Genomic DNA, 57,361 nt, shown 5'->3' with positions numbered 1-57,361 from the left:
TGCTGGCGCTTTCGCTGATGGGGCTGGGATTAGGGATCTGGCTGCGCCAGGGGATGAACCGTGATGTGGCTGCCGCCGGCGGGGAGTTGCAGCGCCTGCCTTAACGTTCTGCAACGTTCTGCGAGCAATACCCTCGCCCGTCGGGACGAGGGTATTTTTTATCAATGAGGTGTGCCGATCGGCAGTACGGTGCGACCAAACTGTTCGTTCAGTACTTCACCCATCGCCAGATAAATAGCGCTACCGCCGCAGACTAAACCAATCCAGCCCGCGATTTTTACGAGACCTTCATTATCTGCCAGGTGACCGATTGCCAGCAGCGCAAACAGAACGGTCAGGCTGAGGAAAACGAATTGCAGCATTCGTGCGGCTTTCAGGGTACCGAAGAACATAAACAACGTGAAGACTCCCCACAGACCGAGATACATGCCGAGGAAGTGCGCATCAGGTGCTTCTGCCAGGCCCATTTTCGGCATGAGAAGAATAGCGACCAACGTCAGCCAGAAGGCGCCGTAGGACGTAAAAGCGGTTAAACCAAAGGTATTGCCTTTTTTAAATTCCAGCAGGCCTGCGAAAATCTGCGCAATACCGCCGTAAAAAATGCCCATCGCCAGGATAGCTACATCAAACGCGAACAGGCCGCTATTTGCCAGATTAAGCAGAATAGTGGTCATGCCGAAGCCCATAAGGCCCAGCGGTGCCGGATTAGCCAACTTAGTGTTGCCCATAATTCCTCAGAATAATGATTAGAAAGGGAAGCATTACCCCGCCACTCGGTGACGGGGCGCGGCATCATAATGAGGCGCAGGGTAACTGTCTATGATCTGGCGGGGTATTTTTCGCCAATTTACGCTGGCGCGGATAAATGGCGATCGTTCGCTATCGGCAGCCGGGCGCGGAGGCGTCTGGCGGGACGCGTGCTATCGATAAAAGCCGCTTTTTTACCGGTTTATTCAGTCGGCCTTGTTTATTCGTCTTTTTACCCGGCAAGAAAGTGAAAAATTTTTTTGCTTGCCCCCTTGAGGAAGCGGTGGGCGACCCCATCTTGTAGTCAACCGCAGTGAATGAACCTGAAAAAAATGATGTCTGGGCAGTTGAAACCATAGGTTTCGCCCTTATTACAGGTTTACAACCACATGTTGATCGAATTTTTAGTGGAGACGTTTAGATGGGTAAAATTATTGGTATCGACCTGGGTACTACCAACTCTTGTGTAGCGATTATGGATGGCACTACTGCACGTGTGCTGGAGAACGCCGAAGGCGATCGCACCACGCCTTCTATCATTGCTTATACCCAGGATGGTGAAACTCTGGTTGGTCAGCCGGCTAAACGTCAGGCAGTGACAAACCCGCAAAACACCCTGTTTGCGATTAAACGCCTGATTGGTCGCCGCTTCCAGGACGAAGAAGTTCAGCGTGACGTATCCATCATGCCGTACAAAATCATCGGCGCCGACAACGGCGACGCATGGCTTGATGTGAAAGGTCAGAAAATGGCGCCGCCGCAGATTTCTGCTGAAGTGCTGAAAAAAATGAAGAAAACGGCTGAAGATTACCTGGGTGAGCCGGTAACTGAAGCGGTTATCACCGTACCTGCATACTTCAACGATGCTCAGCGTCAGGCAACGAAAGATGCCGGCCGTATCGCAGGTCTGGAAGTCAAACGTATCATCAACGAACCGACCGCCGCTGCACTGGCTTACGGTCTGGATAAAGAAGTCGGCAACCGTACTATCGCGGTTTACGACCTCGGTGGTGGTACCTTCGATATCTCTATTATCGAAATCGACGAAGTTGACGGCGAAAAAACCTTCGAAGTTCTGGCAACCAACGGTGATACCCACCTGGGTGGTGAAGACTTCGATAGCCGTATGATCAACTACCTCGTTGATGAGTTTAAGAAAGATCAGGGCATTGACCTGCGTAACGATCCGCTGGCCATGCAGCGTCTGAAAGAAGCGGCTGAAAAAGCGAAAATCGAGCTTTCTTCCGCTCAGCAGACCGACGTGAACCTGCCGTACATCACTGCAGATGCCACCGGTCCGAAACACATGAACATCAAAGTGACTCGTGCGAAACTGGAAAGCCTGGTTGAAGATCTGGTGAACCGTTCTATCGAGCCGCTGAAGGTTGCGCTGCAGGACGCGGGTCTGTCCGTGTCTGACATCCAGGACGTTATCCTGGTTGGTGGTCAGACTCGTATGCCAATGGTGCAGAAGAAAGTGGCTGAGTTCTTTGGTAAAGAGCCGCGTAAAGACGTTAACCCGGATGAAGCTGTGGCGATCGGTGCTGCGGTTCAGGGTGGTGTACTGACTGGTGAAGTCAAAGACGTTCTGCTGCTGGACGTTACCCCGCTGTCGCTGGGTATCGAAACCATGGGCGGCGTGATGACTGCGCTGATCAACAAGAACACCACTATCCCGACCAAGCACAGCCAGGTGTTCTCTACTGCAGAAGACAACCAGTCTGCGGTAACCATCCACGTGATTCAGGGTGAGCGTAAACGCGCTTCCGATAACAAATCACTGGGTCAGTTCAACCTGGATGGGATTAACCCGGCACCGCGCGGTATGCCGCAGATCGAAGTCACCTTCGACATCGATGCTGATGGTATCCTGCACGTGTCCGCCAAAGACAAAAACAGCGGTAAAGAGCAGAAAATCACCATTAAGGCCTCTTCTGGTCTGAACGAAGAAGAAATTGCCAAAATGGTTCGTGATGCGGAAGCGAACGCTGAATCTGACCGTAAGTTCGAAGAACTGGTTCAGACCCGTAACCAGGGCGACCATCTGCTGCACAGCACGCGTAAGCAGGTTGAAGAAGCGGGCGACAAACTGCCGGCTGACGACAAAACTGCCATCGAGTCTGCGCTGACCGCGCTGGAAACTTCACTGAAAGGTGAAGACAAAGCGGACATCGAAGCGAAAATGCAGGCGCTGGCTCAGGCTTCCCAGAAGCTGATGGAAATTGCTCAGCAGCAACACGCTCAGCAGCAGGCTGGCGGTGCTGAAGCTTCTGAAAGCAACGCGAAAGACGACGATGTCGTTGACGCCGAGTTTGAAGAAGTGAAAGACAAAAAATAATCGCCCTTTGAACGGGTAAAACACTGGCACGGGCGAAGAGGTTTCCTCTCCGCCCGTGCACGCATGTTAAGGGGCTGAAAAACACCAATGGCAAAGCAAGATTATTACGAGATTTTGGGCGTTTCCAAAACAGCGGAAGAGCGTGAAATCAAAAAGGCTTACAAGCGCCTGGCCATGAAATACCACCCGGACCGTAACCAGGGTGATAAAGAAGCCGAAGCGAAGTTTAAAGAAATTAAAGAAGCGTATGAAATCCTGACTGATGACCAGAAGCGTGCGGCCTACGATCAGTACGGCCACGCCGCCTTTGAACAAGGTGGCATGGGCGGCGGCGGCGGTGGTTTTGGCGGCGGTGCCGATTTCAGCGATATCTTTGGCGACGTGTTTGGCGATATCTTCGGCGGCGGTCGTGGCCGTCAGCGTGCGGCGCGTGGCGCTGACCTGCGCTACAACATGGACCTGACGCTGGAAGAAGCCGTTCGCGGCGTGACTAAAGAGATTCGCATCCCGACGCTGGAAGAGTGTGACGTCTGCCACGGCAGCGGCGCGAAAGCGGGCAGCAAACCGCAAACCTGTCCAACCTGTCACGGTGCCGGTCAGGTGCAGATGCGCCAGGGCTTCTTCGCCGTTCAGCAAACCTGTCCGCATTGCCAGGGACGCGGTACGCTGATTAAGGATCCGTGCAACAAATGCCACGGTCACGGCCGTGTCGAGAAGACTAAAACCCTGTCGGTCAAAATCCCGGCTGGTGTTGATACCGGCGATCGTATTCGTCTTTCAGGCGAAGGCGAAGCGGGCGAGCACGGCGCTCCGGCTGGCGATCTGTACGTTCAGGTCCAGGTTAAGCAGCACGCTATCTTTGAGCGCGAAGGCAATAACCTGTACTGCGAAGTGCCGATCAACTTCACCATGGCTGCCCTCGGCGGCGAGATTGAAGTCCCGACGCTGGATGGCCGCGTCAATCTGAAGGTGCCTGGCGAAACGCAGACCGGTAAGCTATTCCGCATGCGTGGCAAAGGCGTGAAATCCGTACGCGGTGGCGCGCAGGGCGATCTGCTGTGCCGCGTGGTGGTTGAAACGCCGGTAGGGCTTAATGAAAAACAGAAACAGCTGCTGAAGGATCTTCAGGAAAGTTTTGGCGGCCCAACGGGTGAAAAAAACAGCCCGCGCTCCAAAAGTTTCTTTGATGGCGTGAAGAAATTCTTCGACGACCTGACGCGCTAATCTGCTGCGATTCTGAAAAGCCACTTTATTGTTAAAGTGGCTTTTTTGTTTCCAGCCCGCTATCTGTTAATGATGGCTGAATCCCTCCGGTCAGAGTCGCACTTTGCCGTCTGTCTTATATCGTAAAAATCGAGCTATAACGCAATAATAATCTTATTTTTTCGAAGTGTTATGGCGACTAGAATAGTTTCATCGATGAATTAGCCTTATAGAGAGAGTAAAAGTGAAACATCTGCAGCGTTTTTTCAGTAGCGATGCTTCAGGGGGCATTATCCTCATTTTTGCGGCCGCGTTGGCCATGCTGTTGGCTAATACTGACGCGACCAGCGGTATTTACCATTCCTTTCTGGAAACACCCGTTCAGCTGCGTGTTGGTGCGTTAGAAATCAATAAGAACATGCTGCTGTGGATTAACGATGCGCTGATGGCCGTCTTCTTCTTACTGATTGGCCTGGAAGTGAAGCGAGAGATGATTCAGGGGGCGCTGGCCAGCCGCCGTCAGGCCGTTTTCCCGGTCGTGGCTGCCTTAGGTGGGATGATTGTCCCGGCGCTGATCTACCTGGCGTTTAATGCTCAGGATCCGATTACCCGGGAGGGGTGGGCGATTCCGGCGGCGACCGATATCGCTTTTGCGCTGGGCGTGCTGGCGCTGCTGGGCAGTCGCGTACCGCCGGCGTTGAAAATCTTCCTGATGGCGCTGGCGATTATCGACGACCTGGGCGCCATTATCATCATTGCCCTGTTTTATACCAGTGACCTTTCCGTCCTGTCGCTGGGCGTGGCGGCTGGGGCGATTGCCGTGCTGGTCGCGCTCAATCTTTGCGGCGTCCGACGCACCGGTATCTATATCCTGGTCGGCGCGGTGCTATGGACTGCGGTCCTGAAGTCCGGGGTTCATGCGACGTTAGCCGGGGTGATCGTTGGCTTTATGATCCCGCTGAAGGAGCAGGGCGGTAAATCACCGGCTAAGCAGCTTGAGCATGTCCTGCATCCGTGGGTGGCTTACCTGATTCTGCCGCTTTTCGCCTTCGCTAACGCAGGCGTCTCGCTGCAAGGGGTAACGATTGAAGGACTGACGTCACTGCTGCCGCTGGGGATTATTGCCGGGCTGTTTATCGGCAAACCGCTGGGTATCAGCCTGTTCTGCTGGCTGGCGTTAAAACTGAAATGGGCATCGCTGCCGGAAGGGACGACCTGCAAGCAGATTGTGGCGGTCGGCATTCTGTGCGGGATTGGCTTCACGATGTCGATTTTCATCGCCAGTCTGGCCTTCAGCAGCGTTAACCCTGGCTTAATCAACTGGGCCAAGCTGGGCATCCTGATTGGATCGGTCCTGTCGGCCGTGACCGGGTATATGATACTACGCAGGCGTATTGCGGATACCACGACGGCTTAACATTCGACGGGGAGCCTGTAAGGGCTCCCCTGGCATTATCAGGGAGAGAAACATGTCGCATATTAATTACAACCACCTGTATTACTTCTGGCACGTTTACAAAGAAGGTTCTGTTGTCGGCGCCGCGGAGGCTTTGTTTCTGACGCCGCAGACCATTACCGGGCAAATCAAAGCGCTCGAAGAGCGTTTGCAGGGGAAATTGTTTAAACGCAAGGGGCGGGGGCTGGAGCCGAGTGAACTGGGCGAGCTGGTATTCCGCTATGCGGACCGCATGTTCACGCTGAGCCAGGAGATGCTCGATATTGTGAACTACCGCAAAGAGTCTAACCTGCTGTTCGATGTCGGCGTTGCCGATGCTTTGTCGAAACGACTGGTGAGCGGGGTGCTGGATGCGGCGGTAGTGGATAATGAACAGATTCATCTGCGTTGCTTTGAATCGACTCACGAAATGCTGCTTGAACAGCTCAGCCAGCACAAGCTCGATATGATCATCTCAGACTGCCCCATCGATTCCACCCAGCAGGAAGGGCTGTTCTCCGTACGTATCGGCGAGTGCAGCGTGAGCTTCTGGTGTATGAACCCGCCGCCGGAAAAACCGTTCCCCGCCTGTCTGGAGGAGCGTCGTCTGCTGATCCCCGGTCGGCGCTCGATGCTGGGACGCAAGCTTCTGAACTGGTTCAACTCCCAGGGGCTGAAGGTCGAGATTCTCGGTGAGTTTGACGATGCGGCGCTGATGAAGGCGTTCGGTGCGGCGCATAATGCGATTTTTGTCGCGCCGACGCTTTACGCGCATGACTTCTATCAGGACGAGACGATTATTGAGATCGGACGGATGGAGAATGTGATGGAGGAGTATCACGCCATTTTTGCCGAAAGGATGATTCAGCATCCGGCGGTGCAACGGATTTGCAATCGCGACTATTCGTCACTCTTCACGACGCCGCAGCCGTAACTGACAGACATAAAAAAACCCGCTTTCGCGGGTTTTTTTACAAAGCGATAACAAGCAGACGATTAAGCCAGTTTGTTGATCTGAGCGGTCAGGTTTGCTTTATGACGCGCAGCTTTGTTTTTGTGGATCAGACCTTTAGCAGCCTGACGGTCCACGATTGGTTGCATTTCGTTAAATGCTTTCAGTGCAGTAGCTTTGTCGCCAGCTTCGATAGCTGCGTATACTTTCTTGATGAAAGTACGCATCATAGAGCGACGGCTAGCGTTGTGCTTGCGGGCCTTTTCAGACTGAACGGCGCGCTTCTTAGCTGATTTGATATTAGCCAAGGTCCAACTCCCAAATGTGTTCTATATGGACAATTCAAAGGCCGAGGAATATGCCCGTTTAGCCTTCTTTTGTCAATGGATTTGTGCAAATAAGCGCCGCTTAAAACAACGACGCTTTATTACGTAGTGATGGCGCAAGATTCTACCAGCTTGTTGCTGGCGAATACAGCCTTTCCACCATAAAAATCGCTGGGCTCGGGTAGTTTTTGCCGCATTCCCGCGCTGAGTTGATGAATTCCCGGGATCTTTCGGTTAAGAGGTGCAATCGCTGGTTAACGTCGTCAGTTGTACAAGGTATACTCGGACGATTTTCACTGTTTTGAGCCAGACATGAAGCTGATACGCGGCATACATAATCTCAGTCAGGCGCCGCACGGGTGCGTGCTGACCATTGGTAATTTTGACGGTGTGCATCGCGGGCATCAGGCGCTGCTGCAGCGTTTGCGCGCCGAGGGCCGCCAGCGTGGTTTACCGGTGGTGGTGATGATTTTCGAACCACAGCCGCTGGAGCTGTTTGCCGCCGATAAGGCGCCCGCCCGTTTGACGCGTCTGCGGGAAAAGCTGAGCTATCTGGCTGAAAGCGGCGTCGACTATGTGCTGTGCGTGCGCTTTGACCGCCGCTTCGCCGCCCTGACCGCCCAGGATTTTATCAGCGAACTGCTGGTGCGCCGGTTAGGCGTGCAGTTCCTCGCTGTGGGGGATGATTTCCGCTTTGGCGCTGGTCGCCAGGGGGATTTCTTGTTATTACAGAAAGCCGGGGCGGAATATGGTTTTGACGTAACCAGCACCCAAACTTTCTGCGAAGGCGGTGTACGTATCAGCAGCACGGCGGTGCGCCAGGCGCTGGCGGATGACGACCTTGTGCAGGCGGAAAACCTGCTGGGTCATCCCTTTACGATCTCCGGACGCGTGGTCCACGGCGATGAGCTGGGGCGTACTATTGGTTTTCCGACGGCGAACTTACCGCTACGCCGTCAGGTTTCCCCGGTAAAAGGGGTCTATGCGGTGGAAGTAACAGGACTGGGCGACAAACCGCTGGTGGGCGTCGCCAACATTGGCACCCGTCCAACGGTTGCTGGCGTTCGCCAGCAGCTGGAAGTGCATTTGCTGGACGTTGTAATGGACCTTTATGGTCGCCATATAGACGTAATACTGCGTAAAAAAATACGTAACGAGCAGCGATTTGCGTCGCTTGATGAGCTGAAAGCGCAAATTGCACGTGATGAGTTAACGGCCCGCGAGTTCTTTGGGCTGGCCAGGCAGGCATAAGTCTGTTGGTGTTTATCAAACCGAAATACGGAACCGAGAATCTGATGAGTGACTATAAATCCACCCTGAATTTGCCGGAAACAGGGTTCCCGATGCGTGGCGATCTCGCCAAGCGCGAACCGGGAATGCTGGCGCGTTGGACCGATGATGACCTGTACGGCATCATCCGTGCAGCGAAAAAAGGCAAAAAAACCTTCATTCTGCATGATGGCCCTCCTTATGCGAATGGCAGCATTCATATTGGTCACTCGGTTAACAAGATTCTGAAAGACATTATCGTTAAGTCCAAAGGACTGACGGGCTATGACTCGCCTTACGTTCCAGGTTGGGACTGCCACGGTCTGCCGATCGAGCTGAAAGTGGAGCAGGAATATGGCAAGCCGGGTGAGAAATTCACCGCCGCTGAATTCCGCGCCAAGTGCCGCGAATATGCCGCGACCCAGGTTGACGGCCAGCGTAAAGACTTTATCCGCCTGGGCGTGCTGGGCGACTGGTCGCGTCCGTACCTGACCATGGACTTCAAAACCGAAGCCAACATCATCCGTGCGCTGGGTAAAATCATTGGCAACGGCCACCTGCACAAAGGCGCGAAGCCGGTGCACTGGTGCGTTGACTGCCGTTCTGCGCTGGCGGAAGCAGAAGTCGAGTATTACGACAAAACGTCTCCTTCTATCGACGTCGCGTTCCACGCGGTAGACAAAGCCGCGGTGCTGGCGAAATTCGGCGTTGCCGATGTTACCGGCCCGGTATCCCTGGTTATCTGGACCACCACCCCGTGGACCCTGCCTGCCAACCGCGCTATCTCCCTGTCGCCGGAATTCGACTATGCGCTGGTGCAGGTTGCAGGTCAGGCGCTGATCCTGGCGAAAGATCTGGTTGAAAGCGTGATGAAACGCGCGGGTATGGCGGATTACACCATCCTGGCGGCGGTGAAAGGTGATGAACTGGAGCTGATGCGCTTTAAGCATCCGTTCCTCGACTTCGACGTTCCGGCGATCCTCGGCGACCACGTTACCCTCGATGCGGGTACCGGTGCGGTGCATACCGCCGGCGGCCACGGTCCGGACGACTACACCATCAGCCAGAAATACGGTCTGGAAATTGCTAACCCGGTCGGCCCGGACGGTTCCTACCTGCCAGGGACCTGGCCGGCGCTGGACGGTATTAACGTCTTTAAAGCGAACGACATCATCGTCGAGATGCTGCGCGAAAGCGGCGCGCTGCTACACGTTGAGAAAATGCAGCACAGCTATCCATGCTGCTGGCGTCACAAGTCGCCGATCATCTTCCGTGCGACCCCACAGTGGTTCGTCAGCATGGATCAGAAAGGCCTGCGCGCGCAGTCGCTGAAAGAGATCAAAGGCGTGCAGTGGATCCCGGACTGGGGCCAGGCGCGTATTGAATCGATGGTGGCCAACCGTCCTGACTGGTGTATCTCCCGTCAGCGTACCTGGGGTGTGCCGATGTCTCTGTTTGTGCACAAAGAGACCCAGGAACTGCACCCGAACACCCTGGAACTGATGGAAGAAGTGGCGAAGCGCGTTGAGGTGGACGGTATTCAGGCGTGGTGGGATCTCGACTCCCGCGACATCCTCGGTGCCGATGCCGACAGCTACGAGAAAGTGCCGGATACTCTGGACGTATGGTTCGACTCCGGTTCTACCCACTCTTCCGTGGTTGACGTACGCCCGGAATTCTCCGGTCACGCCGCCGATATGTATCTGGAAGGTTCCGACCAGCATCGCGGCTGGTTCATGTCCTCGCTGATGATCTCCACGGCGATGAAGGGCAAAGCGCCGTACCGCCAGGTGCTGACGCACGGTTTCACCGTTGATGGTCAGGGACGTAAAATGTCCAAATCCATCGGTAACACCGTCTCTCCGCAGGATGTGATGAACAAGCTGGGCGCGGATATCCTGCGTCTGTGGGTCGCGTCGACCGATTACACCGGCGAAATGGCGGTCTCTGACGAGATCCTTAAACGCGCCGCCGACAGCTATCGTCGTATCCGTAACACCGCGCGCTTCCTGCTGGCGAACCTTAACGGTTTCGATCCGGTTAAAGACATGGTGAAACCGGAAGAGATGGTGGTGCTCGATCGTTGGGCGGTAGGCTGCGCGAAAGCGGCGCAGGAAGATATCCTGAAGGCCTATGAGTCTTACGACTTCCACGAAGTGGTGCAGCGCCTGATGCGCTTCTGCTCCATTGAGATGGGCTCGTTCTACCTCGACATCATCAAAGATCGCCAGTACACCGCGAAAGCGGACAGCGTGGCGCGTCGCAGCTGCCAGACCGCGCTGTTCCATATTGTGGAAGCGCTGGTTCGCTGGATGGCGCCGATCATGTCCTTCACCGCAGACGAAATCTGGGGCTACCTGCCGGGTTCCCGCGAAAAATACGTCTTCACCGGTGAGTGGTATGAAGGTCTGTTTGGCCTGGCCGACGACGAAGCGATGAACGACGGCTTCTGGGACGATCTGCTGCAGGTACGTGGCGAAGTCAATAAGGTCATCGAGCAGGCGCGTGCTGACAAGCGGGTGGGCGGTTCTCTGGAAGCGGCGGTCACGCTGTATGCCGATGCCGATCTGGCCGCGAAGCTGAACGCGCTGGGCAGCGAATTACGATTTGTCCTGTTGACCTCCGGGGCGACGGTTGCCGATCATGCACAGGCGCCGGCTGATGCCTGGCAGAGTGAACTGCTGAAAGGTCTGAAAGTCGTGCTGAGTAAAGCCGAAGGCGAGAAATGCCCACGCTGCTGGCACTACACCAGCGATGTCGGCAAGGTGGCGGAACACGCGGAAATCTGCGGTCGCTGTGTCAGCAACGTCGCCGGTGACGGCGAAAAACGTAAGTTTGCCTGATGAGTAAATCTGTCTGTTCAACGGGGCTACGCTGGCTTTGGGTCGTCGTAGCCGTGCTGATTATTGACCTGGGCAGTAAATTCCTGATCCTCCAGAACTTTGCTCTGGGGGATACGGTATCGCTGTTTCCGTCGCTTAATCTGCACTATGCGCGTAACTATGGCGCAGCTTTTAGTTTCCTTGCCGATAGCGGCGGCTGGCAGCGCTGGTTCTTTGCCGGCATTGCCATCGGTATCTGCGTGATTCTGGCGGTCTTGATGTATCGCTCAAAAGCCACGCAAAAGCTGAACAACATTGCCTACGCGCTGATTATTGGCGGCGCGCTGGGGAATTTGTTTGATCGGCTATGGCATGGTTTCGTCGTCGATATGATTGATTTCTACGTCGGGGACTGGCATTTCGCCACCTTCAACCTCGCTGATACCGCAATTTGTATCGGCGCAGCGCTGATTGTGCTGGAAGGCTTCCTGCCTTCTAAAGAGAAAAAAGCCGCATAAACATTGCCGGATGGCGCTGGCGCTTATCTGGCCTATAATGTACTGCGCTCCTTGTCGGCCCGGTAAGCGTAGCGCCACCGGGCAAACAGGCGGCTGAAATTTTAAAGAGCAAACCTGCATGTCTAAATCCGTACAGAGCAACAGCGCGATCCTCGTTCACTTCACGCTGAAACTGGATGATGGCTCAACGGCTGAATCCACCCGCAATAACGGCAAACCTGCCCTGTTTCGCCTTGGCGACACCTCCCTGTCTGAAGGTCTGGAACAACAGCTTCTTGGTCTGAAAGAGGGGGAGAAAAAGGTATTCTCGCTGGAGCCCGATGCTGCGTTTGGCATACCAAGCCCGGATCTTATCCAGTATTTTTCCCGCCGCGAATTTATCGATGCGGGCGAGCCGGAAATCGGCGCGATTATGCTCTTTACCGCAATGGATGGCAGCGAAATGCCCGGCGTGATTCGTGAAGTGAACGGCGATTCGATCACCGTGGATTTCAACCACCCGCTGGCCGGGCGCACCGTCCATTTTGATATTGAAGTGCTGGAAATCGATCCGGCGCTGGAGGAGTGAAATGCAGATCCTGTTGGCTAACCCGCGCGGCTTTTGCGCCGGCGTTGACCGCGCTATCAGCATTGTCGAAAACGCGCTGACGCTCTACGGCGCGCCGATCTATGTGCGTCATGAAGTGGTGCATAACCGCTATGTGGTCGATAGCCTGCGCAAGCGCGGCGCCATTTTTATCGAACAGATTAGCGAAGTGCCTGATGGCGCGATCCTGATTTTCTCCGCGCACGGCGTCTCTCAGGCGGTACGTAATGAAGCGAAAAACCGCGATCTGACGGTCTTTGACGCGACCTGTCCGCTGGTGACCAAAGTACATATGGAAGTCGCCCGCGCCAGCCGTCGCGGCGAAGAGTCGATCCTTATTGGCCATGCCGGTCACCCGGAAGTGGAAGGGACGATGGGCCAGTACAGCAACCCGGAAGGGGGAATGTATCTGGTGGAATCACCCGATGATGTCTGGACGCTGGATGTGAAAAACGACGCCCGGCTGTCGTTTATGACGCAGACCACCCTCTCGGTAGATGACACTTCGGATGTGATCGACGCGCTGCGCGAACGTTTCCCGAAAATCGTCGGGCCGCGTAAAGACGATATCTGTTACGCAACGACCAACCGTCAGGAAGCGGTTCGCGCGCTGGCGGAACAGGCCGATGTCGTGCTGGTGGTGGGGTCGAAAAACTCCTCTAACTCCAACCGCCTGGCGGAGCTCGCTCAGCGGATGGGGAAAGCAGCCTATCTGATTGACGACGCGACGGATATTCAGGAAGCGTGGGTCAAAGAGGCCGCGTGCGTTGGCGTGACCGCAGGCGCATCGGCCCCGGATATCCTGGTGCAGAACGTGATTGCGCGTCTGCAGGCGCTGGGCGGTGGAGAAGCCGTCCCGCTGGAAGGGCGTGAAGAGAATATCGTTTTCGAAGTACCGAAAGAGCTGCGGGTTGATGTCCGTGAAGTAGACTAAGTTCTTTCGCCGGCGGATGTGAGAAGATGCCAGACTTAACGTCTGGCATTTTTTTTGGGAGAAACGATGCGCTTACCGATCATTCTTGATACCGATCCCGGCATTGACGACGCGGCGGCGATCGCCGCCGCGCTATTCGCCCCCGAGCTCGATCTGCAGCTGGTGACGACGGTGGCGGGGAACGTGTCGGTGGAAAAAACCACGCGTAACGCCCTGCAGCTGCTGCATTTCTGGCAGGCGAAGGTTCCTCTGGCTCAGGGAGCGTCGATGCCGCTCTTGCGCCCGCTGCGCGATGCGGCCTCCGTGCACGGCGAGTCCGGCATGGAAGGGTATGATTTTGTCGAGCATGACTGTCAGCCATTGCCGAAACCGGCCTTTCAGGCCATTCGCGATGCGCTGATGCATGCTCAGGAGCCGATTACGCTGGTGGCGATTGGTCCGTTGACCAATATTGCGCTGCTCCTGACGCAGTACCCGGAATGTCGCTTTAATATTCGCCGGCTGGTGATCATGGGCGGTTCCGCCGGGCGCGGTAACTTTACGCCTAATGCGGAGTTCAATATTGCTATCGATCCGGAAGCCGCGGCCAGCGTATTTCGCAGCGGTCTGGAGATCGTGATGTGCGGGCTCGACGTGACGAACCGGGCAATGCTGACGCCGGAGTACCTTGCCACGCTGCCCGCGTTGAACAAGACCGGAAAGATGCTCCACGCGCTGTTCAGCCATTATCGCAGCGGCAGCATGAGCAGCGGGCTGCGCATGCATGACCTGTGCGCCATTGCCTGGCTGGTGCGCCCTGAACTGTTTACCCTGCAACCGTGCTTTGTGGCGGTGGAAACGCAGGGGACCTGGACATCCGGCACCACCGTCGTCGATATCGAAGGGCGACTGGGGCAGCCGGCGAACGCGAACGTTGCGCTGGCGCTGGATGTGGACGGTTTTCAGCGCTGGGTGGCGGAAGTGTTGGCCCTGGCGCCGTAAGCAGCCAGACGACCGTCAATTTTCTCGCTCAGAAAATCAATCATGGCCCGCATTCTGGCGGGCATATGTTTATTGCCCGACCACAGCAACCACAGCTGTCCGGTATAGCTACTGATAAACTCCCATTCTGCCAGAACCTGGACGATATCGCCCCGGGCCAGCGCGTCGCGGGCGGTAAACAGCGGCAGGCTGCCGATACCTAAATGCTGCTGCACCGCATCAAGGCGCACGGCAGTATGGTTGGCGGCGTAGCGTCCGTGAGTCTGGATAGTTTCCGTTTTACCCGCCCGTCGGAATTTCCAACGTGAGTCGGCCGGCGTTTCGCCCAGGCTGATGCAGCTGTGAGCGCGCAGCTCCGCCGGCGTTTGCGGCGTGCCATGCTGCTGCAAATAATCCGGTGTGGCGCAGATCACGTGGGTCACCGGCATCAGCGGCTTGCCGTGTAGCCCGGGAGAGGGGGTGTGGGTAATCCGCAGCGCCAGATCAATACCATCATCAATCAGATCCAGATAGCGGTCCTCAAGCCGCAGACAGACGTCCACGCCGGGGTAGCGGGTGAGAAACTCCGTCATTAACGGATGAATCACAAACCGCCCGACGGCCTTCGGCACGCTGAGCGTCAGTTTGCCCTGCGCCACTTCCTGCGCACTACTGGCGGAATTCATCGCCTGGCGAGCCGATTCCAGCATCTCCTGTGCGTGCGCATACACCGTTTTCCCGGCATCGCTCAGGCGTAATTTACGCGTGCTGCGGTGCAGCAGCTTACAGCCCATTTGCTGTTCCAGCCGCGAGACGCTGCGGCTGATCGCCGAAGGCGTTGCTCCGGAAATACGGGCGACGGCAGAAAAACTGCCCTGATCGACAATTTGCACGAACAGGGCAAGGTCGGGGAGTAAATTGAGATTCATTTGTGCTCTTGAGGCAAAAGTGCATTGATGAATGACGGGATTATCGTCATGGATAATATCAATATACTGTCCTGACTGAGAGGAGGACAACCATGACTGAACGTCTTTATTACACCTGCGATGAGACCGAGATGCGAGCTCTGGTCGTGAGTTGCCAGAGTGAGGCCGATGGCCGTTACGCTATTGAGCTGAACCAGACCTTGTTTCACCCGCAGGGCGGCGGGCAGCCGGCCGATCGCGGCTGGATTGGCGGTATTGCTGTTGAAGGCGTGGTGGCGCGAGGCGACAGCGTCCTGCACATTGTCGCGCAACCGCTGCCGCCTGGAGAGGTGGAGATTCGGGTGGATGAGGCTGCCAGGCGTCTGCACTCGCGGCTGCACTCAGCGGGACATCTGATAGGCCTGGCGGGCGAGCGGGCTGGCTGGCGCCCGGTCAAGGCGCACCACTGGCCCGGAGAAGGGCGGATAACGTTCACCGCTATCGGGTCCGCCATCGTGCCGGAGGCCAGTGCACTGCTGGCGACGATCGCGGGCTGGCAGGCGGAAAATCTGCCGCGGCATCTGACTTTTGAGGATGGGCGGCGTCAGGTCGGATTTGGGTCATTACCGGCCTATCCCTGCGGCGGAACGCATGTTGCCAGCCTGTCTGAACTGGGGATGGTGACGATTAGCCAGGTAAAAATCAAAAAAGGTCAGCTGATCGTGAGTTATACGCTGGAGTGAGCGGCGACGCTGGCGGATTTTTGTGTGATATCAGTTGCAAAGTCGCCCGACTCATCTGAGGTTAATCGATTAATCTGCTAATCTTATTCTGTTGTTCTCCTCGGGCCGGAGACAAATATGAATCCTTCCTTTATTCAGCCACCGCAGGTGGTCTGGGCCAGCGGCGCACTTGCCGATGGCCCGTTGTTACGTAAATCAACGCGCATTGCGGATCTTGCGCAGGTGTTCGCCGATGAGCGCGCGCGTCAGGGAATGGTGGGCGAGCTGGTCGTTTATGATGTGGAAATGCTTGATACCTCTTCAGCGGAAGGGGCGCTGTATACCGGCGTCACCCATCTTTATCCCGGAAAAGTGGGCAACGAGTATTTTATGACCCGCGGGCATTTTCATGCCCGTCGTGAACAAGGCGAAGTCTACTTTGGTCTGCGGGGAAGTGGTCTACTGCTCCTGCAAGATGAGCAAGGGCAAGCGCGCTTTGAGCAGGTTTTTGCCGGGTCAGTACATATTATTCCAGGGTTCACCGCGCACAGGCTGATTAATACCGGGGGCGATACGCTTTCCGCGCTGGCGGTCTGGCCCGGCGTCGCGGGGCACGATTACGCAGCGCTGGCAAACGGCTTTGCGCTGCGGGTCTTTGAAGAGCATCGGACTCTCCAGGTAAAGGCGGTGCAGAATGACGAAATCTGACTGTTGTTACGGGCTGGATATGGCGATTCATCATCGACCGCTGGGTTTTAGCTACGGCAATGATGTCACCGGGCCGATGCCGGAAATCCGTCGTCTCGATCAGATTCGCGCTTCGCTGCGCGATCCCCACTGCGAAGGGCCGGAGGAGGTGTATGCCATCGCCATGGATGTGGCGCGGATGCAGGATCGTGAAGAGCTGAAAAAACGGATGCTGCTGTTTGGCGTGGTGACCTATGCCGCCGGGCGACTGGGGGATGAACCGGTTCGCAGTCAGGGACATGTCCATCGCATCAGCCAGCACAGCGGCTGGTCGCCGCCGGAGCTGTATGAAATCTGGCAGGGGAAAGCCATTATCTACATGCAAGAGTATGTGGAGGACGACCCCGGTCGCTGCTTTGCGGTCATCGCCGGGCCGGGAGAAAAGGTACTGGTGCCGCCCGGCTGGGGCCATGCCACCATTTCGGCGAGCCCGGATGAACCCTTAACTTTTGGCGCATGGTGCGATCGCGAGTACGGCTTTGAATATGATGCCGTGCGCGCCCGAAAAGGGCTGGCCTGGTATCCGCTGCTGCAGGATGAACAGATTATCTGGTTGCATAATTCGCACTATATTCCCGGGCGCTTACAGGCTATTACCCCCCGGCAGTATACGGAGTTTGGCATTACCTCCGCGCCAGTTTATCAGCAGTTTATTGACGATCCTGCCCGCTTCCAGTTTATCTCCCGCCCGGATAAGACAGCGGAATTATGGCGGAATTTCCATCCATAGCAAAACCGGGGCATGCCCTAATGCCGATCGTTTAAGGGGCGGCTGACCGATCCGGCAGGGGTGTAAGAATCAGCCATCTCAAAGAGATTGCCGATTTTTTATGGGCGCTGTCAGGTTTTCAACATATCTGCAGGAGTTTCTGTCCCGTCGTTCGCACAAACCACCGTTTACCGGCATCGCGCTGGCCTGCGATAAACCCAAAAAATGCGGGTCACCTTTAAGTGACCCGCATTAGGGCATCGCCCCGGTTTTTTGACGTTGGGCGGATATTCACGCTATCCGCTGCGTTTGTCCCGGCCCGCGCGACGCGACCGGGACATTTTCACAACACCATCCGATATCAGCCGGCAAACAGACCGCTCACCACGCCGAGTGCGGCCAGTACCAGCAGCAGCACCATCGCTTTTACCGGTGAAACCCCGCGTTTGGCCATCAAATACCACGTCCCCAGCACCACCACAAGCGGCAGCAGCTGCGGGAAGATGCCATCCAGCATCTGCTGAACGTGAATATTGACCCCGTCTTTGGTGACGAATTCCAGCCCGGTTCCGAGTTTAACGTAGCTTGCCGCAACGCCACCCATGACGAAAACGCCCAGCAACGACAAGGCTTCACGCAGGCGGGTAGACTTACTGCTGACCAGCATCTCTACCGATCCGGAACCCATTTTGTAGCCTTTGAGAAACAGAAACCAGGAGCCGGGAATAATGATGCCCAGCCAGGCGACGGTATAGAACAGCGGCCCGAGAATGCTGCCGCCGGCCGCCAGCGCCATACCGATACTCAGCAAAATCGGGATAAGCATGCCGGGGATCATTGAATCACCGATCCCGGCGATCGGCCCCATCAGGCCGACTTTCAGGGTGTTGATCGTTTCACCATCGATCGGTTCGCCGTTGGCTTTTTTCTCCTCCAGCCCCAACGCCATACCGTTGACGATCGCGCCGATCTGCGGCTCGGTGTTATAGAACGATGCGTGACGGCGCAGCATTTCGGTGCGCTGGGCGGCATCGGGATAGAGTTTTTTCGCCACCGGCAGCATGCTCAGGCAAAAGCCGAAGGATTCCAGGCGTTCAAAGCTCATTGAAGAGAGGTTGTGCATCATCCACGCGCGCCAGCAGCGGCGCAGGTCTTTGCGGGTCAGGGTACGTTCTTCCATCAGAATTCATCCTCATCATCGACGACCGGTTTTGCGCCAGTGCTCTGCTGCGGCTCCGGTTTGTAGTTGTAATGGATTAACGCCAGCAGCGAGCCCACGATCACCAGCGCGACCATATTGAGCTTTAAAAAGACGATGCAGACGAAACCGACGAGAAAATAGATCAGCATGGTGTAGTTTTTGATGATCTGTTTGAGCAGGATAGCGATCCCCACCGCAGGCAGAATGCCGCCCAGCACGTTCATCGTCGACAGAATGATTTTGGGCAAACTGTCCATAAAACTACTGATGTACTGCGCACCGAAATAGACGGCGATAAAAGTCGGTACGAAGCGTAAAACGAAGTTCGTCGCCTGGGGCCAGATGGCGCTGTTGAGATAAATTCCGCGTTCGTCGCCACGATCCAGCGCAACATCGGCCCGATGGTTCCAGAAAGAGTTCAGTACCATCATGGCGTTAAACAGAATGGTTCCGGCGATACCGATGGTGGCCGCCAGCGCCACCGCTACTTCCGGTCCTTTCCCTGACAGGATCCCGAGGGCGATGGCCGGGTAAGCGACAAAGTTAAGGTCGGCCGGCATCGACCCGCCCGGTGTCACCATGGCGATATAGACGGCCTGGACCGCCACGCCGATCATAATGCCGGTTTTGACATCGCCGAGAATAAGCCCGACCAGCATGCCGGAAACCAGCGGCCGGGTGATCAGATACCAGCCGCCGGTCAGCCCCAAAAGCCAGGGGCTACTGAGGGCGCCCAGATAGCAAAGAAAGCCTATCAATGTCGCTTCGATAATCATCATCCGCTCCTTATTTCAGCTTCTGCCGGGCGTCCTGCCAGCTGTAACAGCCGGCATCCGGGACCAGGCGGAATTCAACAAGATGTCCGTGCTGCACCAGCCAGTCAAAGGCGGCTATCTCCTCCGCGTTGACCGATTGGTTCGGGCCAATGGTTCGGGTATCGGCGCGGGCGCTCATTGGGCCAACGTTAATTTTGCCGTTGGCATTTTTCAGGCTGATACCGGCTGCTTCGATGCGCTGGAGCGTGACGGGGGATTTGCCGATCACGAAGTAACGCTTATCGCTGGCGATCACTTTGGGCAATTTTTCGATAGCTGTCGCGGTGTCGAACAGCCAGACTTTGGTGTCCTGAACCGCGCCTTTCATCACGGATGAGAGCAGCGGATCGGCCGCGACGGCATCGTCAATGGCGACGATGCCGTCGCAGGGCAGCTCTTTGGCCCAGCGTGTCACGAGCTGCCCATGAATAACGCGGTCGTCGATACGTACAAAAGAGATACTCATAGCGGTTTCCTTTAAAAATCATCGGACTGAACGGATATCGTCGGGGCAGCCATGACCAGTGTCGGTACGGTTAACGCCAGCAGCTGTGCGGCAGCATCGTGCACATCCGTTAAATGGTGAACCTCGTCGCTTTGCAGCAGCATCGGAAAATTGACCCCCGCAACGACGGCGACCGGGGGGATCGTCTGAGAGGAAAACGCGTGCTGGCAGGCGATGTTCCACGGCGTACCGCTTTGCATATCGCACAGCACCAGCACGCCATCGGCGTTTTGTCCGGCGCTGGCCAGCGTGCGGGCGAAATCCTCTCTGAAGCCTTCAATGCCGGCCTGCTCGCCGAGCGTCACGGCGAAGACATGAGGTAATTCGCCGTAAACCATGCGGCCGCTTGCAAGCAGGGCGTTCGCCAGCGGGCCGTGGGTGGCAACAATAACGTTGATCATGCGCTTATCCTCTTACCCAGGCTTTAATGGTGGCGAGCGGCTGTCCTGAGCCTTTGCCCGACGGTGAAATGCGATACTCGCCCACTGCGGCGGGAATAATAAAGGTCTCGGCATAGTGGACGACGAAAGGCGCGAAGGCGCCGCTCGGGCTGTCGACGATGGCCTCATCACCTTCGACCAGGTTGAGAACGTTCACTCCACCCTGAGTATGATGAGTGACCGGCGCGGTGAACCAGTGGCGGCGGGTTTCGATAAATTCACGCTCGTGCATCCCGGTTCGTTCTTCACGCCAGCCTTCGCCTTCGGCCACGGGTTCGACCTGGTTTACCAGGTTGTCGGCAACCCAGCGGGTGTCACGCTGCCAGTCGATAACCTGCTCCCCGTGCTCCAGATGGACGGGGCGCGGCAGACCATCTAAACCTAAACGCCCCCAGTCCCACAGCTTGAAAGTAAAAATGTACGGCGTGGCGCTGATTTCGAGGACCATCGTGCCGCTGCCCGAACAGTGAACCGTGCCGGCAGGGATCAGGAAGTGATCGTGCTTGCGTGCCGGGATCTGGTTAACAAAGCGGGCATCGTCGAAGGTTTTCTCCCCGCGCGCGGCGGCCTTGAGATCGTCCAGCATCGCCTGCGGCTCGATTCCGGTTTTGGTTCCGAGATAGACCACCGCGTGCGGTTGCGCTTCGAGAATGTAATAGCTTTCATCCTGGGTATAGTGCATCCCAAACTGTTGCTGGATGTACTCGGTGACGGGATGAACCTGGAAGCTCAGGTTCTGGCCGCCGATAGTGTCGAGAAAATCAAAGCGGATGGGAAATTCAGCGCCAAACCGGGCGTGAACCTTCTCACCCAGCAGCGCGCGAGGGTGAAGTAAAACCAGGTTTTGTGAGGGGATCTCGATCCGCACCTGACCAAAGCGCAGTAACAGGCTGTTTTCCTCGGGCACGCAATCAAAACACCATGCGTAATTGGGCGCGGAGGGATCGAGATCGAATTGCTGTTTCATCCACTGACCGCCCCAGACGCCGGGATCGAAGAACGGGGCCACGCGGAACGGACGGGTGGTGGTTTGCCGGAGGCCGGCGCGTAGCGCTTCGCCGCTGACCAGCGTCGGCGCCTCTTTTTGCGTGGTATCAAGCAGATAGTCGGCGCGTTTGAGCAGCGGCGTTTTGTGGCGATCGAAGACGCGCCATTCGATAAAAAAGGCGCGCTTATAGCGACGGAGGATGTCCTCGTCCTGGTTGTCCGCCCCCCAGTTTCCGAGGCCGTCATGGCGCATGCGCTGCTGAATTTCCCAGCGCGGCATATCGGCATAGACCAGCACATCGCCCGGATGAACGAGCGCGGCGCCGGGACCATAAATAACGATGAGGCCTTCGGTCACGGCATCGACCTGCTGACGCAACTGATGTAACTTGTCGGCGTTAAAAAACTCCTCCAGGTGATGACAGGAGAGGACCCCGAAAACACGGTCATCGGTCAGGTTACGCGCCAGCAAATCGTGGAGCGCCTGCTGATCGCGGCGGGCGGATTCGACGTTCAGCACCCGCGTCGCGTTCAGTGACGGCAGCAGACGCTGCTCCAGTTCGTCAAGCCGGACGCCGGGATAGCAGTCCACAACCAGTACGGTTCTGGAGGAGGCTGAAGCCCTGAGGTTAAGCGTCGCTTCGATGGATTCCCAGCCCTGCCAGGCCTGGTCGTCATAACCCTGAACCGTAACTTCAGGGAATTTATCATAGGTCGTTTGCATTATCTGTCTCCGTATTGGCTAAATGAAGATTAATCGATTAACCTTGTTTTGACAGTATGGTTAACGCGATTAACCCGCCATAATGAGCAAGTAAAGCGGCAAGGTGAGCGTTATTGTGAGTCCTGTCACAAGGAAAAATGCAATTTTTAGGTTATTCGATTAACCTTCGCTAAACGAACGGGAGAGATCATGACAACAGTGACGCTGGCACAGGTGGCTGAACGGGCAGGGGTATCCACGGCCACCGTTTCGATGGTGTTGCGTAACCGCGGGCGGATTTCGCAGGCTACGCGCGAACGTGTGCTGAAGGCGCTGGATGAAACTGGCTATGTCTACAATCAGACCGCCGCCAATCTGCGTAATCGCAGCAGCAACCAGGTTGGGCTGCTGCTGCATGACATCACCAACCCGTTTTACGGTGAGATGACGGCAGGCTTAAGCCATGAAATGGAGCGGCATGATTTGCTGTTATTTCTGGCCAACAGCGAAGAGTCAGGCGAGCGGCAGCAAAAGTTTGTCGACTCGCTGATGCGCAATAGCGCCTGCGGCATGGTGCTGTGCGCGGCGCGGGAAACTCCGGCCTCATTTTTTGAGGCGCTGAAAAGACGCAATATTCCCGCCATTATGGTGGTGCGCCCGCTCAGCGATCCGGATTTTGATTTTGTCGGGACCGATAACTTTCTCGGCACGCAGATGGCCACGGCACACTTGCTGAAAATGGGGCACCGACAGATTGCCTTTATCGGCGGTAGCCTGAGTTCCGGTACCCGGGCACAGCGTATTGGCGGGTTCACCAGCACGCTCCTGGAGAGCGGGATCTCGCCGCGTCCGGAGTGGATCGTCACGGCTCAGGCCAGCCAGATCGACGGCGCGAAAGTGGCCGAAGCGCTGCTGACCCGCTATCCGCAAATCACGGCCGCAGTTTGTTACCAGGATATTGTTGCGCTGGGCGTGATGCAGGCGCTGCGTAAAACCGGACGTGAGCCGGGCCGTGATTTTGCGCTGGTGGGATTTGACGATATTACCGAAGCCGCGCTGGTTCAGCCGGCGTTGACGACCGTTTCGGTGGCAGCGAAGGAGATTGGCCGCAAAGCCGGCGAGCTGCTGTATAGCCGTATTCAGGGCAATGATGAACCGCCGAAGCGCATTATTTTGCCGCCGGCGCTGGTGGTTCGCGAATCCTGCGGTTTTCGGCACAGGATTAACGCTCCGGACGAGTGAGAAACGATGCCGGCGTATAGTTTTTACTGATATCGAACGCCGTTTGTCATAAATTTCTAATTATCGGTGTTTTACAGTAGCGGCTCATCGACGGGCTGGTTAATCTGGAAACAATTTACGTTAAGTTAACAAAAGAGAATAGCTATGCATGATGCACAAATCCGCGTGGCCATCGCAGGCGCGGGCGGCCGGATGGGACGCCAGTTAATTCAGGCAGTACAGCAGATGGACGGCGTGGCGCTGGGCGCTGCGTTGGAGCGCGAAGGTTCTTCCCTCCTTGGGAGCGATGCCGGTGAACTGGCCGGGGCCGGTAAAGCGGGTGTCGCGGTGCAAAGCAGTCTTGCGGCGGTCAAAGATGATTTTGATGTGCTAATCGATTTCACCCGTCCGGAAGGTACGTTAAACCACCTTGCTTTCTGCCGCGAACACGGCAAAGGGATGGTGATTGGTACCACCGGTTTTGATGAGGCCGGGAAACAGGCCATTCGCGATGCGGCGCAGGATATTGCCATCGTTTTCGCGGCCAACTTCAGCGTCGGCGTCAACGTGCTGTTAAAGCTGCTGGAGAAAGCGGCGAAGGTAATGGGCGACTACACCGATATCGAAATTATTGAAGCGCACCACCGCCACAAAGTGGACGCACCGTCGGGCACCGCACTGGCGATGGGCGAGGCGATTGCCGGCGCGCTGAACAAAGATCTGAAGGATTGCGCGGTCTACAGCCGTGAAGGGCATACCGGCGAACGCGTCCCTGGGACCATCGGCTTTGCCACCGTGCGCGCCGGGGATATCGTTGGCGAGCATACCGCTATGTTTGCCGATATTGGTGAGCGTATTGAAATCAGCCACAAGGCATCCAGCCGGATGACTTTTGCCAATGGTGCCGTTCGTTCCGCATTGTGGTTAAAAGATAAGAAATCAGGCCTTTTCGATATGCGTGACGTGCTTGATCTCAATGCCTTATAAGGTTTATTACCCATCGTGATGTGGTTATTGCATTCAATATGTAATTGATTGCAAAGGGCAATATTTTATTGCCCTTTTTATTTTTTGCTTATTCATCAATAAAAGATGATGAAGTGGCTATAATATTAACTTATCCATTCGTTTTTTGTTGTGTTATTGTAAATTTTGACCATCTGGTCTACTTTTTTGCTCTTGCACGCTCTGTTTTGCAATCTTCCAGGTCCGCAAGCGTTTTCTCTGCATAGTTTGTTGATCTTTTTGCCTGCTAACGCAGTGCTGAGAGGTCAGTGACGTGAAAAGAGATAAAAAATATCGGCTTTAAGTTGACTTTTACCCGACATCTCTCCAGAATGCCGCCGTTTGCCAGAAATCCATAGGTAAGCAAATTTGCATTGATTCATGTCATACACATGCATTAATATGCAAATAAAGTGAGTGAATATTCTCTGGAGGGTGTTTTGATTAAGTCAGCGCTATTGGTTCTGGAAGACGGAACCCAGTTTCACGGTCGGGCCATCGGGGCAACGGGCACGGCGGTTGGGGAAGTCGTTTTCAATACTTCAATGACCGGTTATCAAGAAATCCTCACTGATCCTTCCTATTCCCGCCAAATTGTCACTCTTACTTATCCCCATATTGGTAATGTCGGCACCAACGCCGCCGATGAAGAATCTTCTCAGGTACATGCGCAGGGTCTGGTCATTCGCGACCTGCCGCTGATTGCCAGCAACTTCCGCAATACCGAAGACCTCTCTTCTTACCTCAAGCGCCATAACATCGTGGCGATTGCCGATATCGATACCCGTAAGCTGACGCGTTTGCTGCGTGAAAAAGGCGCACAGAACGGCTGCATCATCGTGGGTGATAACCTGGATGCGCAGCTGGCGCTGGAAAAAGCCAAAGCGTTCCCGGGCCTGAACGGCATGGACCTGGCGAAAGAAGTCACCACTTCAGAAACCTACAGCTGGACGCAAGGAAGCTGGACGCTGGCGGGCGACCTGCCGGAAGCGAAAGCGGAAAGCGAGCTGCCGTTCCACGTTGTAGCCTACGATTTTGGCGCCAAACGCAACATCCTGCGCATGCTGGTTGACCGCGGCTGCCGCCTGACGGTTGTGCCGGCGAAAACCTCTGCCGAAGAGGTGCTGAAGATGAATCCGGACGGTATCTTCCTGTCCAACGGCCCTGGCGACCCGGCGCCGTGCGATTACGCCATTGCCGCGATTGAGAAATTCCTCGAGACCGATATTCCGGTATTCGGCATCTGCCTCGGCCATCAGCTGCTGGCGCTGGCGAGCGGTGCGAAGACCGTTAAGATGAAGTTCGGCCACCACGGCGGCAACCACCCGGTTAAAGATATCGATAATAATGTGGTGATGATTACCGCCCAGAACCACGGTTTTGCGGTAGACGAAGCCTCCATGCCGTCTAACCTGCGCGTGACCCACAAGTCGCTGTTCGACGGAACGCTGCAGGGCATCCACCGCACTGACAAACCGGCGTTTAGCTTCCAGGGCCACCCGGAAGCGAGCCCAGGCCCGCACGATGCCGCGCCGTTGTTCGACCATTTTATTGCATTAATTGAGCAGTACCGCCAGTCCGCGAAATAATCAGGAGAAAAGAGCCATGCCAAAACGTACAGACATAAAAAGCATCCTGATTCTTGGCGCTGGCCCGATCGTTATCGGCCAGGCTTGCGAATTTGACTACTCTGGCGCCCAGGCCTGTAAGGCCCTGCGTGAAGAAGGTTACCGTGTCATTCTGGTGAACTCCAACCCGGCCACCATCATGACCGACCCGGAAATGGCCGATGCGACCTATATTGAGCCGATCCACTGGGAAGTGGTGCGCAAAATTATCGAAAAAGAGCGTCCGGATGCGGTACTGCCGACTATGGGCGGCCAGACGGCGCTGAACTGCGCGCTGGAGCTGGAACGTCAGGGCGTGCTGGCCGAATTCGGCGTCACCATGATCGGCGCCACCGCCGACGCGATTGATAAAGCGGAAGACCGCCGTCGCTTCGATGTGGCAATGAAGAAAATCGGTCTGGATACCGCGCGTTCCGGTATTGCGCACACCATGGAAGAAGCGCTGGCGGTGGCCGCTGACGTGGGCTACCCGTGTATCATCCGTCCCTCCTTCACTATGGGCGGCACCGGCGGCGGTATCGCTTACAACCGTGAAGAGTTCGAAGAAATTTGTGCCCGCGGGCTGGATCTCTCTCCGACCAACGAACTGCTGATTGATGAATCGCTGATCGGCTGGAAAGAGTACGAGATGGAAGTGGTGCGCGATAAGAACGACAACTGCATCATCGTCTGCTCCATCGAAAACTTCGACGCCATGGGCATCCATACCGGTGACTCCATCACCGTCGCCCCGGCGCAAACCCTGACCGATAAAGAATACCAGGTGATGCGTAATGCATCGATGGCGGTGCTGCGCGAAATTGGCGTCGAAACCGGGGGCTCTAACGTGCAGTTCTCCGTTAACCCGAAAGACGGCCGCCTGATTGTTATCGAAATGAACCCGCGCGTATCACGCTCCTCCGCGCTGGCATCCAAAGCGACCGGTTTCCCGATTGCCAAAGTGGCGGCCAAACTGGCGGTCGGCTACACCCTGGATGAGCTGATGAACGACATCACCGGCGGCCGCACGCCGGCCTCGTTCGAACCGTCCATCGACTATGTCGTGACCAAGATTCCCCGCTTCAATTTTGAAAAATTCGTTGGCGCTAATGACCGCCTGACCACCCAGATGAAATCCGTGGGTGAAGTGATGGCGATTGGCCGCACCCAGCAGGAATCCCTGCAGAAAGCGCTGCGCGGCCTGGAAGTAGGGGCCACCGGTTTCGACCCGAAAGTCAGCCTCGACGACCCGGAAGCGCTGACCAAAATTCGCCGTGAGCTGAAAGATGCTGGCGCCGAGCGTATCTGGTACATCGCCGATGCATTCCGCGCGGGGCTGTCTGTGGACGGCGTCTTCAACCTGACCAACATCGACCGCTGGTTCCTGGTACAAATTGAAGAGCTGGTACGTCTGGAAGAGAAAGTGGCTGACCTTGGCATCACCGGTCTGACGCCTGACTTCCTGCGTCAGCTGAAGCGTAAAGGCTTTGCCGATGCTCGTCTGGCAAAACTGGCCGGCGTTCGTGAAGGTGAAATCCGTAAGCTGCGTGACCAGTACGACCTGCACCCGGTCTACAAGCGCGTGGATACCTGCGCGGCGGAATTCGCCACCGATACCGCCTACATGTACTCCACCTATGAAGACGAATGTGAAGCGAACCCGTCCGTTGACCGCGATAAAATCATGGTCCTTGGCGGCGGCCCGAACCGTATCGGTCAGGGTATCGAATTTGACTACTGCTGCGTACATGCTTCACTGGCGCTGCGTGAAGATGGTTACGAGACCATTATGGTTAACTGTAACCCGGAAACCGTGTCTACCGACTACGACACCTCCGACCGTCTGTACTTTGAGCCGGTGACGCTGGAAGACGTGCTGGAAATCGTGCGTATCGAGAAGCCGAAGGGCGTTATCGTCCAGTACGGCGGCCAGACGCCGCTGAAACTGGCGCGTGCGCTGGAAGCGGCCGGCGTACCGGTTATCGGAACCAGCCCGGATGCGATTGACCGTGCCGAAGACCGTGAACGTTTCCAGCAGGCGGTTGACCGTCTGAAGCTGAAACAGCCGGCGAACGCCACCGTGACCACCATTGAGATGGCCGTTGAGAAGGCGAAAGAGATTGGCTACCCGCTGGTGGTGCGTCCGTCCTACGTCCTGGGCGGTCGGGCGATGGAAATCGTCTACGACGAAGCCGACCTGAAGCGCTACTTCCAGACCGCGGTCAGCGTCTCGAACGACGCGCCGGTTCTGCTGGACCGCTTCCTTGACGATGCGGTCGAAGTCGACGTTGACGCTATCTGCGACGGCGAAATGGTGCTGATTGGCGGCATCATGGAGCACATCGAACAGGCGGGCGTGCACTCGGGCGACTCCGCATGTTCTCTGCCGGCCTACACCCTGAGCAAGGAAATTCAGGATGTGATGCGTGAGCAGGTACAGAAGCTGGCCTTTGAACTGCAGGTCCGTGGCCTGATGAACGTCCAGTTCGCGGTGAAAAACAATGAAGTGTACCTGATTGAAGTGAACCCGCGTGCGGCGCGTACCGTACCGTTCGTCTCTAAAGCCACCGGTATCCCGCTGGCCAAAGTGGCGGCGCGAGTGATGGCTGGCCAGACCCTGGCCCAGCAGGGCGTCACCAAAGAAATTATCCCGCCGTACTACTCGGTGAAAGAAGTGGTGCTGCCGTTCAACAAATTCCCGGGCGTTGACCCGCTGTTAGGGCCAGAAATGCGCTCTACCGGGGAAGTGATGGGCGTGGGCCGTACTTTCGCCGAAGCGTTCGCTAAAGCGCAGCTGGGCAGCAGCTCAACGATGAAAAAACAGGGCCGCGCGCTGCTCTCCGTTCGCGAAGGCGACAAAGAGCGTGTTGTAGACCTGGCGGCGAAACTGCTGAAGTTTGGTTTCGAACTGGATGCGACTCACGGTACCGCGATTGTGCTGGGTGAGGCGGGGATCAACCCACGTCTGGTGAATAAGGTGCATGAAGGTCGTCCGCACATTCAGGACCGTATTAAGAATGGCGAATACACCTACATCATCAACACCACCGAAGGTCGTCAGGCGATTGAAGACTCCAAGCTGATTCGCCGCAGCGCCCTGCAGTACAAAGTGCATTACGACACCACCCTGAACGGCGGTTTCGCGACGGCGATGGCGCTCAACGCCAACGCCATCGAGAAAGTGACCTCGGTTCAGGAAATGCACGCGCAAATTAAAAAGTAAGCTGCCTCGATAATATCGGGTCGCGGAACAACAAGGGTTGACGAGAAATCGTCGGCCCTTTTTTTATCCGCGCCATCTTCGGAGAGTTCTGCTTTTCACGGTCCGTCCGGTGAGGCTAACTATAGTTAGCATCATAACGATATCAATTGACGGAAAGACAGGAGGATACAATGCGGAACAAAATTCTGATGGCATCCGCGCTGGCGGCGACGGCAATGTTGTTTGTGGCGGGCTGTTCATCGAACCAGTCGCTGAAAACGACCGACGGTAAAACGATCGTGACTGATGGCAAGCCGCAGGTGGATGATGATACTGGTATGGTGTCGTACAAAAATGCGGAAACCGGCCGGACTGAACAGATCAATCGCGATCAGGTGAAGTCGATGGACGAACTGGATAACTAAGGGTTATCCGGGGCCCCGCGAAGGATCTCGTGGGGCTGATTACGGCGGGACCGCTACAGCAGAGCGTTATCTATCTTAACGATAATTTTGCGCAGCGGCGCGCCGGCATCCATCGCGCCCATCGGGCGGTGTAGTTCGCCCGGGAATAAAATGGCCAGCTCTTCCGGGTGCAGATGAATCAGCGTTTCGCTGCTGATTGCCTCACAAAAGCCAATATCATGGGCCTCTTTGAACGGCCCGTCCGGCGCGATCGGCAGACCTTTGTTGCCGGCGCCGATTATCTCAACGCCCGCCAGTACAATATGAATATCAATATACTGACGATGAAATTCCGGGCGTTGCTCCGACAGCGGACGCGTCTGACCCTCAACGACGGTAAAGAACAGGTTATCGCCATCGACGGTATATTTGCCCGGAGGCAGGGTGTGGGGATCCTGCTGCGCAACGGCCTGGAGCGCTTTTTTAATGACCGCCGGATAGAACGCATTTTTGGCGGCGGCGCTTAAGGTATCGATAATCATGCCGGAACTCCCTGTGCTGGTTGAGGGGTAAGTAATGTGAGCGATTGCGCCACGATGGTGGCGACGTCGGGGGCGATATCAACGGCGACGATATCACCCTCGCTGGCATCCGGTGTTTCCAGGGCGGCAAACTGGCTGCGCAGCAGCGCTTCCGGCATAAAGTGGCCCTGACGTCGCTGCATGCGCTGAAGAATGCACTCATACTCCCCGGTCAGCCACAGAAAACGCAGATTACCGCTGCCTTCACGCAGGCGATCGCGATAGCGTTTTTTCAACGCCGAGCAGACCAGTACGCCGGATTCATTCTTTTGCTCGAGGCTGAAAATCACGTCGGCGATGCGCTCCAGCCAGGGCTGGCGATCGTCATCATCAAGCGGCTGGCTGGCGGCCATTTTGATGATGTTCTGCCGTGGATGAAGGTCGTCGCCGTCAATAAACTTTGCGCCAAGCGCCTGGGCCAGCGCCTGACCAACGGTGGTTTTGCCGGTGCCTGAAACGCCCATCAAAATAATGCATTGCCCTGCCATAATGCGCTCCTTAATCAGACGGCAACCAGCATGCCGCCGTCGACAAACAACAGATGACCATTGACGAAATCGGATGCTCTGGAGGAGAGGAACACCGCCGCACCGACCAGCTCTTGCGGATCGCCCCAGCGGTTGGCTGGCGTGCGTTTGCACAACCAGTCGGTAAAGGCGCGATCGTCCACCAACGCCTGGGTCATGGCGGTTTTAAAGTAGCCCGGTGCGATACCGTTGACCTGAATGTTATAGCGCGCCAGCTCGACGCACATGCCGCGGGTCAGCATTTTGACCGCCCCTTTGGCGGCGGCATAAGGCGTAATGGTGTCGCGTCCCAGCTCGCTCTGCATGGAACAGATATTGACGATTTTTCCGCGCTGGCGGCTCACCATACGTTTAGCCACGGCCTGCGAGACCAGAAATACCGCGGTTTGGTTCACGGAAATAACATCGTTCCATTCCTGTACCGGAAACTCGGTAAACGGATGGCGACGCTGAATACCCGCATTATTGAATAACACATCAATCGCGCCGATTTCTTCTTCGATTTTAGCAATCGCATTTTCGACAGCATCGGCATCGGTCACATTAAATACGGCCGAATGAGCAATCGCGCCTTCATCACGTAATTTCATCACCGCATCATCTGCCCGGGACGCTGAAATATCGTTGATAATGATTTCGGCGCCATATTGTGCAAGGCCCTGCGCCATGACAAAACCAATGCCTTGTCCTGCGCCAGTAATTAAAATACGTTTGCCTTGTAAGCTGAAAAGATCTTTCATCTTGATATCCTGATTAACGGCTGAATATAAATGACGGTGTGCGCTTTTATTCCTGATCCACAAAAAGGTGAAGCGGAAGAACCTGTGCTCTATATCACGGATTTTTGCCGCTTAAATCTGTGACAGAGATCACTCAAAACAGTGTTACGAAAAGGGGTTACGTTAAACGTGAAGCCGCGTGGAAATTACCGCTGCTCAAGGGGTTAACGCTGGAAGGGTTCGATTCTCTTTTTCTTCAGCGGCAGGCATAATGGCCTGATGCAGTGGATGTATTTGACGGGTCGATAGATGAAAGCACAACGCATTACGCTCAATGATATTGCAGCGCTGGCTGGCGTAACCAAAATGACCGTCAGCCGCTATTTACGTACGCCGGATAAAGTGAAACCGGAGACGGCGGAGCGTATCGCCAGCGTGATTGCAGAAATTGGTTACGAGCCCGATCCCGATAATCCGGCGATGACCAGCGTCGCCGTCCCACGCATCGGCGTGCTGATTCCCTCTTTTCATAATCAAATCTTCGCCGACCTGCTGGCCGGCATCGAGTCAGTGACCGCGGCCCACGGCTACCAGACGCTGGTGGTCAATTACGATTACGACCGTCAGCGTGAAGAGGAGCAGATTGCCGCCGTACTGGCCTTTCATGTCAAAGGCTTGCTGCTGACTGAGTCGCTCCATACGCTGCGGGCGGACAAATACCTCAATGCGGCAAAGATTCCGATCGCGGAGGTGATGGGGCTGGCGGAGAACCCGGGGCGAATCAATGTCGGTTTTGACAACTTCAAAGCCGGTTTTGACATGACCACGATGCTGCTGGCGAGCGGCAAGCGGCGCATTATCTATTTTGGGTCAATGTCCGATGTCCGCGATGAACAGCGCTACGCCGGCTACTGTCAGGCGATGGAGAATGCCGGACTGCCGACGGGGCGCATTGCCCCCAATAAGGTGTCGTCGGTGTCGATTGGCACCGGCATGATGAATCTGGCGCGGCAGATGTACGCCGCGATGGACGGGATCCTCTGTACTAATGATGACCTGGCGGTAGGCGTGTTACAGGAGTGCCTTGCATCGGGTATCGCAGTGCCGCAGGAGCTGGCGATCGCCGGTTTTCATGGCCTGGAGATTGGCCAGATCGTCACCCCGCGGCTGGCAAGCGTCCTGACCCCGCGCTATGAAATGGGTAAGGTAGCCACTGAGATTTTAATTAAGAAAATCAAAGGACTGCCAACCATAGAGAAAGTCGATCTGCACTACCGCCTGTCGATGGGCGAAACCATTTAATCCTGCCTGAACGGCGGCGCAGTCGTGTTAGCAGAACGTTAACGCCTCGTCGCTTGTCCCCGCTTAAAACCGGGTTTTTGTCTTAGCGATCACGGACGCGGTAACAGTAATTTTTAACACGATTCAGCGTGATGCAGATCGCAAAACGTTCGGCTAAAAAACCGTTTGATAGTGGCTACCGTCGTAATGAACCGTCAAACAGGTGATCTGATGAAGAGTACTATTACCCGCGCCATCCTCTTAGTGGCCCCCGTTATTGATGCTTTGCAGGAACAGCTGGCGGCCGACTTCCCGCTGCTGCGTCTGTACGAGCAGGAGGATCCCATCGCCTTCCTGCGTGAGCAGGGAGAGAATATTGCAGCCGTTGTCACCCGAGGGGATATCGGGGTACAGAACAGCGTCCTTGAACTGCTGCCGCACGTGGGTCTGATTGCCATTTTCGGCGTTGGCACCGATGCGGTGGATTTAGAGTACGTTCGCTCCCGGCAGATTCAGGTCTCCATCACTTCCGGCGTGCTGACCAACGACGTGGCGGACCTGGCGATGGGACTGCTGCTGGCCGGTTCCCGCAATCTGTGTCAGGGCGATCGTTTTGTACGTGAAGGCCGCTGGGAGAAGGGAGGCATGCCGCTGGCTACTCAGGTGAGCGGGAAACGTATCGGCCTGCTGGGGATGGGGAATATTGGTCAGGCGATTGCCCGCCGCGCCCGCGGTTTTGATATGCAGGTGCTTTATCACGACCGTAAACCGGTCCCGGGGCTGGATTACCAGTGGTGCGCCGATCTGCATACGCTGGCCCATGAGAGTGATTTTCTGGTGCTTGCCGCCTCCGGCGGTGAGGCAAATCGCGGGCTGATCGATTTTTCGGTCTTCAACGTCATGCCGAAACATGCGTGGCTGATTAATATCGCCCGCGGTTCGCTGGTGGATGAAAAGGCGTTGATTCAGGCGTTACAAAACGGTGTTATCGCCGGTGCTGCCCTCGATGTTTTTGAAGATGAGCCTCATGTCCCGGCAGAATTGATCGCGCTCGATAATGTGGTGTTGCAGCCGCACGTGGCCAGCGCCACCCATGAAACCCGACAGAAAATGAGCGAAGTGGTTTTGGCAAACGTCACGGCTTATTTCTCCGGTAACGTATTGCCGAACGCCATTAATTAATTCTCATCTCTTATTTCTGTGCCCGGCTCTAATTTAATGACAACAATAACCTCTGCATAGAGAGTACGAAATATGAATGATAAAATTCCCAGCACCCGCTGGCTGCGTATTATCACGCCGGTGTTGATTGCCTGTATTATTTCGTTTATGGATCGGGTGAATATTAGTTTTGCTTTGCCCGGTGGCATGGAAGCTGATTTAGGTATTACCAGTCAAATGGCCGGTGTGGCCAGCGGAATATTTTTTATTGGTTATTTATTTCTGCAAATACCCGGCGGGCGTATTGCGGTAAACGGCAGCGGTAAACGCTTTATTGCGTGGTCGCTGATGGCCTGGGCGGTGGTGTCGATTGCCACCGGTTTTGTGACCCATGAATATCAACTGCTGGTTCTACGCTTTATTCTCGGCGTATCCGAGGGCGGGATGCTACCGGTGGTGCTGACGATGGTCAGCAACTGGTTCCCGGAAAAAGAGCTGGGACGTGCCAATGCCTTCGTCATGATGTTTGCTCCGCTGGGCGGCATGCTGACCGCGCCGGTCTCCGGGGCGATTATTGCCGCGCTCGACTGGCGCTGGCTGTTTATTATCGAAGGCCTGCTGTCCGTGGTAGTGCTGGCGGTGTGGTGGTTTATGATCAGCGACCGTCCGGAAGAGGCGCGCTGGCTGCCGGAGGCAGAGCGTCACTATCTGGTTACCACGCTGGCCGCAGAGCGGGCGGCAAAGCTGGCGGAAGATGCGGTCAGCAACGCGCCGGTCAAAGATGTTTTCCGCAATAGCGGGTTGATGAAGCTGGTGATCCTCAACTTCTTTTATCAGACCGGCGATTACGGTTATACCCTGTGGCTGCCGACTATTCTGAAGGGGCTGACCGGCGGCAGTATGGCCAGCGTCGGGTTTCTGGCGGTGCTGCCGTTTGTGGCCACGCTGGCGGGTATTTATGTGATTTCGCTATTCAGCGATCGCAGCGGCAAACGTCGTCTGTGGGTACGCTTCTCGCTCTACAGCTTCGCTGCGGCGCTGGTGGCCTCGGTGGTACTGCGTGAGCACGTGGTGGCGGCCTATATTGCGCTGGTGATTTGCGGTTTCTTCCTTAAATCGGCTACCAGCCCGTTCTGGTCGATGCCGGGGCGTATCGCTTCCGCGGAAGTTGCCGGTAGCGCACGGGGGGTGATTAACGGCCTGGGCAATCTCGGCGGCTTCTGCGGCCCTTATCTGGTTGGGGTGATGATCTATCTGTATGGCCAGAACGTGGCGGTCTGCGCGTTGGCAGGATCGCTCCTCATTGCCGGGACCATGACCTTCCTGCTGCCGAAACGCTGCGATCTTGAGATCGGCGAGCCCGCTGTCGCCGTCAGCAAGCAGCCGCGAAATGCCTGAAGGGTGTTGAGATAAAAACAGGTTGTGATTGTAAGCACTTCGATTAACTGACTACACTCTTGCTGATTACAACGAGAGTTAACGCAGGCTAATCAATGATTCTGATAATTTATGCCCATCCCTATCCGCATCACTCGCATGCGAATAAGCGGATGCTTGAGCAGGCAAGGACGCTGGATGGCGTAGAAATACGCTCCCTCTATCAACTTTACCCCGATTTTAATATCGACGTCGCCGCCGAACAGGCGGCGCTGGCACGCGCCGAGCTGATTATCTGGCAGCATCCGATGCAGTGGTACAGTGTGCCGCCGCTAATGAAACTGTGGATGGATAAAGTGTTATCGCACGGCTGGGCTTACGGACATAACGGCATCGCCCTGCGCGGTAAATCGCTGATGTGGGCGGTGACCACCGGCGGCGGCGAGAGCCACTTTGATATCGGTGCATTTCCCGGGTTTGATGTGCTTTCCCAACCGCTCCAGGCGACCGGTCTCTACTGTGGAATGAAGTGGCTGCCGCCTTTCGCCATGCACTGCACATTTATCTGCGACGATGAAACCCTTCAGGCGCAGGCACGCCGCTACCGACAACGCCTTATCGAATGGCAGGAGACGCATCATGGATAGCCATACGCTGATACAGGCGCTGATTTATCTGGGATCCGCCGCGCTGATTGTGCCGATCGCCGTGCGCCTTGGGTTGGGGTCGGTACTCGGCTATCTGATTGCCGGCTGTATTATCGGGCCGTGGGGGCTGAGGCTGGTGACCGACGCCGAGGCGATTTTGCACTTTGCTGAAATCGGCGTGGTGCTGATGCTGTTTGTGATTGGTCTGGAACTCGACCCGCAGCGTCTGTGGAAGCTACGCGCGTCGGTGTTTGGCGGCGGCGCCTTGCAGATGGTGGTGTGCGGCGTACTGATTGGCCTGTTTTGCATGTTGCTGGGGATGCGCTGGCAGGTGGCGGAGCTGATCGGCATGACGCTGGCGCTGTCGTCGACGGCGATCGCGATGCAGGCGATGAACGAACGTAATCTGACGGTCTCACAGATGGGGCGGAGCGCATTTGCCGTCCTGCTGTTTCAGGATATTGCGGCGATCCCGCTGGTGGCGATGATCCCGCTGCTGGCCGCCAGCGGTGGCTCTACGACGCTGGCGGCATTTGCCCTGTCCGCGCTCAAGGTGGCTGGCGCGCTGGTCCTGGTGGTGGCGCTGGGGCGCTATGTGACCCGTCCGGTATTACGCTTCGTGGCCCGTTCCGGTCTGCGCGAAGTGTTCAGCGCCGTAGCCCTGTTCCTGGTCTTCGGCTTTGGCCTGCTGCTGGAGGAGGTCGGACTGTCGATGGCGATGGGGGCCTTCCTCGCCGGCGTGTTGCTGGCGAGCTCGGAATATCGCCACGCGCTGGAAAGCGACATTGAGCCGTTTAAGGGGCTGCTGCTGGGGCTGTTCTTCATTGGCGTCGGGATGTCGATTGATTTCGGTACCCTGATGAGCCATCCGCTGCGCATTCTGGTTTTGCTGGTTGGTTTCCTGATCATTAAAGGCGCGATGCTGTGGCTGATTGCGAAGCCGCTCGGGGTGCCGCGCGCCCAGCGCCGCTGGTTTGCGGTTCTGCTGGGGCAGGGGAGTGAGTTTGCCTTTGTGGTATTCGGCGCGGCGCAGATGGCCGACGTACTGGATAGCGACTGGGCGAAAGCGTTGACGCTGGCGGTGGCGCTGTCAATGGCGGCAACGCCGATCCTGCTGGTACTGTTGACCCGCCTGGAGAAATCATCCCGCGGCGAGGAACGCGAAGCGGATGAGATTGATGAAGAGCAGCCGCGGGTGATTATTGCCGGCTTCGGCCGCTACGGGCAGATCGCCGGTCGTGTATTGCTCTCCGGCGGGGTGAAGATGGTGATCCTCGATCACGATCCTGACCACGTTGATACGCTGCGTAAATTTGATATGAAAGTGTTTTATGGCGATGCCACGCGCGTCGATATGCTGGAGTCAGCGGGGGCGGCAAAAGCCGAGGTGCTGATCAATGCGATTGACGATCCGCAGGTCAGCCTGCAGCTGGTTGAGCTGGCAAAAGAGCATTTCCCGCATCTGCAGATTATCTCCCGCGCCCGCGATGTGGATCACTATATCCAGCTGCGTCAGGCTGGCGTGGAGGCCCCGGAGCGTGAAACCTTCGAGGCGGCGCTGAAATCCGGGCGAACGGCGCTGGAAGCCCTGGGCCTGGGCGCTTATGAAGCGCGCGAGCGCGCCGACCTGTTCCGTCGCTTCAACCAGAAAATGGTCGAGGAGATGGTGGCGATGGCGGAAAACGACGCGGCTTCCCGCGTGGCGGTCTTTAAACGCACCAGCGACATGCTGACCACCATAATTAACGAGGATCGTAACCATCTGTCGTTGGTTCAGCGGCATGGCTGGCAGGGAACGGAAGAGGGTCGACACACCGGAGATATTGCCGATGAACCGGAGAGTAAACCTTCTGCCTGAGTCGTGCGGCGGCCGTTACGTTTTGTTTACAGTTAACATTTTGTTTTCAGTTTAGTTCCTCAGCAGGCGGCTCACGTAGCTTACGTGGGCCCGCCTGCAAATCCGAAAATTTTCTTATTCTTTACTCTCCGCGCAGTCGACGAAGTATTACGCTTTACGTATAGTGGCGGCAATTTTTTGCATTCGGGAAATTTTCAATGATCAGTCTGATTGCGGCGTTAGCGGTAGATCGCGTCATTGGTATGGAAAACGCCATGCCATGGGACCTGCCTGCCGATCTCGCCTGGTTTAAACGCAACACCTTAAACAAGCCGGTGGTGATGGGGCGTCTGACCTGGGAGTCTATTGGTCGCCCGCTGCCGGGGCGTAAGAATATCGTTATCAGCAGCCAGCCGGGCACCGACGATCGCGTGCAGTGGGTGAAGTCGGTTGATGAAGCGATCGCCGCCTGCGGCGACGTTGAAGAGATAATGGTGATCGGCGGCGGTCGTGTCTATGAGCAGTTCCTGCCGAAGGCCCGGAAGCTTTATCTGACGCACATTGACGCCGAAGTGGAAGGGGATACCCATTTCCCGGACTACGATCCGGATCAGTGGGAGTCGGTCTTCAGCGAATTTCACGATGCCGATGCGCAGAACTCGCATAGCTACTGCTTCGAGATTCTCGAACGTCGCTGAGGGTATGCCGGGCAGCGCGTAGCGTTGGCCGAGGCAAGATGATGATATCCCGGATACCGCTTACCGCTATCCGGGATTTTTTTCAGGAGGCTACCGCCTCGCCTTCGTCCGGCTCTTTCTGCCGGTTTGAGGGCTGAGTAAAGTACTGCTTGTCTTCCCAGCGCAGGCAGGTGAGATCCCCGCCCCAGCAGCAGCCGGTATCGAGGGCGTATATCCCCTCCGGCGTACCGCGACCTTCCAGCGAAGCCCAGTGACCAAACGCAATGCTGTACTCGTTGCTCACCGGACCGGGAATGGCAAACCACGGTTTTAACGGCGCAGGGGCGTTTTCCGGCGCTTCTTTGGCATACATATCCAGCTGCCCGTTCGGGAAACAGTAGCGCATACGGGTAAAGGCATTGGAGATAAAGCGCAGGCGGGCGAGACCGCTCAGCTCAGGGCTCCAGTTATTCGGCATATCGCCATACATCGCGTCGAGGAAGAACGGATAGGAGTCGCTGGCGAGCACGGCTTCAACATCGCGCGCGCACTGTTTTGCCGTTTCCAGATCCCACTGCGGCGTAATGCCCGCATGGGCCATCACCAGCTTTTTCTCTTCATCAATCTGCATCAGCGGCTGACGGCGCAGCCAGTTGAGCAGCTCGTCGGCATCCGGGGCTTCGAGCAGCGATTTCAGGCGATCTTTGGGTTTGTTGCGGCTGATGCCGGCGAAGACGGCCAGCAGGTGCAGATCGTGATTGCCGAGAACAAGGCGCACATTATCGCCAAGGGATTTAACGTAGCGTAAAACCTCCAGCGAACCCGGGCCGCGTGCGACTAAATCGCCCGTGAGCCACAGCGTATCGCTCCCTGGGGTAAACGCCACCTGCTTTAATAACGCGAGCAGTTCATCGTAGCAACCGTGAACGTCGCCAATAAGGTATGTAGACATTGTTTTAGTGAATGAGCGTTGGTACTGCGAGACGGAAAACAGGGATATCGATCGAGAACGGCGCGCCGTTCACGTCGATCATTTCATAATGTCCCTGCATGGTGCCCAGCGGCGTTTCAATGACGGCTCCGCTGGTATACTGGAATTCACCGCCTGCGGGAATATGCGGCTGTTCGCCGACAACCCCTTCACCCTGCACTTCAGTCTCACGACCGTGGCCGTTGGTGATAAGCCAGTAGCGGCCAAGAAGCTGAACCTGAGTCCGCCCCAGATTGCGAATCGTGACGGTATAAGCGAAAACGTAGCGCTCTTCTTCCGGGGAAGACTGCGATTCGATATAGACGCTTTGCACCTGCACGCAAACTCGAGGCGAATTAATCATGGTTAGCTCTCCTTGGTGGGCGAGTTGTCAGATAGCCAGTTAGCCAGCTGACAGTATTGCGCCACGGAAATATTCTCTGCACGTTTTGCCGGGTCGATGCCCAGCTCGGTCAGTACCTCAACGCTGAACAGGTTGCCGAGGCTGTTACGAATCGTTTTACGACGCTGGTTGAAGGCCTCGGTAGTGATTCGGCTCAGCACGCGAACCTCTTTCACCGGATGCGGCAGCGTGCGGTAAGGCACCAGGCGCACAACGGCGGAATCCACTTTAGGCGGCGGCGTAAAGGCACCCGGCGGCACTTCGAGTACCGGGATAATCTGGCAGTAATACTGCGCCATAACGCTCAGTCGACCATACGCCTTGCTGTTCGGTCCGGCAACCAGACGATTGACGACCTCTTTTTGCAGCATAAAGTGCATGTCGGCGATGGCATCAGTATAGCTGAACAGATGGAACATCAGCGGCGTTGAGATGTTGTACGGCAGGTTGCCGAACACGCGCAGCGGCTGGCCCATGGTCTGCGACAGTTCGCCGAAGTTCATGGTCATGGCATCTTGCTGATAAATGGTCAGCTTCGGCCCGAGGAACGGATGCGTCTGCAGACGAGCGGCCAGATCGCGATCCAGCTCGATAACGGTAAGTTCGTCCAGGCGTTCACCGACCGGTTCGGTCAGCGCCGCCAGGCCCGGACCGATCTCGACAATTGCCTGCCCTTTCTGGGGGTTAATGGCCGAGACAATGCTGTCGATCACGAACTGATCGTTGAGGAAGTTTTGCCCGAAGCGTTTACGGGCTAAGTGGCCCTGATGGACTCGATTATTCATTGCGTATTAACAATCATTTTGATGGCGAGATTAAGCGCCGTGATAAAACTGCCGACATCCGCTTTTCCCTGGCCCGCCAGTTCAAGCGCGGTACCGTGGTCAACAGAGGTGCGAATAAAAGGTAAACCGAGCGTAATGTTCACGCCACGGCCAAAGCCCTGGTATTTTAGCACGGGAAGGCCCTGATCGTGGTACATCGCGAGTACCGCATCGGCATTGTCGAGATATTTGGGCTGGAAAAGGGTATCTGCCGGCAGCGGGCCGCTCAGATTCATCCCCCGGGCGCGCATCTCTTCCAGCACGGGAATAATCGTATCAATCTCTTCCGTCCCCATATGCCCACCTTCGCCGGCATGCGGGTTCAGACCGCAGACCAGCACGTGCGGCCGGGCGATGCCAAATTTATGGCGCAGATCGTGGTCCAGAATCGTTATCACTTCACGGAGCAAATCCGGCGTAATCGCGTCGCTGATCGCTTTCAGCGGCAGGTGCGTGGTTGCCAGGGCGACGCGCAGTTCTTCCGTCGCCAGCATCATGACCACTTTGCTGGCGTGGGCGCGCTCTTCAAAGAACTCGGTATGGCCGGTAAAGGCGATACCCGCGTCGTTGATATTGCCCTTATGGACCGGCCCGGTAATCAATGCCGCAAATTCGCCGCTCAGACAGCCGTCACAGGCGCGAGCCAACGTCTCAACCACATAGCTTCCGTTGCGCACGTTCAGCACGCCGGGTTCGACGGGGGCGTTCAGCGCGACCGGGAGGAGCGTCAGAGTGCCAGCGCGCTGGGCCGCTGCGGGAAGAGAAGGATCGTAGGGCAGGAGAGATAAAGGAAGACCGAGCTGTTGAGCTCGGTCAGATAACAGGGCGCCGTCGGCGCAAATCACCAGCTCTACCGGCCAGTCGCGCTGCGCAAGCTGTACAACAAGGTCGGGGCCGATTCCGGCAGGTTCACCGGGAGTGATAACAACTCGATTCATACACTTCATCCTTCAGGACGTCTTTCTGTTGGCAACGCCGTCGGGTCCGCTCACATCGTGAGTTATCCGGGCTCGACGGCTTGCCGCCTCAATACACCCCGAGTGCTGTTGTGTATGAGGCCGTGATATTAGTTGCTCAGAATTTTGACGTAAGCGCTGGCGCGTTGTTCCTGCATCCAGGTTGCCGCTTCTTCAGAGAACTTACGGTTCATCAGCATCCGGTACGCGCGGTCTTTCTGCGCGGCGTCGGTTCTGTCTACCTGACGGCTGTCCATCAGTTCAATCAGGTGCCAGCCGAAGGAGGAGTGCACCGGTGCGCTGGTCTGGCCTTTGTTCAGACGCATCAGCGCATCGCGGAACGCCGGATCGAAGATATCAGGCGTTGCCCAGCCTAAATCGCCGCCCTGGTTTGCGGAACCCGGATCTTCGGAGAACTCTTTTGCTGCTTTGGCGAAAGTGGTTTTTCCGCTCTTAATATCCGCGGCGATCTGCTCCAGCTTAGCCCGCGCCTGATCGTCATTCATGATCGGCGACGGCTTCAGCAGAATGTGACGCGCGTGAACTTCGGTGACGGAGATGTTCTTGCTGCCGCCGCGCATATCGTTCACTTTCAGGATATGGAAGCCGACGCCAGAGCGAATCGGGCCGACAATATCACCTTTCTTCGCGGTGCTCAGCGCCTGGGCGAAGATCCCCGGCAGTTCCTGAATACGACCCCAGCCCATCTGGCCGCCTTTCAGCGCCTGCTGGTCGGCAGAGTAGGTGATAGCCAGTTTGCCGAAGTCAGCGCCGCTGCGCGCCTGCTCAACGATCGCGTTAGCCTGTTCCTGCGCTTTCGCTACGTCGTCAGAGGTCGGGTTTTCTGTCAGCGGAATCAGGATGTGGCTGAGGTTCAGCTCGGTGCTGGCATCGTTCTGATCGCCAATCTGTTTCGCCAGCGATTCGACTTCCTGCGGCAGCACGGTGATGCGACGACGGACTTCGTTGTTACGCACTTCCGCAATCAGCATCTCTTTACGAATCTGATTACGGTAGGTGTTGTAGTTAAGACCGTCATAGGCCAGACGGCTGCGCATCTGATCCATGGTCATGTTGTTCTGTTTCGCGATGTTGGCAATCGCCTGATCGACCTGATCGTCAGTGATTTTCATGCCCATCTTCTGGCCCATCTGCAGAACGATCTGGTCCATGATCAGTCTTTCGAGGATCTGATGACGTAAGGTCGCGTCATCCGGCAGCTGTTGACCGGCCTGGCCAGCATTGAGCTTAACCGATTGCAATAAGCCATCGACGTCGCTTTCAAGAACAACGCCATTATTGACGACAGCCGCTACTTTATCGACAACCTGTGGGGCAGCGAAACTGGTATTCGCGATCATGGCGATACCGAGAAGCAGCGTTTTCCAGTTCTTCATACTTTTTCCATTTCAATTAACCGCAAATGCGGATTACGTTTTAAACCAGCCACATCACAGGGAGTTCTGGTACGGTAAAATGTTCGAACGCAGCATCTGCTGAGTGCCGAGACCGTAGTTGGAGCTCAGGCCACGTAGCTCAATGTTGATGCCAAAGGTATTATCGTATTTGCTCTCGCCGTTGCCGTTACTATCCCAGCCGTTGATCTTACGTTCATAGCCGAGGCGAATCGCGTAGCAGCAGGAGTTATACTGGACCCCTAACATCTGGTCGGCGCTCTTTCTGGTATTGGTATCAAAGTAGTATGCGCCCACCACCGACCAGCGATCGACAACCGGCCAGCTGGCGGTCATGCCCACCTGAGAAATACCATTTTTGTACTGCTCAGCGGTGGAGTACGACGGCAGCGTGGCCTGAATGTATTCCGGGCTGGCATAACGATAGTTAAGCTGTATTAAACGGTTTTCATCGCGACGGTATTCCACGGTGCCGTTACCGGTAGCGACGTTATCCAGACGCGTATCGTACTGAATTCCCCCGCGTAAACCCCAGTTATCAGCGATGCGCCAGTAAGTATCGCCGGCCCATACCAGTGAACCCGTTGTGTCGTTGTTCTCCCAGTTGATGTTGTCATCACCGGTCCGGGACTCGGTGAAATAATAGATTTGACCAACGGAAATATTAAAACGTTCAACGGCGGCGGAATCATATACGCGCGAAGTCACGCCGGTAGTGAGCTGGTTCGCGGAAGCAATACGGTCCAGGCCGCTGTAGGTACGGTCGCGGAACAGGCCGCTGTAGTCTGACTGCAGCAGCGTGGAGTCATAGGAACCGATTTGGCTCTGATCGCGATACGGGATATACAGATACTGCATGCGCGGCTCGAGGGTTTGGGTGAACCCCTCCTGCAGATCGCGCTCGAAGACCATTTTACCGTCGACTTTAAACTGCGGCATGACGCGGTTAACAGACTCTTTTAAGTCCGCATTATTGGTCGAATTGTAATTGTCGAGGTTGCTTTGCTGGTAGTGGGTCGCCAGCAGTTTGGCTTCGGTATTAATACTGCCCCAGCCGTTAGACAGCGGCAGGTTGATCGTCGGCTCGAAGTGAACACGCGTGGCTTCCGGCATGTTGCCGTTGGTGTTAACGAAGTGCACCGCCTGACCATAGAGATGGGTATCGAACGGACCGACATCGTTCTGGTAATAGTTCACGTCCAGCTGCGGTTGAGCGGCGTAGGAGTTGCTCGACTCACGGTTGAAGACCTGGAACTGTTTGGTTGACACGGTGGCGTCGAAGTTCTGGTTAACGTAGCCCGCGCTGAATTTCTGCGTGGCGTAGCCGTCGGTACTGGAGCCGTATTTCGAGCTGAAATCGTTAAAGTAGTCCGGATCGCTGACTTTGGTGTAGTCGGCGTTAAGACGCCATACCTGGTCAATGACACCCGAATGATTCCAGTAGAACAACCAGCGGCGGCTGTTGCTGTCGCTGGAGTGATCGTCCTGGTAGACTTTATCGGACGGCAGGTAGTCAAACTCGAACAGCCCCGCCCCCGCTTTGGTCAGATAGCGGAATTCGTTTTCCCACATCACGCCGCCACGCTTGCTCATGTAGTGCGGCGTCAGGGTGGCGTCGAAGTTCGGCGCGATATTCCAGTAGTACGGCAGCGAAAACTCTACGCCATTTTTGGTGCTGTATTTGGCGTTAGGAATCAGGAAGCCTGAACGACGTTTGTCGCCTACCGGCAGCTGCAGGTAAGGACTATAGAAAACAGGGACCGAACCGAGTTTGAAACGGGCGTTCCAGATTTCGGCGACCTGTTCTTCGCGGTCGTGGATCACTTCGCTACCGACGACGCTCCAGGTGTCAGAACCCGGCAGACAGGAGGTAAAGCTGCCGTTTTCCAGAATGGTATAGCGGTTTTCGCCGCGCTGTTTCATCAGGTCGGCGGTACCGCGGCCCTGGCGACCAACCATCTGGTAATCGCCCTGCCAGATATTGGTATCTTTGGTGTTCAGGTTTGACCAGCCTTTCGGGCCTTTCAGGATAACCTGATTATCGTCATAGTGAACGTTGCCGAGCGCATCAACCGTGCGAACGGGCTGCGGCTGGCCAGCAGCCTGCTGCTGATGAAGCTGGACCTCATCCGCCTGGAGACGGCTATTACCCTGGTTAATGTCAACATTACCGGTAAATACGGCGTTATCAGGATAATTGCCCTTCGCATGATCGGCGTTGATCGTCACCGGCAGCTCGTTAGTTTGACCTTCAACGAGGGGACGATTATAGCTTGGTACGCCAAGCATACATTGCGTGGCGAGATCGGCGGCGAGGCCTTGTTGGCTATACAAGGCGCTGGCGATCATGGTGGCCAGGAGGCTGGGAATACGTTTTTTCATACGTTGTATTTGTTGTTCCGTCATCTTGTGGCAGCGGCTTGCAAACGGTCAGAGCCTAACGTACTCATCTTCATCGCGCTAGTGTTAATCCTGCCGGTTTGGATCCCGAGCGTTAGGCACCGTGTAGAATGACGAGTATGATAAAGCAAAATATAGGCTATGTCCCACAATTGACCTAAGCGTCAGTGCTTTGTAACGTGCGGTCATATATAGCTTAACTGGCGGCGGAAAGATTGGGGAGTCTATGCAGTATTTGGGAAAAATAATTGGGGTTGCGGTCGCGCTGATGATGGGCGCAGGCTTTTGGGGACTGGTGCTGGGACTGCTGGTCGGCCATATATTTGACCGGGCGCGAAGCCGCCGTATCAATGTGTTTGCCAATCAGCAGGAGCGGCAGGCGCTGTTTTTCTCCACCACCTTTGAGGTCATGGGCCATTTAACCAAATCCAAAGGTCGCGTCACCGAAGCCGATATTCATGTCGCCAGCATCCTGATGGATCGCATGAATTTGCATGGCGAGTCGCGTACGGCGGCACAGCAGGCTTTTCGCGTAGGGAAATCCGATGATTATCCGCTGCGTGAAAAAATGCGCCAGCTGCGCAGCGTCTGTTTCGGGCGCTTCGATTTGATTCGGATGTTTCTGGAAATTCAGCTGCAGACGGCCTTCGCCGATGGCGAATTACATCCTAATGAACGTGAAGTTCTGTTTGTGATTGCCGATGAGCTGGGGATTTCCCGCGCGCAGTTCGAGCAGTTCCTGCGAATGATGCAGGGCGGCGCTCAGTTTGGCGGCGGTTCTCAGCAGAGCTCTTACGGGCAGGGCGGCGGAAATGCCGGCTGGCAGCAGGCGCAGCGTGGACCAACGCTGGAGGATGCGTGCAACGTGCTGGGGGTGAAGCCTACCGATGATGCCGCGACCGTGAAACGCGCCTATCGCAAGCTGATGAGTGAGCACCATCCGGATAAGCTGGTGGCAAAAGGGTTACCGCCGGAAATGATGGAGATGGCGAAGCAGAAAGCACAGGATATTCAGAAGGCCTGGGAGCTGATCAAAGAGCAGCGCGGGTTCTGAGCCGCAGGCCTCTCCCTGGCGGGAGAGGCCTCATGATGCGCCTTGCGCGCGTCGGTACATCCGTCGCGGGTGACCAATCTTTCCGTACAACATTTCGACTTCCAGATAACCGATTTCCACACAGTGTTCCAGGTAACGGCGGGCGGTGGTTTTACTTAACCCGGCATCATTCACCACCTCATCCACGGAAAAACTGTGCTCCTCCCGGCCGTTGAACAGATTCTGCACCAGCGCCAGCGTCTTCTCCTCGATCCCTTTACTGCCGCTATCGGCGCGATAGTTCTTCGCCTGCAGCTGGTACAGCGAATCAACGTTTTGCTGATCGACGATTTTCCATTCTCGCTGCTGATCGTAAAACTGAACAAAACGCTCCAGCGACTGGCTCAGGCGCTTCCAGGAGACGGGCTTAAGAATGTAGTCGAAAGCGCCGTTTCGAATCGCCTGGCTACAGGTTTCCATATCGCTGGCGGCGGTAATAAAAATCACCGAACAGTTGGCCTCTGCCAGAATCGGGTCGGTCATCAATGTGACCCCTTTACCGTCAGGTAAATAGTTATCGAGCAGTATCAGCTGCGGCGGTTGGCTATTGAGCATCTGCCGCGCCTGGGAGAGGGAGGCGGCCATGCCCGTCAGCCGCATACGCGGATGCTTCTGAATCAGCTCGGCATGCAGCCTCGCCAGTTCGCTTTCATCTTCGATGATCAACACATCGACCAGATCATGATGCATAGTTCGCCTCGTGTCGGGAATGAACAGGGCCGTCGGCGGGGATAAACAGAGTAAAGATCGCGCCGCGCGGTGAGTTATCGGCGACTTCAATGGTGCCGCCCGCCTGTGTCACATAATGTTCAATAAGATACAGGCCGATACCATGATCGCCACGGGTTTTGGTGGTAATGCCGCGTTCAAAGATATGATCGCGGATAGCCGGGTCAACACCGATGCCGCGGTCGGCAACTTCAATCATCAGCTCGCGGGCATTCAGCTGAATCAGCACTTCCACCGGTTCGTGCGGCAGTTCGGCGCGCTGCGTGGCTTCAATCGCATTATCCAGCAGGTTGCCGATAATCGAAATTAGCTCCGATTCAATTAATGAAGGCAGCGGCCGGTCGAGCTGACAGGCGGGGTCAAAGCTGAGCGCCACCCCTTTTTCGCGGGCGCGGGCAGCCTTACCCAGCAGCAGGCCGCAGAGCGTTGGCGAGCTGAAGCGGGAAGAGATAAAGTCCAGCAGCTCCTGCGCATGTTCCGACTGAGCCTGAATATAGCGAATCGCTTCGTCATAGTGACCCATATGCAGCAGACCCGAGAGCGTGGTCATTCGGTTCAGCTGTTCATGGCGCATGATGCGCAGGTTATCAACATAGCGTTTAACCTGGCTTAGCTGGGCGCTGAGGGAGTTGATTTCGTCACGATCGCGGAAAGTAATTACCCAGCCCTGCAGCGACTCCTCCAGCATTATACGCACCCGGCTGGCGAGTACGGTTAGCTGGTTGAAGCGACACAGCTCATCGTGAGTGTCGTTTTCCAGCATTTCACCGCTGGCGAAAAAGGGTTGCGGGGCGATGACGCTGTCGATCGATTGGCCGCGTAGCAGCCGCGCGGGCTGGCTCAGTCCCAGCAGGCTGCGCGCTGCGTGGTTGATCACCTCGATACGTCGGTGGCGATCGATAACGATAACCCCTTCATAGATTGATTCCATCATCGCCTTTTGTTGACGCACCAGCAGGCCGATTTCTCGTGGTTCCAGCGAAAAAATCTGTTTTTTAATGCTGCGGGTAAAATACCAGGAAAAAATAAACAGCGCGATCAGCAGCAGTACGGCGGCGATGAAGATATTAATTACCTTTGTCAGCGTGATGCTATCGAGATAACTGGTCAGGTAGCCCACGGAGACGATGCCCACAACCCGGCCGGAGGTGTCGAAGATCGGCGCTTTGCTGCGCAGCGATACCCCGAGCCCTCCTTTACGGATGGTGGTGATACTTTTCCCTTCCAGCACCGCCTGGTTATCCCCGCCCACCAGCCGGGTACCGACCCACTCCGGGTGGACGGAATGAAACAGATGTACGCCCTGCGCATTGCCAATGACAATAAAGCTCGCGTCGCTGCGGGCGGCGATTTTTTGCATAAATGACGTTAGCGACTGCGGATCTTCCTGGATAACCTGCCGGCGTAAATCGGGCATCAGCGCGATCTCTTCAGCCTGTATTTTGGCGCGGGTACTCATTTCCTGATAAAGCTGATGGCTGGCATCGATGTAGTAATAGACGCCCAGCAGCGCGAATAATACGGAGAAAAAGGCGACCAGCGAAATAAACAGCTTAAATTGAAAGGAAACCTTCATAAGTCGTGCGCAGCGTCTCTACGATACCGGCACGGTAATATTTCCTGGTGCCGGCATGGGTTAGGCGGCAACGGGGTGAGCGTTACCGCAGCGATGAGAAACCAGCATCATCTACCGGCGATGATTTATCAAGATGCCACTGCGGGCCGCCCATTCCGCCAGATCGCCCGTGGACGAGCGCGCCGGAGGTCACTCAATCCGCCGGAGCCCGCTGTGGTCGGTGATGACGAGGCATCGCCGATCCGCCCTTCGGTCGATTGCGCACTGGCTCGGCGATAAAAACCATAAAAACCACGCTAATAAATCAGAGAGATATCACGCCCCGGAATAGAAACCATAAAAACCATAATGACCATTAAAACTTCATTTCTAATTCGTCACGCCTCACATTAAGTCTGCATCAGGCCCCCTAATCTCAAAAATGAATAATAACGAAAGGGCCAAACCTATGAGCACCACTGACAATGCATTCTCTGCGACCCTCGATCCCATCGACACCCCGAAAGCCACCCTGAAACAACGCTGGTGGCACGTGATGGATAATATGAAAGTCGGGATTATCCCGCTGCCTTTGTTCCTGCTGGCCGGCGGCTTAATCGCCCTCGACTGTCTGGGCGGAAAGTTGCCGAGCGATATCGTGGTCATGGTCGCGACGCTGGCCTTTTTTGGTTTTGCCTGCGGTGAGTTTGGCAAGCGTCTGCCGATCCTCGGTAAACTGGGGGCGGCCGCGATCTGCGCCACCTTTATCCCTTCCGCGCTGGTGCACTACGGCCTGCTGCCGGAGGTGGTGGTGGAATCCACGACCAAATTCTATAAATCGACCAATATTCTTTATCTCTATATCTGCTGCATTATCGTCGGCAGCATTATGAGCATGAACCGCACGACTCTGATTCAGGGCTTTCTGCGCATCTTCTTCCCGATGTTGTGCGGTGAAATCGTTGGCATGCTGGTGGGCATCGGCGTCGGTACCGCCCTGGGGATGGAGCCGTTTCAGGTGTTCTTCTTTATCGTGCTGCCGATTATGGCCGGTGGCGTAGGAGAGGGGGCGATTCCACTGTCAATCGGCTATGCCGCCCTGATGCATATGGATCAGGGCGTGGCATTAGGCCGCGTGTTGCCGATGGTGATGCTGGGCAGCCTGACGGCGATAGTGATTGCCGGTTGCCTGAACCAACTGGGCAAGCGCTTCCCGCATCTGACCGGTGAAGGCCAGCTGATGCCGAACCGCGGCAACGAAACGCATCGTGCAGACGAAGTTGAGACTTCCACCGGCAAAACCGACGTAACGACGCTGGCATCCGGCGCTCTGCTGGCCGTGCTGCTGTATATGCTGGGGATGCTGGGACAGAAAATGACCGGTTTACCGGCGCCGGTAGGCATGCTGTTTCTGGCGGTACTGCTCAAGCTGGTTAACGGCGTCTCGCCGCGCCTGCAGGAAGGGTCGCAGATGGTCTACAAATTCTTCCGCACCGCGGTGACCTACCCGATTCTGTTTGCCGTAGGCGTCGCCATTACGCCGTGGCAGGAGCTGGTGAACGCTTTTACGATAACGAATCTGCTGGTGATCGTCAGCACCGTCTCGGCGTTGGTGGCGACCGGGTTCCTGGTCGGTAAAAAGATAGGGATGCACCCGATTGATGTGGCGATTGTCTCCTGCTGCCAGAGTGGTCAGGGAGGCACCGGCGATGTGGCGATTCTGACGTCCGGCAACCGCATGAGCCTGATGCCGTTCGCCCAAATCGCGACCCGCATTGGCGGCGCGATTAATGTTTCATTGGGTCTGCTGTTCCTCAGTCATTTCCTTGCATGATTTAGCTCTGTGCTAACAGGAAAATCTGCAATTTTCCTCCACAGGACGAAGAAAATTTCTTTGTCCTGTGTCCTAAATTCTGTTCGTTTAGCGATACAATCAGCAGCGTAATCCGCTATCGCGGCGGCGGCTTTGCCGTCGTCATTTTATCAAGTGAAGGAGAGGAATTAATGTCTGTGGATACTCCCGCCCGTGCGGGCGCCAGCGTAGAAACCGAGCTGGCGACGAAAGCGCAGCGTGCAGCCCGCCAGGCCGAGTGGCTTGGCCATTATCAACAACCGGTCATTGCGCTGACGCTGGTGACACCGGGCGCGGTAAAAGACAGCATCCGCTATCGCAATATGATGGGCGTGGCGCTGCAGGCCTGCGACCAGCTGCTGTGGAAACGCCGCTGGAAAACGCTGGACCGTCAGGTGCTGTGGTTGCCAACCGGGCCGGAGGCGCTGTGGTGCGTTGAGCATTCTGCCAGCGAAATCAATGCGCTATGCACGGAGCTGCTACAGACTCATCCGCTTGGCCGCTTATGGAATATCGAGGTGATTTGTCCGCAGCAAGGACGGCAGGCGCAGGATGACCGCACCCGTCGTTGCCTGCTGTGCGATGATGTCGCGCAGACCTGCGAGAGCCTGCATCGCCATGATGGCGAAGAGGTTGTCGCCCGCGTTGAGCAGATGATCGATGCGTGGTTTGCCCGCGATTAACGGATGATATCGTGAATATGTCGCCCGGATAGGCCGTTAAGGCATCATCCGGGGCCATATCCCGGTCGCACGTGGCTTCCGGGGCTTACGGGTTATGCTGTGCCGGGAATACCGGCATTCAGAAATCGACAGGCGCGCGAAAGGTCATCGCGTTGCCGAAGGCCGGATGGGTAATGGTCAGCGTTTCGGCGTGCAGCAGCAGCCGCGGCGCCATCGCCAGCGCCTCTGGCGTCGCATAAAAGCGATCGCCAAGAATCGGATGACCCAGCGCCAGCATATGCACGCGCAGCTGATGTGAACGTCCGGTAATCGGCTTCAGGCGCACGCGGGCGCTGTTATCATCCGCGTACTCCAGCACTTCATACTCAGTTTGCGCCGCTTTGCCCGTTTCGTAACACACCTTCTGCTTTGGCCGGTTCGGCCAGTCGCAGATCAGCGGTAAATCTACCAGCCCTTCCGCTTTTTCCGGATGTCCCCACACGCGGGCGACGTACTGCTTCTTCGGCTCACGCTCGCGAAACTGACGCTTCAGCTCGCGTTCCGCCGCTTTGGTCAGCGCCACCACAATCACGCCGCTGGTAGCCATGTCGAGGCGGTGCACCGACTCAGCCTGCGGGAAGTCGCGCTGTACGCGCGTCATCACGCTGTCTTTATGCTCCTCCAGTCTCCCCGGGACGGACAACAAGCCGCTCGGCTTGTTGACCACCATGATGTGCTCATCCTGATAGAGGATAACCAGCCAGGGATCCTGTGGCGGATTGTAGTTTTCCATCGCCATATTCGCGTTCCGTTACTGGTGGGTGACCACGATTAAGCGCAGCGCGTCGAGACGCCAGCCTGCCTGCGCCAGCGCGTCCATCACTTGCTGACGGTTGCTCTCGATAGCGGAAAGCTCGTCGTCACGGATGTTCGGGTTAACCGCTTTTAATGCTTCCAGACGAGAGAGTTCCGCCGACAGCTTGTCGTTAGCTTCATCACGGGCCGCGTCGATCAGCGCCTGAGCGGCTTTGGCAACCTGCGCCTCACCGAGCTGGAGGATCGCATGCACGTCCTGCTGCACCGCGTTGACCAGTTTGCTGCCGGTATGGCGGTTGACGGCGCTCAGCTGGCGGTTGAAGCTTTCAAACTCCACCTGACCGGCGAGGTTATTGCCGTTTTTATCCAGCAGCATGCGCACCGGCGTCGCCGGCAGGAAGCGGTTAAGCTGCAGCTGCTTCGGCGCCTGCGCTTCCACCACGTAAATCAGCTCCAGCAGCAGCGTACCGACTGGCAGCGCTTTGTTCTTCAGCAGGGAGAGGGTGCTGCTGCCGGTATCGCCGGAGAGGATAAGATCCAGACCGTTGATAATCAGCGGATGCTCCCAGGTGACGAACTGAGCGTCTTCGCGGGACAGCGCGACATCACGTTCAAAGGTGATGGTGCAGCCGTCTTCCGGCAGGCCCGGGAAGTCCGGAACCAGCATATGATCGGACGGCGTGAGCACGATCAGGTTTTCACCGCGATCGTCCTGATTGATGCCGACAATATCGAACAGGTTCATGGCAAAGGCGATCAGGTTGGTATCGTCATCCTGCTCTTCAATGCTTTCGGCCAGCTTCTGCGCCTGTTCGCCGCCGTTGGAGTGAATCTCCAGCAGGCGATCGCGACCCTGTTCCAGCTGCGCTTTCAGCGCATCGTGCTGCTGACGGCAGGCTTTGATCAGCTCATCGAAGCCTTCGGTGGTTTCCGGGGCGGCAAGATAATTAATCAGTTCGTTATGCACGCTGTCATACACGGTGCGTCCGGTCGGGCAGGTATGTTCAAACGCATCAAGCCCTTCGTGGTACCAGCGAACCAGCACGGACTGCGCGGTTCTTTCCAGATACGGAACGTGGATCTGGATATCGTGCGCCTGACCGATACGGTCGAGACGGCCAATACGCTGCTCCAGCAGATCCGGGTTGAACGGCAGATCGAACATTACCAGGTTGCTGGCAAACTGGAAGTTACGGCCTTCGGAGCCAATTTCAGAACACAGCAGCACCTGGGCGCCGGTGTCTTCTTCGGCGAACCATGCGGCGGCACGGTCGCGCTCAATGATGGACATACCTTCATGGAAGACCGCGGCGCGGATCCCTTCGCGCTCGCGCAGAACCTGCTCCAGCTGAAGGGCGGTGGCCGCTTTTGCACAGATCACCAGCACTTTCTGCGAACGGTGGCTGGTGAGATAGCCCATCAGCCACTCGACGCGCGGGTCGAAGTTCCACCATGTACCGGTATCGCCTTCAAATTCCTGATAAATCTGTTCCGGGTAGAGCATATCGCGCGCGCGCTCTTCTGCGGTTTTACGCGCACCCATAATGCCGGAGACTTTAATCGCCGTCTGATATTGGGTGGGCAGCGGCAGACGAATGGTGTGCAGCTCGCGTTTCGGGAAGCCTTTAACGCCGTTACGGGTATTACGGAACAGCACGCGGCTGGTGCCGTGGCGATCCATCAGCATTGAGACCAGCTCCTGGCGGGCGGCCTGGGCGTCGTCGCGATCGCTGTTAGCGGCCTGCAGCAGCGGTTCGATATCCTGTTCGCCGATCAGATCGCCGAGGGTGTTCAGCTCGGTATCGCTCAGCTTGTTGCCGGCCAGCAGCAGCGCGACGGCATCGGCCACCGGACGATAATTCTGTTGTTCTTCAACGAACTGCTCGAAGTCGTGGAAGCGGTTGGGATCCAGCAGGCGCAGACGGGCGAAGTGGCTTTCCATGCCCAGCTGTTCCGGCGTAGCGGTCAGCAGCAGCACGCCCGGCACACGTTCTGCCAGCTGCTCGATTGCCTGATATTCGCGGCTCGGCGCCTCTTCGCTCCACACCAGGTGGTGCGCTTCATCGACGATCATCAGATCCCATTCGGCGTCGCACAGATGTTCCAGACGCTGTTTGCTGCGGCGCACGAAATCCAGCGAGCAGATCACCAGCTGTTCGGTCTCGAACGGGTTGTAGGCATCGTGCTGGGCTTCGGCATAACGCTCATCGTCAAACAGCGAGAAGCGCAGGTTGAAGCGGCGCAGCATCTCGACCAGCCACTGATGCTGCAGGGTTTCCGGAACGATGATCAGCACGCGTTCGGCGGCGCCAGCAAGCAGCTGCTGATGCAGAATCATCCCGGCTTCGATGGTTTTACCCAGACCGACTTCATCGGCCAGCAGAACGCGCGGCGCGTGGCGGCGGCCGACGTCATGGGCGATATGCAGCTGGTGGGGAATCAGGCTGGTGCGCTGTCCGCGCAGGCCGCTCCACGGCATCCGGTACTGCTCGCTCTGGTATTTGCGGGCGCGGTAGCGCAGCGCAAAACGGTCCATTCTGTCGATCTGGCCGGCGAACAGGCGGTCCTGCGGTTTGCTGAACACCAGTTTGCTGTCGAGCAGCACTTCGCGCAGCGTGACGTTGGCTTCTTCGGTATCAAGACGGGTACCGGTGTAGGCCAGCAGGCCGTTTTCTTCATTAACTTCGTCAACCTGGAGCTGCCAGCCTTCGTGGCTGGTGATGGTATCACCCGGGTTAAACATCACGCGGGTGATCGGGGAATCATTGCGTGCGTACAGACGGTTTTCGCCGATGGCGGGGAAAAGCAGGGTCACCATGCGCGCATCCAGCGCAACTACCGTCCCTAATCCCAGTTCGCTCTCTGTGTCGCTAATCCAGCGTTGACCAAGTGTAAAAGGCATATATGTTCAGCTCTTGTGTTCTTAAATTGCAGGCAATAGTTAATCTTCTCCAGGCAAGCCAGAGAGAGATCAAGATTGGGTCCAGGAATGGAAAGGGCGCTATATTACTGGATGGCAGCTCGTTCGTCACGTCCTCCTCGTCCTTCAATTTGCAGATATGTTGGCTGGAAATTGCAATGGCGAGGAAATCAAAATAGCCCCAGTTGCCCTGTTACTATTGTAGCAAAATCATCGTCGACAAAGGGAAGTATTCCTTCCGCGACCGGCTGAAGTTGCTTTGACAAATAGTGCTCATAATCGAGCGGCGACAGTTGATAATCCACCGGTTCCGGGCCGCTGGTGGTCCAGACATACTGGATGCTGCCGCGCTGCTGGTACTGCTGCGGCCTGCCCAGCCTGACGTTTTGCTCATCGGCCAGCCGTGCGGCGCGGACGTGCGGCGGCACGTTGCGCTGGTATTCGGCCAGCGGGCGGCGCAGGCGCTTACGGTAGATCAAGCGATCGTCGAGCTCACCGCTCATCAGCTTAGCAATGGTTTCCAGAATATAGTCGCGATAGGGCTGGTGGCGGAAAATGCGCAGATACAGCTCCTGCTGGAACTGCTGGGCCAGCGGCGTCCAGTCGGTGCGCACCGTCTCCAGTCCTTTGAAGACCATCCGCTGCGCCTCTCCCTCCTGAATCATCCCGGCGTAGCGTTTTTTGCTGCCGGTGTCGGCTCCGCGAATGGTCGGCATTAAAAAGCGGCTGAAGTGGGTTTCAAACTCCAGCTCGAGGGTGCTGGTGAGCTGGTCTTTACTCAGCTCAGCGGCCCACCAGTCGTTGACGAAAGCGACCAGCGAGCGCCCGATTTGCGTCGCCTCTTCTTCGCAATGAGGTCGCTTAAGCCAGACGAAGGTAGAGTCGGTATCGCCGTAGATAACGTCATAGCCCTGCGACTCAATCAGCGCTTTGGTCTGGCGCATAATCGCATGCCCGCGCATGGTGATAGAAGAGGCCAGACGGGGATCGAAAAAACGACAGGCGCTGGTGCCGAGCACGCCATAGAAGGCGTTCATGATAATCTTCAGCGCCTGAGACAGGGGTTTGTTCTTGTGCCGTTTGGCATCATCGCGGCCGTGCCAGATTTGGCCGACAATCCCCGGCAAACAGTGGTTCTGACGCGAGAAACGGGCGCCGAGAAAACCCTCGGTGCTGTGCGCATTGTCCGGCTGCGCCATCCCTTCGATAAGCCCGACCGGGTCGATCAAAAAAGTGCGGATAATCGAAGGGTAAAGGCTTTTATAATCCAGAACCAGCACCGAATCATAGAGACCGGGGCGCGAGTCCATGACGTAACCGCCGGGACTGGCCTGCGGCGGCACTTCGCCCAGGTTAGGGGCGACGTAACCCAGCCGGTGCATGCGTGGAAAATAGAGATGGCTGAAGGCGGCGACGGAACCACCGTGGCGGTCGGCGGGCAGACCGTTGACCGTGGCTCGTTCGAGCAGAAACGGCATGATCTCCGTTTTATGGAAGATACGCGTGACCAGCTCGCAGTCCTGCAGATTATAGGTCGCCAGCGCCGGTTTATCTTCGTTGAAACGGCGGTCGATTTCGTCCATCCGATCCCAGGGATTATCAATCGCTTTCCCCTCGCCGAGCAGCTCACGCGCCACCGCTTCAAGGGAAAAAGAGGAGAAGTTCCAGAAGGCGGATTTCAGCGCCTCGATACCGTCAATAATCAGCCGGCCGTTGGCCTGGGCAAAGAAGACGCCCTGCTTAAACCCGTGCTCGCGCCACTCCAGTTCCGTATTCCCACGGCCGAGCATCAGCGGAATGCGATAGCGTTCGGCATGCTTTTGCAGGACCCGCAGGTCGAACTGGATAACGTTCCAGCCGATCAGGACATCCGGATCGTGCAAGGCAAACCAGGCATTGAGTTTTTCCAGTAGCTGCGGACGGCTGGAGACGTACTCCAGCTGGAAATCGACGGCGGGAGAGGTCGCCGGTTGCGGCCCAAGCATGTAGACCACCCGCTGCCCGCAGCCTTCCAGCCCGATGCAGTACAGCTCACCGTGGCGGCTGGTTTCAATATCCAGCGACACCCACTTCAGCGGCGGCCGGTAGTGCGGGTTGGGCTTCATGCGGGCGTTGATCAGCCGCCCGCCGCGCGCGTCACCTTCGACCCAAACCGGAGCGGTAATGAAGCGCTCCATCAGATAGCGCTCCGGTGGGCGGATATCGGCTTCGTAAACGGTGATGCCGTTTTCACGCAGCTTCTTTTCCAGGCGCATCAGCTGGCGATGAGCGCGACAATAGAGGCCAAAGACCGGCTGGCGATGAAAGTCTTTTAAGGTGAGCGGAGCGAGACGCAGGCCGTTTTCGCCCTGCAACAGACGTTCGACCTGGGCGCGCTGTGCTTCAGGAATGAAGGCGACCGATTCCTGCGGCGGCAGGGTGATCTCAAGCGGGCCGTCGTCGGTGGCAAGCCAGAAGGACAGCTCGGTGCCTTGCGGGGTATCCCGCCAGTGACGGGTCAGGAGGAAACCTTCTCGTGGCTGGGTCACGCCGTGCTCTCATCAAATAAAACCAGGCCTGATTATAGCCTGGTTCAATCAATGATGCTGGGGTTTTATACAGGTATGGGCTTGTCGTGCCGACGCCGCTATCCGGGCCGGCGGTTCGCTAACGGCTGTCGACGAATCGCCCGGCGACGGGGAAAGCCGCGGCGC

The 57,361-nt window shown here is 56.5% G+C and carries 52 protein-coding genes and 1 pseudogene (2 of these 53 running past the window's edge); 30 read left to right on the top strand and 23 right to left on the bottom strand.

What is annotated here, in order from left to right; all coding sequences use genetic code 11:
* Positions 1-104 carry the end of an MFS transporter gene (locus OQV00_RS22550; RefSeq protein ID WP_032716547.1) on the top strand. The gene continues 1,207 nt to the left of window position 1, outside the view, so the window shows 104 of its 1,311 coding nt (coding positions 1,208-1,311); its start codon lies off the left edge, out of view; its stop codon occupies positions 102-104.
* Positions 105-161: 57 nt separating this feature from the next.
* On the opposite strand, the gene satP is transcribed toward OQV00_RS22550, so the two are convergent.
* Entirely contained in the window at positions 162-728 is a 567-nt protein-coding gene (gene satP, locus OQV00_RS22545) for an acetate uptake transporter (protein WP_266279449.1), read from the bottom strand.
* A gap of 137 nt (positions 729-865) precedes the next feature.
* Between satP and OQV00_RS22540 the strand changes: the two genes are divergently transcribed.
* The 5 genes from OQV00_RS22540 to nhaR all read left to right on the top strand — a co-directional run bounded on the left by OQV00_RS22540 (position 866) and on the right by nhaR (position 6,657).
* Positions 866-1,051 (top strand): hypothetical protein, encoded by a 186-nt coding sequence (locus tag OQV00_RS22540; protein WP_032716548.1) that lies wholly within the window; start codon positions 866-868, stop codon positions 1,049-1,051.
* A gap of 117 nt (positions 1,052-1,168) precedes the next feature.
* A complete protein-coding gene (dnaK, locus tag OQV00_RS22535) occupies positions 1,169-3,085 on the top strand; it encodes a molecular chaperone DnaK (RefSeq protein WP_004857708.1) in 1,917 nt (638 codons plus the stop codon).
* A gap of 87 nt (positions 3,086-3,172) precedes the next feature.
* Positions 3,173-4,309, top strand: a complete 1,137-nt coding sequence (dnaJ, locus tag OQV00_RS22530; RefSeq protein WP_004857710.1) for a molecular chaperone DnaJ — start codon at positions 3,173-3,175, stop codon at positions 4,307-4,309.
* A 223-nt stretch (positions 4,310-4,532) separates the two neighbouring features.
* The gene (gene nhaA / locus OQV00_RS22525) at positions 4,533-5,705 is read left to right on the top strand and encodes a Na+/H+ antiporter NhaA (protein WP_064359593.1); all 1,173 of its coding nucleotides are present in this window, start codon (positions 4,533-4,535) and stop codon (positions 5,703-5,705) included.
* 52 nt (positions 5,706-5,757) lie between these two features.
* Positions 5,758-6,657 (top strand): transcriptional activator NhaR, encoded by a 900-nt coding sequence (gene nhaR, locus OQV00_RS22520; RefSeq protein ID WP_004857714.1) that lies wholly within the window; start codon positions 5,758-5,760, stop codon positions 6,655-6,657.
* A gap of 62 nt (positions 6,658-6,719) precedes the next feature.
* Here the strand turns inward: nhaR and rpsT are convergent, their stop codons facing one another.
* On the bottom strand, positions 6,720-6,983 hold the full coding sequence (rpsT, locus tag OQV00_RS22515; RefSeq protein WP_003018940.1) for a 30S ribosomal protein S20: 264 nt from the start codon (positions 6,981-6,983) through the stop codon (positions 6,720-6,722).
* 119 nt (positions 6,984-7,102) lie between these two features.
* Between rpsT and OQV00_RS22510 the strand changes: the two are divergent.
* From OQV00_RS22510 to rihC, 7 genes and pseudogenes are all read left to right on the top strand, one after another.
* Positions 7,103-7,306 (top strand): annotated as a pseudogene (locus OQV00_RS22510) (DUF2575 domain-containing protein); the annotation flags it as partial.
* 7 nt (positions 7,307-7,313) lie between these two features.
* Entirely contained in the window at positions 7,314-8,252 is a 939-nt protein-coding gene (gene ribF, locus OQV00_RS22505) for a bifunctional riboflavin kinase/FAD synthetase (RefSeq protein WP_004857719.1), read from the top strand.
* A gap of 44 nt (positions 8,253-8,296) precedes the next feature.
* On the top strand, positions 8,297-11,113 hold the full coding sequence (gene ileS, locus OQV00_RS22500) for an isoleucine--tRNA ligase (RefSeq protein WP_004857721.1): 2,817 nt from the start codon (positions 8,297-8,299) through the stop codon (positions 11,111-11,113).
* On the top strand, positions 11,113-11,610 hold the full coding sequence (lspA, locus tag OQV00_RS22495; RefSeq protein ID WP_004857723.1) for a signal peptidase II: 498 nt from the start codon (positions 11,113-11,115) through the stop codon (positions 11,608-11,610). Before ileS ends, lspA begins: the two co-directional genes overlap by 1 nt.
* A 118-nt stretch (positions 11,611-11,728) precedes the next feature.
* A complete protein-coding gene (gene fkpB / locus OQV00_RS22490; protein ID WP_004857725.1) occupies positions 11,729-12,178 on the top strand; it encodes an FKBP-type peptidyl-prolyl cis-trans isomerase in 450 nt (149 codons plus the stop codon).
* Position 12,179: 1 nt separating this feature from the next.
* Complete coding sequence (gene ispH, locus OQV00_RS22485) at positions 12,180-13,130, top strand: 4-hydroxy-3-methylbut-2-enyl diphosphate reductase (RefSeq protein ID WP_004857727.1); 951 nt, start codon at positions 12,180-12,182, stop codon at positions 13,128-13,130.
* Between the two features lie 66 nt (positions 13,131-13,196).
* Positions 13,197-14,111, top strand: a complete 915-nt coding sequence (rihC, locus tag OQV00_RS22480) for a ribonucleoside hydrolase RihC (RefSeq protein ID WP_266279446.1) — start codon at positions 13,197-13,199, stop codon at positions 14,109-14,111.
* Here rihC and OQV00_RS22475 read toward each other — a convergent pair.
* Positions 14,072-15,019 carry a LysR family transcriptional regulator gene (locus tag OQV00_RS22475; protein ID WP_088911864.1) on the bottom strand — a complete coding sequence of 316 codons (948 nt, stop codon included), beginning with the start codon at positions 15,017-15,019 and terminating at the stop codon, positions 14,072-14,074. The genes rihC and OQV00_RS22475 overlap by 40 nt on opposite strands.
* A 92-nt stretch (positions 15,020-15,111) precedes the next feature.
* On the opposite strand from OQV00_RS22475, the gene OQV00_RS22470 reads away from it, so the two are divergent.
* The 3 genes from OQV00_RS22470 to OQV00_RS22460 all read left to right on the top strand — a co-directional run bounded on the left by OQV00_RS22470 (position 15,112) and on the right by OQV00_RS22460 (position 17,197).
* Positions 15,112-15,741: an alanyl-tRNA editing protein gene (locus OQV00_RS22470; protein ID WP_015585179.1), complete on the top strand. Its 630-nt coding sequence runs from the start codon at positions 15,112-15,114 to the stop codon at positions 15,739-15,741.
* 117 nt (positions 15,742-15,858) lie between these two features.
* Positions 15,859-16,428 carry a glucose-6-phosphate isomerase family protein gene (locus OQV00_RS22465; RefSeq protein WP_004857736.1) on the top strand — a complete coding sequence of 190 codons (570 nt, stop codon included), beginning with the start codon at positions 15,859-15,861 and terminating at the stop codon, positions 16,426-16,428.
* The gene (locus tag OQV00_RS22460; RefSeq protein ID WP_004857738.1) at positions 16,415-17,197 is read left to right on the top strand and encodes a glucose-6-phosphate isomerase family protein; all 783 of its coding nucleotides are present in this window, start codon (positions 16,415-16,417) and stop codon (positions 17,195-17,197) included. Before OQV00_RS22465 ends, OQV00_RS22460 begins: the two co-directional genes overlap by 14 nt.
* A 340-nt stretch (positions 17,198-17,537) precedes the next feature.
* Here the strand turns inward: OQV00_RS22460 and OQV00_RS22455 are convergent, their stop codons facing one another.
* Genes OQV00_RS22455 through OQV00_RS22435 form a run of 5 tightly spaced genes read right to left on the bottom strand, consistent with a single transcriptional unit; the run spans position 17,538 to position 21,848 of the window.
* A complete protein-coding gene (locus tag OQV00_RS22455; RefSeq protein WP_004857740.1) occupies positions 17,538-18,356 on the bottom strand; it encodes a PTS system mannose/fructose/sorbose family transporter subunit IID in 819 nt (272 codons plus the stop codon).
* Positions 18,356-19,153, bottom strand: a complete 798-nt coding sequence (locus OQV00_RS22450) for a PTS mannose/fructose/sorbose/N-acetylgalactosamine transporter subunit IIC (RefSeq protein ID WP_004857742.1) — start codon at positions 19,151-19,153, stop codon at positions 18,356-18,358. The genes OQV00_RS22455 and OQV00_RS22450 overlap by 1 nt, the downstream gene beginning before the upstream one ends.
* Before the next feature lie 10 nt (positions 19,154-19,163).
* Entirely contained in the window at positions 19,164-19,658 is a 495-nt protein-coding gene (locus OQV00_RS22445) for a PTS sugar transporter subunit IIB (protein ID WP_004857744.1), read from the bottom strand.
* Positions 19,659-19,669: 11 nt separating this feature from the next.
* Positions 19,670-20,098, bottom strand: a complete 429-nt coding sequence (locus OQV00_RS22440; protein WP_004857747.1) for a PTS sugar transporter subunit IIA — start codon at positions 20,096-20,098, stop codon at positions 19,670-19,672.
* Positions 20,099-20,102: 4 nt separating this feature from the next.
* Complete coding sequence (locus tag OQV00_RS22435) at positions 20,103-21,848, bottom strand: class I mannose-6-phosphate isomerase (RefSeq protein WP_015585178.1); 1,746 nt, start codon at positions 21,846-21,848, stop codon at positions 20,103-20,105.
* 189 nt (positions 21,849-22,037) lie between these two features.
* Here OQV00_RS22435 and OQV00_RS22430 point away from each other — a divergent pair, with 189 nt between their 5' ends.
* From OQV00_RS22430 to OQV00_RS22410, 5 genes are all read left to right on the top strand, one after another.
* The gene (locus tag OQV00_RS22430; protein ID WP_004857750.1) at positions 22,038-23,069 is read left to right on the top strand and encodes a LacI family DNA-binding transcriptional regulator; all 1,032 of its coding nucleotides are present in this window, start codon (positions 22,038-22,040) and stop codon (positions 23,067-23,069) included.
* Positions 23,070-23,213: 144 nt separating this feature from the next.
* Entirely contained in the window at positions 23,214-24,035 is an 822-nt protein-coding gene (gene dapB / locus OQV00_RS22425) for a 4-hydroxy-tetrahydrodipicolinate reductase (protein ID WP_004857752.1), read from the top strand.
* A gap of 458 nt (positions 24,036-24,493) precedes the next feature.
* Positions 24,494-25,642 (top strand): glutamine-hydrolyzing carbamoyl-phosphate synthase small subunit, encoded by a 1,149-nt coding sequence (carA, locus tag OQV00_RS22420; RefSeq protein WP_004857753.1) that lies wholly within the window; start codon positions 24,494-24,496, stop codon positions 25,640-25,642.
* 16 nt (positions 25,643-25,658) lie between these two features.
* The gene (gene carB, locus OQV00_RS22415) at positions 25,659-28,883 is read left to right on the top strand and encodes a carbamoyl-phosphate synthase large subunit (RefSeq protein WP_004857755.1); all 3,225 of its coding nucleotides are present in this window, start codon (positions 25,659-25,661) and stop codon (positions 28,881-28,883) included.
* Between the two features lie 170 nt (positions 28,884-29,053).
* A complete protein-coding gene (locus tag OQV00_RS22410; protein ID WP_004857757.1) occupies positions 29,054-29,287 on the top strand; it encodes a YgdI/YgdR family lipoprotein in 234 nt (77 codons plus the stop codon).
* 53 nt (positions 29,288-29,340) lie between these two features.
* On the opposite strand, the gene OQV00_RS22405 is transcribed toward OQV00_RS22410, so the two are convergent.
* The 3 genes from OQV00_RS22405 to idnO are packed head-to-tail and all read right to left on the bottom strand — an operon-like array spanning position 29,341 to position 31,114.
* A complete protein-coding gene (locus tag OQV00_RS22405; RefSeq protein ID WP_004857760.1) occupies positions 29,341-29,808 on the bottom strand; it encodes a NanQ anomerase/TabA/YiaL family protein in 468 nt (155 codons plus the stop codon).
* On the bottom strand, positions 29,805-30,335 hold the full coding sequence (locus tag OQV00_RS22400; protein WP_044349188.1) for a gluconokinase: 531 nt from the start codon (positions 30,333-30,335) through the stop codon (positions 29,805-29,807). The genes OQV00_RS22405 and OQV00_RS22400 overlap by 4 nt, the downstream gene beginning before the upstream one ends.
* Positions 30,336-30,349: 14 nt before the next feature.
* The gene (gene idnO / locus OQV00_RS22395; RefSeq protein WP_004857765.1) at positions 30,350-31,114 is read right to left on the bottom strand and encodes a gluconate 5-dehydrogenase; all 765 of its coding nucleotides are present in this window, start codon (positions 31,112-31,114) and stop codon (positions 30,350-30,352) included.
* A gap of 288 nt (positions 31,115-31,402) precedes the next feature.
* Between idnO and OQV00_RS22390 the strand changes: the two genes are divergently transcribed.
* From OQV00_RS22390 to folA, 6 genes are all read left to right on the top strand, one after another.
* Positions 31,403-32,395 (top strand): LacI family DNA-binding transcriptional regulator, encoded by a 993-nt coding sequence (locus tag OQV00_RS22390; RefSeq protein WP_015585175.1) that lies wholly within the window; start codon positions 31,403-31,405, stop codon positions 32,393-32,395.
* Positions 32,396-32,605: 210 nt separating this feature from the next.
* Positions 32,606-33,556, top strand: a complete 951-nt coding sequence (locus OQV00_RS22385) for a 2-hydroxyacid dehydrogenase (RefSeq protein WP_004857769.1) — start codon at positions 32,606-32,608, stop codon at positions 33,554-33,556.
* Between the two features lie 72 nt (positions 33,557-33,628).
* Positions 33,629-34,933 (top strand): MFS transporter, encoded by a 1,305-nt coding sequence (locus OQV00_RS22380; protein ID WP_004857771.1) that lies wholly within the window; start codon positions 33,629-33,631, stop codon positions 34,931-34,933.
* 95 nt (positions 34,934-35,028) lie between these two features.
* Entirely contained in the window at positions 35,029-35,559 is a 531-nt protein-coding gene (kefF, locus tag OQV00_RS22375; RefSeq protein ID WP_004857773.1) for a glutathione-regulated potassium-efflux system oxidoreductase KefF, read from the top strand.
* Complete coding sequence (gene kefC / locus OQV00_RS22370) at positions 35,552-37,417, top strand: glutathione-regulated potassium-efflux system protein KefC (protein WP_004857776.1); 1,866 nt, start codon at positions 35,552-35,554, stop codon at positions 37,415-37,417. Before kefF ends, kefC begins: the two co-directional genes overlap by 8 nt.
* 197 nt (positions 37,418-37,614) lie before the next feature.
* A complete protein-coding gene (gene folA / locus OQV00_RS22365) occupies positions 37,615-38,094 on the top strand; it encodes a type 3 dihydrofolate reductase (protein WP_004857778.1) in 480 nt (159 codons plus the stop codon).
* Between the two features lie 82 nt (positions 38,095-38,176).
* Here the strand turns inward: folA and apaH are convergent, their stop codons facing one another.
* The 6 genes from apaH to lptD all read right to left on the bottom strand — a co-directional run bounded on the left by apaH (position 38,177) and on the right by lptD (position 45,023).
* Complete coding sequence (gene apaH / locus OQV00_RS22360; protein WP_004857780.1) at positions 38,177-39,025, bottom strand: bis(5'-nucleosyl)-tetraphosphatase (symmetrical) ApaH; 849 nt, start codon at positions 39,023-39,025, stop codon at positions 38,177-38,179.
* Positions 39,026-39,029: 4 nt separating this feature from the next.
* Positions 39,030-39,407 (bottom strand): Co2+/Mg2+ efflux protein ApaG, encoded by a 378-nt coding sequence (gene apaG / locus OQV00_RS22355; RefSeq protein WP_004857782.1) that lies wholly within the window; start codon positions 39,405-39,407, stop codon positions 39,030-39,032.
* A 2-nt stretch (positions 39,408-39,409) separates the two neighbouring features.
* Positions 39,410-40,231, bottom strand: coding sequence for a 16S rRNA (adenine(1518)-N(6)/adenine(1519)-N(6))-dimethyltransferase RsmA (rsmA, locus tag OQV00_RS22350; RefSeq protein WP_099144655.1), 822 nt, complete (start codon positions 40,229-40,231; stop codon positions 39,410-39,412).
* Entirely contained in the window at positions 40,228-41,217 is a 990-nt protein-coding gene (gene pdxA, locus OQV00_RS22345; RefSeq protein WP_015585173.1) for a 4-hydroxythreonine-4-phosphate dehydrogenase PdxA, read from the bottom strand. Before pdxA ends, rsmA begins: the two co-directional genes overlap by 4 nt.
* Before the next feature lie 119 nt (positions 41,218-41,336).
* Entirely contained in the window at positions 41,337-42,623 is a 1,287-nt protein-coding gene (gene surA, locus OQV00_RS22340) for a peptidylprolyl isomerase SurA (protein WP_004857788.1), read from the bottom strand.
* 54 nt (positions 42,624-42,677) lie between these two features.
* The gene (gene lptD / locus OQV00_RS22335) at positions 42,678-45,023 is read right to left on the bottom strand and encodes an LPS assembly protein LptD (RefSeq protein WP_015585172.1); all 2,346 of its coding nucleotides are present in this window, start codon (positions 45,021-45,023) and stop codon (positions 42,678-42,680) included.
* A 244-nt stretch (positions 45,024-45,267) separates the two neighbouring features.
* On the opposite strand from lptD, the gene djlA reads away from it, so the two are divergent.
* Positions 45,268-46,095, top strand: a complete 828-nt coding sequence (gene djlA, locus OQV00_RS22330; RefSeq protein ID WP_004857791.1) for a co-chaperone DjlA — start codon at positions 45,268-45,270, stop codon at positions 46,093-46,095.
* 30 nt (positions 46,096-46,125) lie between these two features.
* Here the strand turns inward: djlA and OQV00_RS22325 are convergent, their stop codons facing one another.
* Together OQV00_RS22325 and OQV00_RS22320 are read right to left on the bottom strand one after the other, a co-directional pair.
* Positions 46,126-46,824 carry a response regulator gene (locus tag OQV00_RS22325; RefSeq protein WP_004857793.1) on the bottom strand — a complete coding sequence of 233 codons (699 nt, stop codon included), beginning with the start codon at positions 46,822-46,824 and terminating at the stop codon, positions 46,126-46,128.
* Positions 46,814-48,439: an ATP-binding protein gene (locus OQV00_RS22320; RefSeq protein ID WP_266279439.1), complete on the bottom strand. Its 1,626-nt coding sequence runs from the start codon at positions 48,437-48,439 to the stop codon at positions 46,814-46,816. The genes OQV00_RS22325 and OQV00_RS22320 overlap by 11 nt, the downstream gene beginning before the upstream one ends.
* 448 nt (positions 48,440-48,887) lie before the next feature.
* Between OQV00_RS22320 and OQV00_RS22315 the strand changes: the two genes are divergently transcribed.
* Positions 48,888-50,252 (top strand): 2-hydroxycarboxylate transporter family protein, encoded by a 1,365-nt coding sequence (locus tag OQV00_RS22315; protein WP_266279437.1) that lies wholly within the window; start codon positions 48,888-48,890, stop codon positions 50,250-50,252.
* Positions 50,253-50,422: 170 nt separating this feature from the next.
* Positions 50,423-50,953 carry a citrate lyase holo-[acyl-carrier protein] synthase gene (gene citX, locus OQV00_RS22310; protein WP_004857799.1) on the top strand — a complete coding sequence of 177 codons (531 nt, stop codon included), beginning with the start codon at positions 50,423-50,425 and terminating at the stop codon, positions 50,951-50,953.
* A 118-nt stretch (positions 50,954-51,071) separates the two neighbouring features.
* On the opposite strand, the gene rluA is transcribed toward citX, so the two are convergent.
* From rluA to araD, 4 genes are all read right to left on the bottom strand, one after another.
* On the bottom strand, positions 51,072-51,731 hold the full coding sequence (gene rluA / locus OQV00_RS22305; protein ID WP_004857802.1) for a bifunctional tRNA pseudouridine(32) synthase/23S rRNA pseudouridine(746) synthase RluA: 660 nt from the start codon (positions 51,729-51,731) through the stop codon (positions 51,072-51,074).
* Positions 51,732-51,743: 12 nt separating this feature from the next.
* On the bottom strand, positions 51,744-54,650 hold the full coding sequence (gene rapA / locus OQV00_RS22300) for an RNA polymerase-associated protein RapA (protein WP_065905812.1): 2,907 nt from the start codon (positions 54,648-54,650) through the stop codon (positions 51,744-51,746).
* Between the two features lie 188 nt (positions 54,651-54,838).
* Positions 54,839-57,196 (bottom strand): DNA polymerase II, encoded by a 2,358-nt coding sequence (gene polB, locus OQV00_RS22295; protein ID WP_032716559.1) that lies wholly within the window; start codon positions 57,194-57,196, stop codon positions 54,839-54,841.
* Positions 57,197-57,360: 164 nt separating this feature from the next.
* On the bottom strand, position 57,361 holds a 1-nt sliver of the coding sequence (gene araD / locus OQV00_RS22290; RefSeq protein ID WP_015585171.1) for an L-ribulose-5-phosphate 4-epimerase. Its footprint extends 695 nt past the window's final position; just 1 of its 696 coding nucleotides falls inside the window; its start codon lies beyond the right edge, outside the window; the stop codon is cut by the window's right edge — 1 of its three bases falls inside, at position 57,361.

Origin of the sequence: Klebsiella sp. DY2415, from assembly GCF_026314315.1 — a bacterium.
GTDB classification, from domain to species: Bacteria; Pseudomonadota; Gammaproteobacteria; order Enterobacterales; family Enterobacteriaceae; genus Klebsiella; species Klebsiella ornithinolytica.
The sequence above is the reverse complement of the archived record's forward strand: the minus strand, read 5'-3'. Positions and strand labels throughout refer to the sequence as shown.

Coding starts and splice junctions, on each gene's coding strand:
- satP (WP_266279449.1), bottom strand. CDS start 728: ATGGGCAACACTAAGTTGGCTAATCCGGCACCGCTGGGCCTTATGGGC.
- OQV00_RS22540 (WP_032716548.1), top strand. CDS start 866: ATGGCGATCGTTCGCTATCGGCAGCCGGGCGCGGAGGCGTCTGGCGGG.
- dnaK (WP_004857708.1), top strand. CDS start 1,169: ATGGGTAAAATTATTGGTATCGACCTGGGTACTACCAACTCTTGTGTA.
- dnaJ (WP_004857710.1), top strand. CDS start 3,173: ATGGCAAAGCAAGATTATTACGAGATTTTGGGCGTTTCCAAAACAGCG.
- nhaR (WP_004857714.1), top strand. CDS start 5,758: ATGTCGCATATTAATTACAACCACCTGTATTACTTCTGGCACGTTTAC.
- ribF (WP_004857719.1), top strand. CDS start 7,314: ATGAAGCTGATACGCGGCATACATAATCTCAGTCAGGCGCCGCACGGG.
- ileS (WP_004857721.1), top strand. CDS start 8,297: ATGAGTGACTATAAATCCACCCTGAATTTGCCGGAAACAGGGTTCCCG.
- lspA (WP_004857723.1), top strand. CDS start 11,113: ATGAGTAAATCTGTCTGTTCAACGGGGCTACGCTGGCTTTGGGTCGTC.
- fkpB (WP_004857725.1), top strand. CDS start 11,729: ATGTCTAAATCCGTACAGAGCAACAGCGCGATCCTCGTTCACTTCACG.
- ispH (WP_004857727.1), top strand. CDS start 12,180: ATGCAGATCCTGTTGGCTAACCCGCGCGGCTTTTGCGCCGGCGTTGAC.
- rihC (WP_266279446.1), top strand. CDS start 13,197: ATGCGCTTACCGATCATTCTTGATACCGATCCCGGCATTGACGACGCG.
- OQV00_RS22475 (WP_088911864.1), bottom strand. CDS start 15,019: ATGAATCTCAATTTACTCCCCGACCTTGCCCTGTTCGTGCAAATTGTC.
- OQV00_RS22470 (WP_015585179.1), top strand. CDS start 15,112: ATGACTGAACGTCTTTATTACACCTGCGATGAGACCGAGATGCGAGCT.
- OQV00_RS22465 (WP_004857736.1), top strand. CDS start 15,859: ATGAATCCTTCCTTTATTCAGCCACCGCAGGTGGTCTGGGCCAGCGGC.
- OQV00_RS22460 (WP_004857738.1), top strand. CDS start 16,415: ATGACGAAATCTGACTGTTGTTACGGGCTGGATATGGCGATTCATCAT.
- OQV00_RS22455 (WP_004857740.1), bottom strand. CDS start 18,356: ATGGAAGAACGTACCCTGACCCGCAAAGACCTGCGCCGCTGCTGGCGC.
- OQV00_RS22450 (WP_004857742.1), bottom strand. CDS start 19,153: ATGATTATCGAAGCGACATTGATAGGCTTTCTTTGCTATCTGGGCGCC.
- OQV00_RS22445 (WP_004857744.1), bottom strand. CDS start 19,658: ATGAGTATCTCTTTTGTACGTATCGACGACCGCGTTATTCATGGGCAG.
- OQV00_RS22440 (WP_004857747.1), bottom strand. CDS start 20,098: ATGATCAACGTTATTGTTGCCACCCACGGCCCGCTGGCGAACGCCCTG.
- OQV00_RS22435 (WP_015585178.1), bottom strand. CDS start 21,848: ATGCAAACGACCTATGATAAATTCCCTGAAGTTACGGTTCAGGGTTAT.
- OQV00_RS22430 (WP_004857750.1), top strand. CDS start 22,038: ATGACAACAGTGACGCTGGCACAGGTGGCTGAACGGGCAGGGGTATCC.
- dapB (WP_004857752.1), top strand. CDS start 23,214: ATGCATGATGCACAAATCCGCGTGGCCATCGCAGGCGCGGGCGGCCGG.
- carB (WP_004857755.1), top strand. CDS start 25,659: ATGCCAAAACGTACAGACATAAAAAGCATCCTGATTCTTGGCGCTGGC.
- OQV00_RS22410 (WP_004857757.1), top strand. CDS start 29,054: ATGCGGAACAAAATTCTGATGGCATCCGCGCTGGCGGCGACGGCAATG.
- OQV00_RS22405 (WP_004857760.1), bottom strand. CDS start 29,808: ATGATTATCGATACCTTAAGCGCCGCCGCCAAAAATGCGTTCTATCCG.
- OQV00_RS22400 (WP_044349188.1), bottom strand. CDS start 30,335: ATGGCAGGGCAATGCATTATTTTGATGGGCGTTTCAGGCACCGGCAAA.
- idnO (WP_004857765.1), bottom strand. CDS start 31,114: ATGAAAGATCTTTTCAGCTTACAAGGCAAACGTATTTTAATTACTGGC.
- OQV00_RS22390 (WP_015585175.1), top strand. CDS start 31,403: ATGAAAGCACAACGCATTACGCTCAATGATATTGCAGCGCTGGCTGGC.
- OQV00_RS22385 (WP_004857769.1), top strand. CDS start 32,606: ATGAAGAGTACTATTACCCGCGCCATCCTCTTAGTGGCCCCCGTTATT.
- OQV00_RS22380 (WP_004857771.1), top strand. CDS start 33,629: ATGAATGATAAAATTCCCAGCACCCGCTGGCTGCGTATTATCACGCCG.
- kefF (WP_004857773.1), top strand. CDS start 35,029: ATGATTCTGATAATTTATGCCCATCCCTATCCGCATCACTCGCATGCG.
- kefC (WP_004857776.1), top strand. CDS start 35,552: ATGGATAGCCATACGCTGATACAGGCGCTGATTTATCTGGGATCCGCC.
- folA (WP_004857778.1), top strand. CDS start 37,615: ATGATCAGTCTGATTGCGGCGTTAGCGGTAGATCGCGTCATTGGTATG.
- apaH (WP_004857780.1), bottom strand. CDS start 39,025: ATGTCTACATACCTTATTGGCGACGTTCACGGTTGCTACGATGAACTG.
- apaG (WP_004857782.1), bottom strand. CDS start 39,407: ATGATTAATTCGCCTCGAGTTTGCGTGCAGGTGCAAAGCGTCTATATC.
- rsmA (WP_099144655.1), bottom strand. CDS start 40,231: ATGAATAATCGAGTCCATCAGGGCCACTTAGCCCGTAAACGCTTCGGG.
- pdxA (WP_015585173.1), bottom strand. CDS start 41,217: ATGAAGTGTATGAATCGAGTTGTTATCACTCCCGGTGAACCTGCCGGA.
- surA (WP_004857788.1), bottom strand. CDS start 42,623: ATGAAGAACTGGAAAACGCTGCTTCTCGGTATCGCCATGATCGCGAAT.
- lptD (WP_015585172.1), bottom strand. CDS start 45,023: ATGAAAAAACGTATTCCCAGCCTCCTGGCCACCATGATCGCCAGCGCC.
- djlA (WP_004857791.1), top strand. CDS start 45,268: ATGCAGTATTTGGGAAAAATAATTGGGGTTGCGGTCGCGCTGATGATG.
- OQV00_RS22325 (WP_004857793.1), bottom strand. CDS start 46,824: ATGCATCATGATCTGGTCGATGTGTTGATCATCGAAGATGAAAGCGAA.
- OQV00_RS22320 (WP_266279439.1), bottom strand. CDS start 48,439: ATGAAGGTTTCCTTTCAATTTAAGCTGTTTATTTCGCTGGTCGCCTTT.
- OQV00_RS22315 (WP_266279437.1), top strand. CDS start 48,888: ATGAGCACCACTGACAATGCATTCTCTGCGACCCTCGATCCCATCGAC.
- citX (WP_004857799.1), top strand. CDS start 50,423: ATGTCTGTGGATACTCCCGCCCGTGCGGGCGCCAGCGTAGAAACCGAG.
- rluA (WP_004857802.1), bottom strand. CDS start 51,731: ATGGCGATGGAAAACTACAATCCGCCACAGGATCCCTGGCTGGTTATC.
- rapA (WP_065905812.1), bottom strand. CDS start 54,650: ATGCCTTTTACACTTGGTCAACGCTGGATTAGCGACACAGAGAGCGAA.